The organism is Burkholderia sp. JP2-270, from assembly GCF_003233675.1.
GTDB lineage: Bacteria > Pseudomonadota > Gammaproteobacteria > Burkholderiales > Burkholderiaceae > Burkholderia > Burkholderia pyrrocinia_C.
Genome location: NZ_CP029825.1, coordinates 57,672 through 115,342 on the forward strand (window position 1 = coordinate 57,672; position 57,671 = coordinate 115,342).

Below are 57,671 nucleotides of genomic sequence, written 5' to 3' on the forward strand. Positions count from 1 at the left end.
GCACGACAACGGTATCGTGATTGGGGCGCAGGCACTCGTCGACTGGGACGCGCACGACGTGCGTCTCTTCGCGCAAGCCTGACGGCGGCATCCATGAGTCCCGAACTGCCGTCCCTCAAGGTCCAGCGTCCCACCGCCACACTGCGCGAACTCGCGCTCGAGAAAATGCGCACCGCTATCCTCGACGCGCATTTCCAGCCGGGCGAGCGGCTGATCGAGCGCTCGCTGTGCGAGATCCTGGGCGTGAGCCGAACCGTCGTGCGCGAGGTCCTGCGCCATCTTGAAACCGAGGGGCTGGTCGACTCGATACCGAACCACGGACCGATCGTTGCGGTCCTCGACTTCGACACGGCGGCCGAGATCTACGAAATACGCGCGTTGCTGGAAGGCGAGGCTGCGATGGCCTGCGCGCAGCATGCCGACGAGCCTCTGGTCGCCGATCTGGCGGCCTGTATCGACCAGATCCAGCAAGCGTTCGAGGCGCAGGATCATCAGGCGGTGAAGGCGCTCACGTCGGCATTCTATGAACGCATGTTCCTCGCCGGGAAGAAGCATGTAGCGTGGGAGATCGTGCAGTCGTTGATCGCGCGCATCAACCGCTTGCGCGCGCTGACGATCGCTTCCGACGATCGCGGGCGCCAGGCGGTTGAAGAGATGCGCGAGATTCTCGCGGGGATCGCGACGGGAAACGGCGTGGCGGCGCGCGAGGCTGCAATCGCGCACGTGCACCGGGTGGCCGAGATCGCGCGCAAGCTGCTGGCTCACGGTCACGAGAATGCTTCGTGGCGTCAGGCGGGGTAGTGCGCTGTTTTTGAGTCGCTTGAGGCGGGCAGAACGGTACTGAGCTCGGCTTTCCTTGCTTCTACTTTGCACTACGAAGTGGGTGCCGTGTTTGCGGGCCAAACGTGACGGGCAGGGAACGCTGCCCTCGCGTCGCGGCGTCGCGGCCGACCGCCACTTGAAATTTTCGGTACTTGCGGCCCGAGTCCAGCCCGGGCTGCCTGATACATTTTTATCCCCGGAAGGAACGATCGTGGAATTGAAATCGCTGTTGAAGGATCCGGCGCTCTTGCGTCATCAGGCTTATATCGACGGGCAATGGTGCACGGCCGACTCGGGCGAGCGCTTCGACGTGCGCGACCCGGCGACGGGCGCAACGCTCGGCTGCGTTCCGCTGATGGGCGCGGCAGAGACATCGCGCGCGATTGACGCCGCGAATGCGGCGTGGCCGGCGTGGCGGGCAACGACGGCGAAGGAGCGCGCGCGCGTCCTGCGTCGCTGGTACGAGCTCATGATCGAGAACGCCGACGACCTTGCGCTGATCCTCACGGCCGAGCAGGGCAAGCCGCTTGCCGAAGCAAAAGGCGAAATCGTCTATGGTGCGTCGTTTATCGAATGGTTCGCTGAAGAGGGCAAGCGCGTGGCCGGCGACACGCTCGCGACGCCGGCGGCCGACAAGCGCCTCGTGGTCGTCAGGGAGCCCGTGGGGGTTTGCGCGGCGATCACGCCGTGGAATTTCCCGAACGCGATGATCACCCGCAAGGTCGGGCCGGCGCTGGCAGCCGGCTGTCCTATCGTCGTGAAGCCGGCCGAAGCTACACCGTTCTCGGCGCTCGCGCTGGCGGTTCTCGCCGAGCGCGCGGGGGTGCCGAACGGTGTGCTCAATATCATTACCGGCGACCCGAAGGCGATCGGTGGCGCGCTGACGAGCAGCCCCGTGGTGCGCAAGCTTTCGTTCACCGGATCGACGGGAGTGGGGCGGCTGCTGATGGCGCAGAGCGCGCCCACGGTGAAAAAGGTGACGCTCGAACTCGGCGGAAACGCACCGTTCATCGTGTTCGACGATGCCGATCTCGATGCCGCCGTCGAAGGGGCGATTGCTTCCAAGTACCGCAACAACGGGCAGACGTGTGTTTGCACCAATCGCTTCTACGTGCATGACCGGGTTTATGACGCGTTCGCCGCGAAGCTGGTGGCGGCGGTGAAGGGGCTGAAGGTGGGGCACGGTACGGAAGGCGGCGTGACGCTGGGGCCGTTGATCAACGACGTGGCTGTCAGCAAGGTCGAAGCGCATATCGCGGACGCACTCGACAAAGGCGCGACGCTCGCTGCCGGTGGAAAGCGGCATGCGCTCGGGCATGGTTTCTTCGAGCCCACGGTGCTGCTGAATACCACCGCGGAAATGGACGTCGCGAGAGAAGAGACGTTCGGGCCGCTCGCACCGCTGTTCCGCTTCTCGAGCGACGACGAGGTGGTGAAGCTCGCCAACGATACCGAGTTCGGGCTTGCCGCCTATTTCTATAGCCGCGATATCGGGCGCGTCTGGCGAGTAGCCGAGCAGCTCGAATACGGGATGGTCGGCATCAATACGGGCCTCATTTCGAACGAGGTCGCGCCGTTCGGCGGCGTGAAGCAGTCGGGGCTGGGCCGCGAAGGGTCGCACTACGGCATCGACGATTACCTGGTCATCAAGTACCTGTGCATGGCGGTTTGATCTTCGGTTCATTCGACTGAAAGGGGGCACGCTGCATGAATGCGTGGTCGTCGAAGGATGCTCGTCGCGCTCGCGGCTGGCAAACCGGACCTATCCGTCATTTCGTGGGCGGGGCATATCATGAGGTATAAAAGTCATGGATATGCCGATGAAGAAGAGGCAAACCGTAGCGCGTCAGGCAGCGGCCCGCGGGCCGCTGCCTGAGTTGCCCAAGGAACTGCTGGACCAGTTGGTCAAGGGGCCGATGACGCCGACCGAGGTTCAGGATCTGATGCTGGCGTTCAACAAGGCGATCATCGAACGGGCGATGGGCGCCGAGATGAATCTGCATCTGGGCTACCCGTCGGGCCAGTCCAAGCCGGCCGGACAAGCCAACGAGCGCAACGGCGCCAGCGGCAAGACGGTCATCACGGATCGCGGCCCGGTTCGTGTCGAAGTCCCTCGTGACCGTGACGGCAGCTTCGAGCCGATCCTGATTCCCAAGCACGAGCGCCGCTTCACCGGCTTCGACGAACGCATCATTGCGATGTACGCGCGTGGCATGAGCGTGCGCGAGATTCAAGGGTTTCTGGCCGAGCAATACGGCACCGAAGTGTCGCCCGACTTCATCAGCTCGGTCACCGACGAGGTGATGGCCGAAGCGCTGAGCTGGCAGAGCCGCCCACTCGAGGCGATGTATCCGGTCGTGTTCTTCGATGCGCTGCGGGTCAAGATCCGCGACGACGGGGTGGTCAGCAACAAGGCCGTCTATCTGGCCTTGGGCATCCAAGCCGATGGCCAGCGCGATGTGCTGGGCCTCTGGATCGAGCAGACCGAGGGCGCCAAGTTCTGGCTCAAGGTGTTCAATGAACTCAAGACGCGCGGCTGCCAGGACATCCTGATCGCCGTGGTCGATGGCCTGAAGGGGCTAACCGAAGCCATCAGCGCGGCCTATCCGCGGACCACCGTTCAGACCTGCATCGTGCATCTGATCCGCAACAGCCTCGAATACGCCAGCTACAAGGACCGCAAGGTACTCGCCACGGCGCTGCGCCCGATCTACGCGGCTGCCAGCGAAGAGGCAGCAAGGCAAGCGCTGCAAGACTTCGCCGACGGACCTTGGGGCGCGAAGTACCCGACGATCGTGCAGTCGTGGCAACGCGCGTGGGAGCACGTCGTGCCGTTCTACGTGTTCCCGCCGGAAATTCGGCGAGTCGTTTATACGACAAACGCCATCGAGAGCTTGAACATGCAATTGCGCAAGATCATCAAGACGCGCGGTCACTTCCCGAACGACGAGGCGGCCATCAAGCTGCTCTGGCTGGCGCTGCGCAACGTACTGGCCAAGACCGTGAGGGCCGCCTTCGACTGGAAATCAGCGATGAACCAGTTTGCTATTCTGTTCGGCGAACGGTTTACGCAGGCGCGTGGATAACCTGTTGTTCAACCGCCTCGCCCACAAAAATGCGGACAGGTTCGGCAAACCTTCGGCGGACGCTGCCGGCGCGGAATCCACAAGCCAGCCTCCGTCATGAGTTTCCTGACCGTCTCCTTGGCCAGCCGAATGCCGTGACATTCCCAGAGCTTCTCGCAGGCCAGCGTCGGCCCGAAATCGGCGTAGCGATCGCGGATGATCGACAGCGCCCGGTCGGCGTCTCCTGGGTCCAGACGACGGTTGCCGGGCTTCGCTCGGTGTCCCGACACCAAGCCCGCCGGACCGTGCTCACGCAGCCGGGCGACCAGTCGGCGAATCTGCCGTGTCGTCAATTCCAGCCGTTGCGCTGCACGCCATGGCTTGAGCTTGCCGTCCGCCACGTCTTGAATGACCTTGAACCTGTCCAGCTCGCGCATCGTCATCGTGATCCGCTCCGTTGCAGCCATCGCAGCCTCCGGCGCCGGACACCCGGCGGCCGGACAGCTTACGTGGCGCGAAAGGGGGGGCGGCGGAATTCTTGGACTATTTGGGAGCTAGTCCATGTACTCATACGAAGAACGCATCCGAGCAGTCAAGCTCTACTTGAAGCTTGGAAAGCGCCTTACCGCGACCGTTCGTCAACTAGGTGAAAAATGGCTCACAGACATCACAGAGTTCCAGATTCCGGCCGGTAAAGTCTATCTGTCGCCGGTCATCGATTGCTTCGATGGACTGGTGATCAGTTGGTCGATCGGTACGCGGCCAGACGCCGAGCTTGTGAATACGATGCTCGATGCTGCCATCGAAGCAATCGGTAGCAGCAACAGCCGGCCCGTGGTCCATTCAGATCGCGGTGCGCATTATCGCTGGCCGGGCTGGCTTACCCGGATACGTGAGGCCAAGCTGATTCGCTCAATGTCGCGCAAGGGCTGTTCGCCCGACAACGCGGCGTGCGAAGGCTTCTTTGGAAGGCTGAAAACGGAACTGTTTTACTCTCGAGACTGGCGGACCGTGAGCACCGACCAGTTCATTGAGGTGGTTGACTCGTACATTCGCTGGTACAACGAGAAACGGATCAAGATCTCGCTTGGCGCACTCAGTCCGATTGAATACCGGGAGAGCCTCGGGCTGACGACATAAACCAGTCCAAGAATTCCGCCGCACCCCCAAAGCGGACATTTCAATCTAGCCACTACAATCAAAATGTTCGATAATTCACGTTATGTAAAATTATGGCGAGGTTGGCCTGACGTCGTGCAGCCCGATTTCCAGACATAAAACGACGCGGGACCGAGCTGATCTGATTATTGTGTCGTTGCGTCGTTTGCTACATCCTACAAGGGAATGCAGTGTTAACTTGAGCATATTCAAACCCGCTTTGATTGACTATGAAGGCACCGCCCATTATCCAGAGCCCGCTTGGCGTTTTTATATTGAACTGCCCACCACTTTTTAGATTTTGCAAGGCCTGCTCTACCTCGTTTTTTAATTGGGCTTCGGTCCAGTTGGCAGGATAAAAATCGATTCTATTTCTAATCGGATTGTCGATCCATGTGTTTCCGGCCCCTCGGATCTGAATTTTTGCATTGTATGAACCGCTGTTGTTGTTGCTTTGCGCGTCCAAATCTCTGACTTCGTTCGGAAGGTTTGCTGATACGGCCGGCCAAAAATGTCCGCCGTCGAGATATCTATCTCCCTCGGGCGTAGTGGCCCACGATCCTGATAAAATGTGGGCCCAATTCACATTGACATTGATTAGACCGAGGGGGTCGCACCAGCTTAAAGAATTTGTCGCATATTTATATGGATTGATTCCGCCAGTCAATCCGACCGGATCTGGGCTGATAAAACTGCCAAGGCTTTCGTCATAATACCGGTGTCGGTTGTAGTGCAGCCCTGTCTCGAAATCCCAATGCTGGCCTTGAAGGCGTAGTGGTTGATAGTGGATTTCCCGTTCATCGACTGGAATCAAATTCCCCAATGCTGAATAGCTGCTCTCCCACACAATCTGTCCCGAACGATCGGTAAGCCGCGTTGGCGCGCCATTTGGGCCGATATGAAAGAAGAGACGCATTTCCTTCGTTGAGCGCAATGGCAACGGCACGGCTTGCGGCCGGCCCTCGTTATCTGTCTGAGGCGCTTGTTGGACATTCAGGTATTGCAGCCCTATCAGCGGCCGAAATGTGCCGGGGTAGTAGACCCACTCGTGCGCCTCGAACGTTGACCACGGGGCGGTATTTCCATCTGGGCACCATTCATGAGCAACTTCCCCCACAAGCACATCATCGTCCCAGAAGTAGCAGCTTGTGCGAACAGATCGTGGCGGATTCGATGCTAGCCCTCGCCGGAAACCGACGTCATCCTGAATCTTCGTGATTTTCTTTGTCCGTCGATGGAAAACGTCGTACCCGTATTGTGTACAAATACGTTGCGTGCCTCCAGAGCCATCTGCTGTCGTCGGTACCTGACGCAGGGTCAAGGTTTCAATCAGCAAGCCATCGCCATCCCAGCGCAGCATCAAGTCCTGTTGTGGGGTCCGCCTGCGTACGAGGTTGCCGGCGCGGTCAAACGCATAGTAGCCGTCGCCGTGTTCGCCTTCCCTGATCCATGCGTCGGTCCGTGGGTCCTGGTCATCGAGTACGCCAGTCTGGAAGCCCCGGCGAATCCGGGTCTTCAGCAGGTCACCAGCCGGATCGTACAGAAATCGATGCAACTTGCCGGTCGGATCGAGATGTTCGATGAGCTTGCACATCGGATCGTACCGATAGCCCTCAGCGCCGAGACGAGAATCAAGCTTTCCAGTCATTTCGCCGACGACATTATACGTATACTCGCTGAAGAACAGGGGGCCGGTACCGGAAAGTAGCGATTGCCTTGCCATTAGCCCTTCGGATGAGTATGACAGTTCTCGCCGCAGGTCAGCTCCAAGATGCTCGACGCAAATCTGCCCTAGTGCGTCGCGCTCAAAGATAATCGGTATTGCTTCATCGTCGATCTGAATTGATTTGATCGCATTGACCGCGTCATACTCATAGAGAACCGTATGTTTTACGATTTCACCACCCGAGTTGAGCCGGGACTGGCGCGCGATTCGATTACCTGCTGCGTCGTATGTGCTGACGATTGCGAAGTGTGCGCCCTGCTTTTCTTCAATGACTCGACCGGCAGAGTCATATTTAAGCTCAATCCGGCTATCCGGATTTTCGGCGAGGATCAAGTTACCGTTGCTGTCGTACGAGAATTTTTCGGTGCGGACTCCATCCGGTTGCTGTGGGTCGGGCACGCGCTTTTGCACAATACGGCCGAGCCTGTCCATTTCATAGTCGATCACCTGTCCCAGTGGATCGATACAGCGCAGCAACTCATTCATTACGCCGTATTCGTAGCGTCGCTGCTGTCCCCAGTAGTCGATCTCAGCGATGATTCGCCCCAGCGAATCGCGTTTTAGCTGATACAACTCGCCGCGTTCGTTGACGACGCCAACCAGTTGCGCCTCGGTGTCGTATCGGTATTCGATTAAGCCGCCGTCAGGTGTCAGTCGTTTGGTAACCTGCCCCAAGGGCGAATATTCGAACCGAGTTACCTGCCCAATGGGATCGCGATAGCGGATTAGGTTGCCGTCGGCGTCGTAAAAGCAGAAGGTTTCTCGCGCTCCCGGCTTGATTGACCGTGTGAGATTGCCGTCACGATCATATTCGTAACAGCTTACCTGCCCCAGCGCGTCGACGGTTTGGACGATGTTGGCTCGGGCATCATATGCGTACCGCGTGCGACGCCCGAGCGCATCGCGGACGCCGGAGAGATTTCCATTGAGATCGTAGTCGAAACGCGTCACCGCGCCGCGGGGCCCCGTATGCGCGATCAGTTGACCGTGCTGATCGTATTCGTAACGCATAGATGCCTCTGTCGGCGCAGTTTGCTCAAGCAGATTGCCGCGTTCGTCCCACACATAGCGCCACCGCCGATCTCCCGGAGCAGCGATACATATCGGCTTATGGTCCGCGCCGTAATCGGTCCGTATGACGCTTCCATCCAGCAGCGTCTGGCCCCGAAGATTTCCGTAGGCATCGTATTCCCAAGTGGTAGCACGCCCAGCGGGATCGGTTTCCGTGCTCGTGCGGCCGTAACCGTCGTACCTGTAACTCGTCACGCCTCCGGACGGATCGATCCGCGTTATCGGCATGCCGCGCTCGTTAGCCTGGAGGATTGTCGTGTGTCCCAGAGAATTGAGGATTCGTGTTTCCCGAAGGCCGGCGTCGTAGATGAAGTGATAGTCGAATAACCCATGGTCGCCCCACGCGTGATCGACTCGCCACGCTCCATCTTCATGCTGTCGGTGGCTGTAGTAGAAAGACACGCCGCGGGCGCTCGAATGGCGCACCATCCGATGACAGTCGGTATACGAGAAGCGATGCAATCGACTCATTGCATTGGAGACGGCAATCAGGTTTCCGTCACTATCGTGCTCGTAACCAACAAGCGGATAGGAGCGGCCGTCAGCATCGATGAGCATCAGGGCCGTGAGCAAACTCGCGTGGTCCGCACTTGCCTCGCACGCAATTGCACGTCCGGTCGCCGTCTCGCCCTTCCATTCGATCAGGCGCATCAAATTGCCATTGAGCCCGCGTTCGAACACCCACCCGTTGCCGTTGAGGTCGGTCATTCTGTGGAGCCGCAGTATTAGCGTGGCACTGTCCACGAGTCTCGCCGCCGAGCTTTGCCAGTGTGCGGGTAATGCAAACTCATACTCAATTCCAGCGCGCATGCGCAGGATGAGCTGCTCGTCTCGACGGTAAAGCGCATACCCGTGCTGCCAGTCATATACGCGCGCTGCCCAGCCAACTACACTTGGCATCGTATCGAAAGCTGTAGCGTGACTGGGGAAATACGCGATCGCCCCCACCGTACTTCCGTGGCGCATCAATTCTAGCCGGACGTCGGCCGGCGTTTGCCAGCCGCCCCCAATCGCGCCGCGTCGCGTGTCGCGACTCGCGTAATAGCGGTCCCACACAAGTGGCAAGCGACCTGCGACCGTGAAATCGTGCTGCTGCACAATTACTTCCCCCGTGATTGCGTCCACCGGCTCCGCGTGCAGCACCTTGCACCGCAAGAATCCCGGCTTCAAATTCAGCTTGTCCGCCAGCGCCTTCGCCCATTTCGATCCCTGAAACGCATTGAATAACCCCTTCGCCGCCGCAGCCATGTTCATGACCGGCGGCCCGCCGACCATCACCGGACGCCCTGCCGGAATCGGCAGCATCACCGAACTCGGCATCGACGGATAAGTCCGCTCCGTATGCGCGCTGTTGTGACCCGGCGGCTCCATGCCGATCGACCAGCAACTCAACGCCGGCAGCGCCATGAACGACATCGGATCGTTGTTGGCCAGTACCGTCCGACTGCCCATGTACGACTCCGCGTCGTCCGAAGGGATGGGATCCGGCGCCGGCGGAGGTGCGAACGACTCCCCGAGCGGAAAATGCAGACCCGGAACGTGATACGAATGTGTCCCGACCGTGGCCCGCATCAAGCCGTTCACGAATATCGGCCGGCCGGCGGCGCCTCCCATTCCGACGCCTGCGCCGAGCACGCTTCCAATGCTGCTCTGTAGTGCTGCGGCTTGCTGCTCGAGTTTCAGCCCCTCCTCGATGATCGAGTTGTCCTGGATATCCGCCAGTTTTCCCGACGTGAACGCTGCCGCATCGTCGAGCTTCTTCACGATATCTGGATGGTCCTCGAGATACTCGCTCACCTTCTCCTGGACAATCGCCATCGCGATGCTGCCCACCACGCCTTTCGCAGCTTCGACGTATTCCCGCAGATCGAGCATGAACCCGACATGCGGATGCGGCAGGAACACGGGCGTCGGGCTCGGCGCGACCAATACAGAGTGGACATCGATCCCGACGACAGGATCCAGATGCTTGACTGCCAGTAGTCCCACGTCGCGCTCCCCGCTCAGCGTCCGCTGCGCAACGCAGCGACCTTCTCGCTGAGCGCGTTGCGCCGCCGGTCCATTGCACCCAACTGCGAGACCATCCACTCGACAACGAGCGGCAGGTTGCTATTCGCCCGCATCGATTCGTCGACCATCAACCCCGCATCGAGCGCATTGAACCCGGCCTCCAGCGCATGCTCTCGCTCTCCTGCCCGCTCCCAGCACACGGCGCTCATGCGCCACGCCTCGACCGTCATCAGCCCGTCCTTTGCAGCCGTGGTCGACGCCGCCGCTCGTTCATAGCAATACGCCGAGTGAGCGTAATCCTTGTGCGTCAGATGCACGCTCGCCTCGCCGAACAACCCGTTTGCAACAAGCTTGTGCCCTGCCGGATGCCCTGCCTCGACCGCGAGCATCCCGCTGCTGGCGGCGCTCCGGTACGCTTCGATCGCTCGCTCCCTATCGCGCCACTTCAGATATGCAGCACCTGCGATCAAATGCACGACAACACACTGGTCGAACCACTGCTCACGTTCAGCTACCTTCAACGCCGCCGCACGCAATTCTTCGAGCCGAGTTGGATTACCGCCTTCGATCGTCTCGGTCAGCATCACGAAATGCCGTCTAAACTCCCCGCTCGGCCCGCGCTCGCCCGACTCCGCCAGCAATTCGCGCGGCACGCTCGCCATCGAATATTTGCCCTGCACGACGCGCACCGCAACCCGATGCCGATGCATCAACGCTGCAAACGGCGCGATATCGATACGCGGCACGACAAAGCGCACGCGCTCGCCAAGCTGCGGCGCGACCGCAATGATCGTCAGCAAGCCATCCATCCACTGCACCCATGCCGCGTCATCCCGCACTTTCGCCGGCTCCAGCACGAAGACCATCGACGGAAAAACATCCGGATGGTGCTGCATCAGGCTGTCGGCAACCGTGAACAGATACAGCAAAGGATTCTTGCCATCGTCGTACGGCGCTTGCCAGTCGGCTTGCACGCCCTGCGCATCGGACGCCTCACGCCGACTGTCGTAGAACGCAATAAGCTCGTCCGTCAGCGCCTTCGCATAACCCGATTCGTTGACGAACGACGCCCGCATCGTCCTGACCGCGCACGACGTCTCGTCCTGAACCTGGAGATACAGCCGCACGAGCTTCGCATCCGTCTCGTTGGTCTGCCAGATCATCAATCGCGCGTCCTGCTCCTTCGCGAAACTCATCCAGTCCGTATGCGCGTCCATGAACCTGCGCTCCACCGGATTGGTCGGCTGCCAGTTCTGCATTCGTGCGGACCTCCGTCATGGGTTCAGTTTCAGGATTGTGCCTTCGACCGTATGCTCGCCCGTCGCCGACGACGTCACCGTCTTGCCGTTCACGCTGTGGGTGTCCGTTCCGGTTGATGCGACGTTGACACCCTGAATCGTGATCGTGCCATTGCTCATCATCACGATGCTCGACTTCCCGCAGACGAGCGCAAGCTGGTCGCCGGCATTGACGAGCACCTGATGCTGCACGCTCGTCGTATGGTTCGCGCCGACGCTGACGGTGTGTTCGCCGCCGACCGTGAGCGTATGCGCGTTCGTAATCGTCGACGTGCGCGCACCAATTTCCTCGGTATGCGACGACGCTACCAGCGTCTTCATGTCTTGCGACGTCGTTTGATAAAGCTGTCCGACGTTCAACGTCTTGCCTTCGCCGATCGTTTCCGTCTTGCCCTTCGCAACCGTCTCGTTGTGAATGCCGCCGATGGTCGCGTCGCGATTGGCGGCAATCGTCACGGTTTCGTTTTGTCCGACGGTCCGCGTTCGATTCCCGACAACCCCATGCGTCTCGTTCGCCCCAATCTGTGCAACCCGGTTCTGCCCGATATTCACCGTCTCGTTTTGCCCGACACTCCTCTGCCGATTGTTCTTCACCTGCATCGTCTCGTCGTTGCCGACCGTATGCGTGTGATCGTGCCCGACAGAAAGCGAATGATCGGCCTCCGTTTCCGCATCGAAATTCCGCTCCGCATGCATCCACAGCTGCTCCGCGCCTTTCTTATCCTCGAACCGGAACGCATTCGCATGCTCGGTCGTTCCGCCGGGTGACGACCTCGACAGCAACCCGCTTTGAGTCGCACTCCCCGGCAGCCCCCACGGCGGCATCTTCTCGCCGTTATAAACGCGCCCGGTCACGATCGGCTCATCCGGATCGCCGTTCAGGAAATCGACGACGACCTCGTCACCCACACGCGGAATCTGCACGCCCCCAAACCCGCCGCCAGCCCACGGGCTCGACACCCGCACCCAGCACGACGAATCCTGGTTGCTCTGCCCATACCTGTCCCACCGGAACTGCAGCTTCACGCGCCCGTACTGATCGGTCCAGATTTCCTCACCCGGCGGCCCGACGACGGTCGCCGTCTGCGGCCCGTTGGTACGCGGCCGCGGCGTCTCACGCGACGACCGGAACGGCAAACTCGACGGCTGCACGAGCATCATCGTCTGATGCACCACAGCCTCCGCGCCCTGATCGCTCGCATAAGCGTTCTCCTGAAAGCGGTACTGGCACCGCACGATCAGGTACTCGCGGTTCTGATCGGCACGCGGACAATGTGCGAGCGTAAACAGATAACCCGGCGCGGCGCCGCGCACATCCGTATCGGCACTCGCCCGCTCGTGCTCAGCCTGCTGCTCCTCGAGCCTTACACGGCTGTAATGCGCGCCCGGCGCGTCATCGCGATAGCCACCCGGCCATTCGAACGACGCGAAACTATCGTGATCGTGGCCGCGCGGATCGACCTTCTGCGACGAAAGATCGGCGCGCGGTTTCGTATAGTCGTAGTCGGTGGTCTGGTGCTTGCCGACGCTCACCTCCTGCGCGGGCAGCCAGCCATCGATGTGCTCCTCATCGGCGATCGCCGTGCGGTCGCGCGCGATATACGGAATCGTCTCGTAGCCGGGCAGCGCCGCGTGCGACGACATCGCGTCGCTCAGCATCAGCGTATGCGTGTCCTCGGCGTGCCGGAACCAGTAATAGATACCCTCGAACTCCATCAGCCGCGACACGAACGCGGCATCCGTTTCGTTGTACTGCACGCAATACTCGCGCGGTACATACGATTCCGCGAGATGGTTCTCGATCGGAAAGCCGTACGTCGACAGCACTTCCTGCACGATCTCGGGCACGGTCTTGTTCTGGAAGATCCGGCAGTCGGAGCGGCGCGTCGCGAGCCACAGCCACGGGCGCACGACCAGCTCGTAGCCGTAGTACCGCTCGGCGCGCCTGCCGGCAAGCGATGCGCGCGCAACGATCCCGTTCAGATAGCGCGTCGACTGGTTCTGCTGTTCGATCCGGACGGTCACAGGCTTGCCGAGCATGTCCTTCAACGACAGGCTATGGCTGTCCGCGAGTGCCTCGATCCGGAATTCGAACAGCCTGCCGAGCTCGTCGCTGCCGTCGAGCGTGTGGAATTTCAGGTCGTCGCCGTGCGGGCTGTCGAGGGTGAATACGCGATTCACGTGGCTGTCTCCTCGTCGAACCGGTAAGCGAATTCGCCGTCGGCCGCGCTCACCTCGATCGACGCCAGCGTGCGGCCTTCGAGCGTGGCGTGCAGGATCGCGCGGCTGATGCGCGGCATCACGGTATGCGTGAGGATCGCGTCGACCATCCGGCCGCCGGATTCGATCGTCCGGCACCGCTCGACGATCAGCGCGGTCGCCGCGTCGGTGCAGCGCAGCCGGATGCCGTGATGCGCATCGATCCGCTTCTCGATCCGCCGCAACTGCAACGCGACGATCCGCGCGAGCGTCGCATCGGTGAGCGGGTAATACGGCACGACGGTCAGCCGGCCGAGCAGCGCGGCCGGGAACACGTCGAGCAGCGGCGCGCGCAGCGCATCGGCGAGCGTCTGCGCGTCGGGCAGGCGCTCGGGGTCGCGGCAGAGCTGCATCACGCGATCGGCGCCGACGTTCGACGTCAGCAGGATCACGGTGTGCCGGAAATCGATGTCGCGCCCCTCGCCGTCCTCCATCCAGCCCTTGTCGAACACCTGGAAGAAAATCTCGTGCACGTCGTGGTGCGCCTTCTCGATCTCGTCGAGCAGCACGACGCTGTATGGCCGGCGGCGCACGGCTTCGGTGAGTACACCGCCCTGCCCGTAGCCGACATAACCGGGCGGCGCACCCTTCAGCGTCGATACGGTATGCGCTTCCTGGAACTCGCTCATGTTGATCGTGATCGCGTTGTGCTCGCCGCCGTACAGCGTGTCGGCGAGCGCGAGCGCGGTCTCGGTCTTGCCGACGCCGGACGGGCCGCACAGCAGGAACACACCGTGCGGTTTCGTCGGATCATCGAGTTTCGCGCGCGCGGTCTGGATCCGCTGCGCGATCAGTTCGACCGCATGCCGCTGGCCGACGACGCGTTCGCCGAGCGTATCGGCAAGCTTCAGCACGGCCTGCGTCTCGTCGCGCACCATCCGGCCGAGCGGAATGCCGGTCCAGTCGGCGACCACGGCCGCCACCGCGTGCGTGTCAACGGCGGGCAGCACGAGCGGCGCGTCGCCCTGCACGTCGGCCAGCGCCTGCTGCGCGGTCGCGAGGTGCGCCTGGATATCGGCGCGCGTGGCGGCGGCGAGTTCGCGCGACGGATCGTCGTCGAGCAACGCGGTGCGTGATTCGACGATCGCCGCCAACGCGTTGCGTTCGGTTTGCCAGCGCACGTCGAGCTGGTCGAGCGCGGCCTGCGCGGCGGCGATGTCCGACTCGATCGCGTCGCGCCGTGCGACGTCGCCGGTACCGAGCGCACACTCGCGCCCGATTCGCTCCTGCTCGACGCGCAGGCTGTCGATGCGCCGGCGTGCGTCCTCGATCGGCGCGGGCACCGCGTGCTGGCTGACGGCGACGCGCGCGCAGGCCGTATCGAGCAGGCTGATCGCCTTGTCCGGCAACTGTCGGGCGGGGATATACCGGTGCGACAGCGTGACGGCGGCCTGCAGCGCGTCGTCGAGCATGAGCACGCGGTGATGGGCCTCGAGCTTCGCGGCGAGGCCGCGCAGCATGGTCAGCGCGGCTGCTTCTTCCGGCTCGTGCACGTGGACGAGCTGGAAGCGCCGCGTCAGCGCCGGATCCTTCTCGATGTATTGCTTGTACTCGGACCATGTGGTCGCGCCGATCGTGCGCAGCAGGCCGCGCGCGAGCGCGGGCTTCAGCAGGTTCGCGGCGTCGCCGGTGCCGGCCGCCCCGCCCGCGCCGACGAGCGTATGCACTTCGTCGATGAACAGGATCGCCGGCCGCTCGGACGACATCGCCTCGTCGATCACGCCGCGCAGCCGGCTCTCGAACTCGCCCTTCACGCTCGCACCGGCCTGCAGCAGCCCGATGTCGAGCAGGTACAGCGCGACGTCGCGCAGCGACGGCGGCACGTCGCCGCCGGCGATCCGCAGCGCGAAGCCTTCGGCGACGGCCGTCTTGCCGACGCCGGCCTCGCCGACCAGCAGCGGGTTGTTCTGGCGGCGCCGCAGCAGGATGTCGACGATCTGGCGGATCTCGGCGTCGCGGCCGACCACCGGATCGATCTCGCCGGCCCGCGCGCGGGCGGTCAGGTCGACGGCGAAGCGCGCGAGTGCCGAGCCGTCGGCTGGTGCGGCGCGCAACGCGTCGCCAGCCTTCATAGCCTGCGCGGCCGGTTGCGCCTCGGCCGAGCCTTCGACGATCGATTCGAGTTCGTCGGCGAGCACGTCGGGTACGATGCGCTCGAATTCGCGCGTAATACCCATCAGCACGTTGCGCAACTGCGGCGTCTTCAGGATCGCGAGCAGCAGCACCGCGCCGCGAATGCGTGTCGCGTCGTACTTCAGCGTCGCATAGACCCACGCGCGCTCGACCGCGTCGTCGATGTGCACGGACAGATCCGACACCGAGCCGGCGCCGCGCGGCAGCCGGTCGAGCGCGGCGACGAGCGCGCGGTCGATCGCGGCCGCGTCGATGTCGAAGCGGCGCAGCACGCGCTGCAGGTCGCCGTCGGCCCGCTGCAGCATCTGCTTGAACCAGTGCGCGAGCTCGACGTACGGATTGCCGCGCAGCCGGCAAAACCCTGTCGCCTGCTCAAGCGTCTCGTAGAGGAACGGATTCAGTTTTCCGAACAGGTTGACGCGGCCGATATCGGACATGACGACTCCCGTTTAGACGGTTTCGCGATGAAGGGCTGCGCCGGCGCGCGGCGTGCCGCCACGCCGCACGTCGTAGCGGACGACGAGGTCGCACGCGGGGCCCGGTTCGAGCCGCTGCCCGAGCCACGCGGTGCGGCCGATTCCCTGCGGCGAGCCGAGCGCGATCGCCGGCACCGCGTCGGCGGCCAGTTCGAGCTGCACGTCCCAGTCGAACTCGATGCCGACGTATTCGCGCACCCATTGCGCGAGCTGCCGCGCATGCGGGCCGCCCGGCAGGAAGCCGCGGTAGGCGTCGAGCGACAGCGGGCCGAGCACGATCCGGAACCGCGACTGCGCATCGCGCACCGCGACGCCGAGCGCGACGGCGCCGACCCGCAACGTCGGCCGCGTCGCGCGGATCGTGCAGCGCTGCGAACGCTCGATCGCGACCCACTGCGGCACGTGCTCGACGATGCGCGCGTCGACGCCGAAATGCCGGCGCAGGATCTGCACGAGCCCTTCGGGGTTGCGTGTGTGCCGCACGAGATGGCCGGCATGGAAATAGCGCGCATGCGGTGCGAGCGTGTCGGCTGCCGCGGCCAAGGCAGCAGTTTGCGCGGCCGGCCTGTCGCCGTGCGCCGCACGCCCGATCAGGCTCGCGATATAGCCGTCGAACCGTGCGCGCTCGGGGCGATCGAGGCTCACCGTCGGCTGCACGTCGGCCCACGCACGGTAGAACAGCAGGATCAGCCGGTGATGGAACAGGTCCGCGAACGCGGCGAACGTCGGGTCGTCGTGCTGGGCCGCGCGCTCGTGCGCATATTCGGTCAGGTGCGTCGGCAGTGGCCCGTTCGGCCCGAACAACCCGAAACCTTGGATCGCGATGCGAGGCGGTGCGGTGCCGTTCTCGTGCACGCCAGCCAGCATCGACGCCGCGAACGCGAGCGACGGCTGCTGCCCGAGCCGCACCGGCTCGTCGCGCGGCCGCGCGGCATGGCCGAGCGGCACGCGGCCGGGCGACAGCGCGTCGAGCCAGCGCAGCGCCTGGAACAGGTCGTAGCCGTGCGGCGCGGCCCGCAAGCGCGCCCACCACGCATCGCGGCGGGCGTCGGCGTCGGTCGGCTTCACGCCGGGAGTCGTGTCGCGTTTCATATCGCAGGCCGCCTGCCGATGCGCGCGGGCCAGTGCGCGAGCGTACCGCGCTGCACGCTGGTCAGCACGCATTCGGCGAATGCGTTGATCGACACATGGCGCGCGAAGAACTGTTCGAGCACCGCACCAAGCAGGAACGGGCTGTCGCCGGAGAATGCGTGGTCGTCGACGGTCACGTCGACCTGCACGCCGCGACCGAACATCAGCGGCCCGAGCGCCGGCAGCCGGCGGAACACCGGCGAGAACGCGACGCGCTGCACGCCGTCGATCTGCCGGCGCATCGCGACATCGGCCGGATCGGCATGCAGGCCGAGCAGTTCGCGCAGCGCATGCGCACCTTCGTCGTCGTCGAGATCGGTCAGCGTGTGGCGTGCGAGCCCGAGATGGCGGATCAATCGCCACGCGGTTTGCGCGTCGGCGATCGGCGGGCGCGGCCGCGACGGGCCGCGGATCGCGACGATGCGCTCGACCGGGGCCGACACGCGCAGCGTGAACGTGTTCGCGTCGCCAGGCGGCAGCATCAGCACGAGATCGCGGTTCGTACAGAGCGTATCGGCGGACAGGTAGCGCATCGTCTCGTCGTACGGCGCACATTCGCTGTCGACGAGCGACACGTAGGTCTCGCTGCCGACGTAGCCGGTGCGCGTGCCGTTCGCGCGCGCCTGCGCGGATACGAGCCGCGGCTCGCGCCGCACCGTGTAGTACGCGCCGTAATTGCCGTCGTCGCCGGCGAACGACGCGTGAAACGGCCGGAATTCGCGCGACTGGCCGTCGTCGCGCTGCTCGCTCGCGAGCCGCTGCACCGCATAGACCTCGTAGTCGAGCGGCCGGCTGCGGTCGACGACGACATGATGCTCGCGTGCGCCCTGCTGCAGCGCGATGCGGTCGGCGCGACGCGCGAACAGGTTCACGGCCGGCGTGCAGTTCAGAGCGAGGTGGCGCGCATCGACGGCCGCTTGCAGCGCCGCGTCGTGGCGATCGAACAGCACGGTCAGTTCGCACTCGTCGCCGGTCGCGCGCGCGAGCGCGGCACGCAGCCCGCCGATGCTGAAGAACAGAAAGCGCGCCGGAAACGCGAAATACTCGCGCAGCAGCCGGTAGCCGTGGAAGCTGCGGCCGTCGTCGGGCAGGATCGCCTGTGCCGGATCGAAACCCTCGTGGACGATCGCGTCGGCGTCGAGCGTATGCAGCCAGCGCGGCGGCTGCCCGGGGTCGTGACACACAACGCCGAGCGCATGCGCGGCGATCAGTTCGAGCAGGTGCAGCGCGTCGCGCTCGGGGCCCGCGAGATGGAACGTCAGCCGGTCGAGCGGCAGTTGCGACAGCTTCGCACCGCCGCGCGCCTTCAGCCGGATGCGCAGCGCGCCGCGCACGTCCTGCCGCGCCGCGACGGCGCCGCGCGGCAGCCACGACGGCGCGCCGGTGACAGTCGCATCGGTCAGTTCGAGCGGCCACAGCGTCAGGTCGTGCGCGGTGCGGAATTCGCACGCGGTCTGCTCGGACGCAGCCTGCCGCGCGCGCAGCGCGGTGCCGGCCGGCAGCCGCCAGCCCTGTGCGAGGCTGCCTTCGTTCATCATCGGCGCGAACCGGACGATCGCCATCGACGGCAGCGGCGCGATATAGCCGGGATACACGGCGTCGAGCAGCGCCTGCGTGAAGCGCGGGAATTCGGCGTCCATCTTCAGCTGCACGCGCGCGGTGAGGAAGCTGAAGCCTTCGAGCAGCCGCTCGACGTACGGGTCGGGCGGTCCCGATTCGTGCAGCCGCAGCCGCGCGGCGACCTTCGGGAACTGCTGCGCGAATTCGCCGCCGAGCTCGCGCAGATACGCGAGTTCGCGGTTGTAGTAGTCGAGCAGGCGCGTATCCATCGCGTCAGGCCCCTGCCACGGATTGCAGCGACATCGCACCCGTTTCCAGATCGAGGTCGGAGCGCAGCACGAATTCGAGCGGATGCGGGATCGACCACAGCGTGCCGCGGATCTCGAACAGCAGCACGTTGTGGCGCCGTTCGCCGGCCCGGCCGCCCGGCGCGTCGAGCACGCTGCGCACCTCGACGCTGTCGGGCGCGATGCGCGGCTCGAAGCGGACGATCGCGTCGCGGATCGACGCCTCGACCGACATCCGCTCGACGCCCGACATCGGCTTGCCGACGAGCGGCCGCATCCCGTAGTTGAGCACCGATGCCTGCGCGTGCGCGAACGCCGACCAGTCGACGAAACCGTCCTCGGCGTTGCGCGTGTTGAGCAGCCACGCGAGATCGCGCAGCACGGCGGCGCGCAGCCGCTCGGTGCCGATCCATTGCGCGCCGGGCGCTTCGGCCGCGCACTGCGGCGCATCGTCGGCGAGCCGGTCGAGCAACGCGGGCTGCAGCCGGTCGCGCAGGCTGCCTTCCCGGCCCTCCCGGCCCTCCCGGCCATCGCGGGTTCGTGGTTCGTCCATCGTCGTCTCCGTGCGTGCCCGGACCGTCACATCTCGGTGTTTTCCTTGATGTTCCAGCCGACCGTCACCTCGGCGCCCTTGCCGCCATTGTCGTTCTGCTGCCAGTACTGCTTTTTCACCTTCGCCGCCTGGAAGCCGTAATGCATCATCAGCCGGTCCGCGACGTCGCCCGGATCGATGCCCGCGACCTGCGCGGACGTGACGAGCACCTCCTGCAGCGTCACGCGCATGAACTCGACCTGCGTGCCGCCGGTCTTGCACGCGGAAATCTCGACCGACGACAGATGCTTGCCGTTCGCGCAGTTCTTGATGATCGCGGGCGCGCCCTTGTCCATGTACGCGGCGACGACGAGATCGTTGAAGCTCGCCTTGCCCGCGTTGCCGCCGCTGCCGCTCGCCATCGCGCCCGGCTGGCTCGCGCCCCACGTGAACGACTGGATGTCGGTCCAGCCCTTGTGCTGCGCGTCCGCCGATTCGCCGGTCACGCCGTCCACCTTCATAAACATTGCCACGCCCATTGCCGTCTCCGTTTCGGTTCGAGGTCAGGTTGAAAGCCGTGTTGAATGCCTGTTGCCGCATATTTTTCCGCTCGTTTTTCCGCTCATTCGCTCGCCGCCTTCGCGGTCGGCAGCCGCGAGATCAGCCGCAGCGACACGGTGAGCCCTTCGAGCTGGTAGTGCGGCCGAAGGAAGAATTTCGACGTGTAGTAGCCGGGGTTGTCCTCGACCTCGTCGACGACCACCTGTGCGGCCGCGAGCGGCTTGCGCGCCTTGGTTTCCTGCGACGAGTTCACGGGGTCGCCGTCGACGTAGTTCATGATCCAGTCGTTCAGCCAGCGCTCCATGTCGTCGCGCTCGCGGAACGAGCCGATCTTGTCGCGCACGATGCACTTCAGGTAGTGCGCGAAGCGGCAGCACGCGAACAGGTACGGCAGGCGGCCGGACAGCCGTGCGTTCGCGGTCGCGTCGGGATCGTGGTACTCGGCCGGCTGGTACAGCGACTGCGCGCCGATGAACGCCGCGAAATCCGAGTTCTTCCGGTGTACGAACGGCATGAAGCCGTTCTTCGCGAGCTCGGCCTCGCGGCGGTCGCTGATCGCGATCTCGGTCGGGCATTTCTGGTCGACGCCGCCGTCGTCGGTCGGGAACGTATGGCTCGGCAGCCCTTCGACCGCCCCGCCCGATTCGACGCCGCGGATCGACGAACACCAGCCGTACTGCTTGAACGAGCGATTGATGTTCGCGGCCATCGCGTATGCCGAGTTTGCCCACGTATAGCGATCGTGGTTCGCGGCATCGGTGTCTTCCTCGAAGTCGAATTCGTCGACGGGATTGGTGCGCGCGCCGTACGGCAGCCGCGCGAGAAATCGCGGCATCGCGAGGCCGACGTAGCGCGAATCCTCCGACTGCCGCAGGCTGCGCCACGCCGCGTATTCGGTGTTCTGGAAAATCTTCGTCAGGTCGCGCGGGTTCGACAGCTCCTGCCACGAATCCATCTGCATCAGCTCCGGCGACGCGCCGGCGATGAACGGCGCGTGCGCGGCCGCCGCGATCTTCGACAGCTCGCCGAGCATCTCGACATCGGGCGGGCTGTGGTTGAAATGGAAATCGCCGACGAGGCAGCCGAACGGTTCGCCGCCGAACTGCCCGTATTCCTCCTCGTAGATCTTGCGGAACAGCGGGCTTTGATCCCACGCGACGCCCTTGTAGCGCTTCAGCATCCGCGCGACCTCGTTGCGCGATGCCGGCAGCGCCTTGATCTTCAGCAGCTCGTCGGTCTCGGTATGTGTGACGAGGTAATGCAGGCCGCGCCACGCGCCTTCGAGCGTCTGGAACTCGTCGTGATGCAGGATCTGGTTGATCTGGTCGGACAGCTTCCGGTCGATCTCCGCGATGATCTGCTTCACGCTGCCGTATGCATCGGTCGTCATGCCGACCGTATGCTCGAGCGCCTGCTGCGCGAGCGTGCGCACCGCGCGCTCCACCGATTCGCGCGCCTCCGCCGTCTTCGGCTTGAATTCCTTTTGCAGCAGCGCGGCGAACTCGTCGTGCGCAACCGCCGGCTGCGCGGCTTCGCGCGTGTCGGCGCGGGATTGGACGGGGTCATTCATCGCGGGCCTCCGGTCGGGTCGCATCGCCGCGCTGCGCGGATTCGTGCGGATTGCGCACGAGCGTCTTCAGCAGGTCGGGATCGTTGATCGCGCGCTCGATCAGTTGTTCTGCGCCGTGCTTGCCGTCCATGTACGACAGCAGGTTCGACAGCTCGGTGCGCGCTTCCAGCAGCCGGCGCAGCGCGTCGACGTTGCGTGCGATCGCGGCCGGCGAGAAATCGTCGATCTGCTCGAACGTCATGTCGACGTTGAGCATCCCTTCTCCCGTCAGCGTGTTCGGCACCTGGAACGCGACACGCGGCGCGACCGACTTCATCCGCTCGTCGAAGTTGTCGACGTCGATCTCGAGAAACTTGCGCTCCGGCAGGTCCGGCAGCGGCTCGGCGCGCTTGCCCGCCAGGTCCGAAATCACGCCCATCACGAACGGCAGCTGCACCTTGCGCTCGGCGCCGTAGGTCTCGACGTCGTACTCGATCTGCACGCGCGGCGCCCGATTGCGCGCGATGAACTTCTGTCCGCTGCCCGCTGCCTTGGTTCTGTCAGTCATCGTCCACTCCTTCACGTCGATCAGGTTGCGCAGTACGTTGCCGCCGCCCGCGTGGCGGCTTCCTTCGTTCGGTTCATTCGCTTCGCTCGCCGCTCAGCAGGTCCAGCTTCGGCAGGCTCTCCGGCGCGAGATCGCGGATGATTTCGTAGAAGTCGAGCGCGAGCAGCCGCTGCGCGCGCCGCAGCAGCAGCGGCGCAGGATGGCTCGGCTCGTGCAGCTCGAAATAGCGGCACATCTTGTCGAGGCCGAGCCGCACGTCTTCACGGCTCGTTAGCTCGGCATCGCGCCATGCGTGTGCGTTCGGCATGGCAGCAGGCGCGGCCGGTGCGGTGCCGGCCTGCGATGCGTTGCTGGATGCGGCCTGCAGCGTGGAGCTCGCGCCGTCCGGCGCGCCCGGTTGCGATTCGGGCGCCGGCACTTCGCGCACGATCCGCTGCAACGCCTTCTCCGCATCGCCTGCATCGGGCGCCCACTCGCGGCCGACCTTGTCGATCACGCACGCGCGGATCGTGTCCAGCGCCTGCAGCGCGGCGCGCGCGGCGTCGAGCGGCGTCGTGCCATCGCCGCGCACGGCCGACAGCGCGGCAATCAGGCTTGCACGGCCGGCGGCTTCGTCGCGGCCGTCGAGCAGCCGTTCGGCATCGCGCACGCTCGGGCCGCCGTCGAACAGCGGCTGGCGGCGCGCCGCGCGCGCGCAGTCATGCGCGCCGGCCACGTCGGCGAGCGCGTTCATTCGCGGCGTCGGGTCCGGTTCGCCGTCCGCGTCGAGCCGTGGATGCAGTTCGTCCCAGCGGCGCTCAAGCAGGTTCGCGACGACCGCGAGTGCGTCCGCATAACCGGGCATGCCGTGTTGCTCGATCCAGCTGCGCGCGAGATACGCGACGACGCGCAGGTCCTTCGTGCGTGCGGACAGCGCCAGCGCGAGCCGCTCGACCGCGCCCCAGTCGGGCGCCTCGGCCGGGATCACGGTGTCGCCGTACTGCTGCTCGGCGCGCGGCGTCGCACGCTCCTGCAACTGCAGGAACTCGGCGTCGTATTCGAGATTGGCGCCGCACGGCGCATCGGGCGCGACGTCCGCGAGCAGCCGGCCGATCAGGTCGGCGCGCGGCGACGCCGCCGGCAGACCAGGCGACCCAGGGGAAAGCACGGCGGCGGCCAGCGCCGCCTGGCTGATGTCATTCGAATGCATAGTCGATGTTGATCGGTTTGCTGCCGAAATCGACCGCCACGGTGCGGTGCAGCGGCGGCAGCGAGCCGTTGCGGATCTCGATCTGGTAGACGCCCGGCGTCAGCGACACGGAACGCAGCGGCGGGCTCGCGCCGCGCCGCGCGCCGTTCACGTACACGTCGCCCCACGGCCGCACGTTGAAGCGCACCTGGACGGTTTCCTGCGCCTTCGGCGGACGCTGTTCGGCAGGCAGAACGTTCACGGCGGCGACGGCCGTATCGGCTTCCGACGACGGCTTCGGCGCCGGCGCCGGCGCTGGCGTGGTCGCCGCTTGCGCGGCCGCTTCCGACGGCGGCACGTTGACGACGCGCTCCGACGCGTCGAGGCTGCCTGCGGGCGCGATGGTCGAGCCGGAGCCGGCTTGCAACTGGGCCGGGTTCGTGACGGTGGTCGCGACCTGCGGCGCGGCAGCGGTGGCCTCGACGGCTGGCGTGCTGGCCGGCGCGGCGGCGACTGGCGGCGGAACCTGCGCCGACGATCCGGCCGGCAGGCTCGACGGCGGTACGACGATCGGCGTCGGTCCGCGCTGGGCCAGCATGGTGTCAGGCGCGCTGGCGGGCGTCGATGTGCCGGCCTGCGGCTGGCTCGCGCCCGGTGCGGCCTCGTCGGCGACGCGCGCGGGACGCGACAGATATGTCGCGGCGAGGCCGACGGCGATCAGCGCGACGAGCGCTCCGCCGACGTAGACCGGTATGCGGCGGCGCGATCCTGCGGGTATGTGGCTGCGTTGGGGGCCGGACGGCGCGGATGCCCGGCTTGACGGCGATGCCGATGCGGCGGGATGCGGTGCAGTCGTATCGGCGGCGCCGGCAGCCGCGTACGCGTTCCCGTTCGTGTTCCCGGAATCCGCTGCGCTGCGCTTGTCGACGCCTGCGTCGGCACGTGCGGGGCGGGTCTCTGCGTCGTCGTGCGCGTCGGTTCTTGCCGCGTGCGGTTCCTTTGCACGCTCGGCGTTTCCGTTCGGCGCACCGGATGACGGATGCGATGCCGGCGCATCCGCAGCCGCAATCGCGGCGCCCTGCGCAGTCGCCTTCGATGTTGAAGGCGCACCAGCCTCCGGCCTGGCGTCGGCAACGGCAGACGAAGCAGATGCGGTATCCGATGGTGCCGACACATGATCCGGACGTTCGGCCTTCGACGACTGCACATCCGGCGCAGCCTTGCCCGAAGCCGTCCCGCCCTTGCCGATTGCCGCCGCGCCAGCAGCCGACGTGACGCCCGACGCAGCGGGTTCCTCGCCCTTCCCTTCCCCGCCGCTGCCCACGTCACCCACCGGCGGCACGACCGCCGCGCCATACCCGCCGCCCGTCCGGTCGAAGTCCCGCAACCCGAGTTCCGCCGCGAACGCCGCGACCGATTCCGGCCGATCCGGAATCCGCAGCTGCAGCGCATGATCGACGGCCGCGAGAAACGCCGGGCTGTACACCTCGCCGGCCGGCAATTCGCGCGACGCGAGCGGCCGGTACGTGTCCTTGATGCTGCGCACGACGGCCGCGGGCGGCAACTCGCCGGCGATCATCGCGTGCATCACCGCGCCGAGCGCATAGAGATCGGTCCACGGCCCCTGGCTGAATGCCGGGTCGTCGGTGTACTGCTCGATCGGCGCGTAGCCGGGCTTGATCATCATCGCGCCGTCGTCGACGAGATCGCCGATCCGTTTGCGTGCCGCGCCGAAGTCGAGCAGGATCGCGCTGCCGTTCGGGCGGATCAGCACGTTGTCGAGCGCGACGTCGCGATGGAAGCATTGCGCGCGATGCAGCGTGTCGAGCGCGCCGAGCAGTGCGCCGACGATGTTGCGCAGTTGCGTCTCGCTGATCCGCATGCCGCCGTCGAGCAGTTGCTTGAGCGTGCGCCCTTCGTAGAAAGGCATCACCATGTACGCGGTGCCGTGGCTTTCCCAGAAGTGCAGGACCTTGACGAGCCCCGGATGATCGAACTGCGCGAGCAGTCGCGCCTCGTTGAGGAACGCGCCGCGCCCCGCGTCGAACGCCTGCGCGAACCGCTCGGAACGCAGCGACACGGTGTAGTCGCCGCCGCGCGTGGCAAGCATCGACGGCATGTACTCCTTGATCGCGACCGCGCGCCGCAACGTGCGGTCGAACGCGCGATAGACGATCCCGAAACCGCCGATCCCCAGCACCTCGTCGAGTTGCAGTTCGCCCAGGCGATGGCCGAGCGGCAGCGGCCGCACCGCGAATTCGGATGCGTCGCCGCGTGTTGCCGTGTCGTACTCGTTGTCTCTCGATCCAGCGTCCTTCATGTCCACCTCTTGAAACCGTGTGCCTTCTGCCCGTCACGCTTCAGCCAGGGCTGTTAACCGCCGCCGAACAGCGTCAGAAACAGCGCGTTGTCGGGCGTGCCCGTATGCGCATGCGTGCGCAGCGGCGATCCGTCGGCGCGGTTGGTCCACCAGAAGCTGGTGCCGCCGTGCGGATCGAAATAGCCGGACAGCCCCGGCCACGCGGCCTGCGCCGGCTGCTCCGGGAGCGTCGCCGGCATGCCGTCGACGCGTTCCGCATGCCTGCCGCCGCCCGGTACGAGCCGCACGCGTTCCAGCGTCCGTTCGAGATCGCCCGGCGCGCGTGCATGGCGGATCGCGTCGAGCAGCGCATGGCCGACCTGCCAATAGAACGCGTCGGCGGTGTCCGGCAGCCCGTTCCAGTAATCGGCCGCGCGCATCGGCAGCGTGACGATCACCGGGTAGTAGCGCCCCACGCGGTCGCAGCTCGGCGCGAGGCAGCCCGGCTGCACGCACGACGCGCCGGCGCCCGTCGGGATCAGGAAATTCCAGACCGGCGCGACCGTGTAATGGCGCTCGATCTCGTCCGCGCCCCGCTGGCGCATCGCGGCCATCCCTTGCTGGAGCCAGCGTTCCCACCACAGCGCGAGCGCATGCGGCAGCCGGCTGTTCACGAAGTCGCCGGCGCCGGGAATCTTCCCGTACCAGGCCGGCGCGTCGGCGGCGGTGCTCGTGAGCGGCGGTGTAGGGCTCATTGCTTCGGAGGGCATGTAAAGGACTCCATCTGGGCCAGCCTGAACGGGTTGCGGACGCTGCCTGCATTCACCTGCAGCACGATCGGTTTGCCGTCGACCGTGAAGCGCGCAATCATCTGGTCCGAGCCGTGCCCGGCCGACACGGCCGCGCGGTCGAACAGCCGGTGCAGCGCCCACGGCCCGCCGGTCGTGAAACCGTCGGCCGCGCCGGCCTGCGCCGACACCTGCAGCCGCACCTGGTTGCTGCCGCGCGGGCCCGGCCAGTCCACCGCGCTCTGCACGAGCGGGCCGTGTGCGTAGCGGACGATCTGCCCGTCGACGTCGAGCACCATCTCCGTGATCGACGGGTCCATTTCGAGCGGCTGGATCTGCACCTTCAGTTGCGCGGTGCGCGCCCCGCCGCCGAAATACGCGTCGCGGATCACCGCGGCCTTCTCGAACGACGCGAGCATCGCGGCCGCCGACGGATCGGCGTCCGCATTGCGGTTCGCGAAGCGCCACGGGTGCGACGTCGTATCGACGATCGACTGCAGGTTCTTCTGGAAGAAATCGTCCATCAGGCCGCCCGGCGCGAACATCTGCGCGAAATCCGCCGGCGCGACGTCGCGCGACGATCCGCGCGCGAACGGATAGCGGCCCGCGATCGCCTGCCGGCAGAAGTCGCCGACATTCGCGCCGGCCCGCAGCGCGACGCTGCGCTGCTCGACGGTCGCGACGCTGCCGTTCGCGACATTCGACAGGTCGTCGAGCACTTCGCGGAACGGCGTCGGCAGGCGGCCTGCCTGCGCGCGCAGCCGCGCGGGCGCGTCGGACGGCGGCGGTTGCGCGCCGCTGCGCAGCGCGTCGTCGGTGGCCGTCAGGTACGTGTACAGCGCATCGATCGACTTCAGCACCGCGTCGAATCCCTGCGCCTGGTCGCCGCTGCCCGGCGCGAACGCGCGCAAGCCGGCGAAGTGGCTGTCGACGATCTGCTCGGGGCTCGCGGGCGCCGCCGCGGACGGATTCGCGTCGCCGGGCTGGCCCGCGAAGATCTGCGACAGCGAACTGCGCGCCTCGTCGACCTTGTCCTGCGCACGCGCTGCGAGATTGCGCGCCCCGCCCGGCGCATCGCCGAGCGCCGTGTCGCGCGCGAGCGCGACCATCAGCCGCGTGAGCGGCGAATCGGCCGACGACAGCGCGCGCGCCACCTGGATGCTCTGCGCGAGCGTGGCCGTGCGTTGCAGCTTGATGTCGGCGAGATAGTCGTCCCAGATCTTCAGGTAGTCGTTCAGGTAGAGCTGGCGGATATCGCGCGCCCACGCGGCCGCGTCGTTCGGCCCGGGGATTTCGGACAGCCCGAGGTTCAGCACCCACACCTCCTCGCGCCCGTACGCGTCGACCTCGCCGGTCAGGCGCGGCGCGAACACGTTGCGATAACCGTTGCGCGTATAGAGGCCCGGCACGCCTTCCGACAGCGGTTTGCCGCTCTGGCGCCGGAACACCAGCGACGCGTCGGGGCCGACCGCGCGCGCGACGCTGACATCGAACGCGGACGTCGCCGGGCGCAATGTGCGCGTGAGCTGCCGGTACAGCCGCTGCGAGAACGGCACCTGCCGCAGCCGGTCGCGTACGTCGGCCACGAGCCGCTCGTTCATCGGATACGGCGACACCGCGACGCGGTTGCCGAACAGCGCGGCCAGATGCGCGCGCAGCGCGGAACGTTCGGCCGGCGAGAAATCGGGCGGCAGCGAGCGCTCCATCTCAAGATCGACGACGGCCTGCACGAACGCGGGATCGTAGTGCGCGCTGTCGTACAGCATCAGGTACGCCTTCAGCGCCGCATACGCGTAGTCGGTTTCGTCGGGCCGCGCGTCGCGCAGCGCGGCCTCCATCCGGGTCGCGGCAATCGGCAGCAGCACGTCGTCGAGCGCGCGCCGGTACACGGCATCGACGGCCTCGTCGATCTTCTCGCCCTGGAACAGCCCCCACCGATATGCGAGCGGCGGATGCTGCAGGTCGACGCCGCCCGCATTCGCGAGCCCGCCGAGCGCATCGAGCACGGGCAGCAGCCGCGCGATGTCGGACGCATCGGAGAACTTCGCACCGCTGATCCGCGAATCGACCGCCGGCACGCGCGCGGCGATCTGGTCGAGATACGCGCGGTTGTTCGAATAGCTGCGCAGCCACGCGACCAGCACGGCCGCGCATGCGAGCGCGAGCAGCGCGTAGCCGGCGATCCGCAGCACGCGCCGCTTCTGATGCCAGCGCAGGTCGCTGCCGGCGAGCGCGGCTTCGCGGAAGATGTGCTCCTGCAGCAGCGACTTCAGGAAGAAGCTGCGCCCGGTCGAGCCGACCTGCGCGACCGGCGGCACGCCCTCGATCTTCAGGAAGCGCTTGATGCCGCTCATCACGCGATCGAACGCGGTGCCCTCCTGCGTGCCGCTCGTCAGGTAGACGCCGCGCAGCATCGGCATCGGCTCGAAGCTCGATACGGAAAACACCTCGGCGACGAACTGGCCGAGCATGTCCTGCAGGTCGGCGATCTGCTGCGGCAGCAGGTACGTCATCTCGCGCTGGCGCGCATCGGTCTGCGCGGCGAGCAGTTCGGGCAGCCCGTCGTTCAGCCGCTGGTGCAGCAGCCGGTATTCGCGGTCGAATGCCGCGCGCAGGTCGAAGCCGGGCGCCTCGCTCTGCGCGAGCGGGAACGTGAAGCCCCACACCTGCGCGCATTCCGTGCGGCCGTAGCCGCCGAAATACTCGGCGAAACCCGCGAGCAGGTCGGCCTTCGTCACGAGCAGGTATACGGGAAAACGGATGCCGAGCTGCGCGCGCAGTTCGAGCAGCCGCTTGCGCAGCACCATCGCGTGCTGCGTGCGTTCCGCTTCCGACGCGCCGAGCAGGTCGGCCACGCTGATCGTCAGCATCGCGCCGTTCAGCGGCTGGCGCGTGCGGTATTTCTTCAGCAGATCGACGAAGCCTTTCCACTCGGCTTCGTCGAGCGCGCGGTTGCCTTCGTGCGTCGTGTAGCGGCCGGCCGTGTCGATCAGCACAGCGTCGTTCGTGAACCACCAGTCGCAGTGCCGCGTGCCGCCCACGCCGCGAATCGCCGCGCGGCCGAACTGCTCGGCGAGCGGAAAGCTGAGCCCGGAATTCACGAGCGCGGTCGTCTTGCCCGAGCCCGGCGCGCCGATGAATACGTACCACGGCAATTGATACAGATACTGGCGCGACATCCTGTCGAACCAACGCGGCAGGCCCTTGCGCACCGCGTCGGCCTGCCCGAAGCGGACCTTTTTCAGCAGCGTCGCGGCTTCGTCGAAGCGGCTGCGCAACTCGTCGAGCTGCGCCTTCGCCGGATCGTCGGCGGTGGCCGGCCCCGGCGCGGCCTCGCGCAACTGGTTCAGCAACTGCGCATTGAGGCGGCCGGCACGCCAGCTTCGCCACGCGACGCGCGCGGCCCACGCGGCGAACAGCACCGCGATCGTCAGTCCGCGCGCCCAGCCGCTTTCGAGCGGCCGGATCTCGGCGAACGCGAACAGCGGGCCCGCGAGCCACACGAAGCACGCGAGCACGACCAGACCGGCGACGGTCCAGATCTCCCGCGACGGCAACGGCCGGACGAAACGCGCGACAGCCTGGTTCATGTCAGTTGGCCCCCTGCGTCGCGCCGACGGCGGCGCTGCCGGGCGCCGGCAGCAGCGTGATCTCGACGCGCCGGTTCAGCGCGCGGTTCGCGGGTGAATCGTTCGGCGCGACCGGATCGAGCGTGCCGCGCCCTTCCGCCGCGAGCCGCTCCGGATGGTCGAGCCGCGCGGCGATCATGCTGCGCACGGCTTCCGCGCGTTCGCGCGACAGGTCCCAGTTCGACGCGAAGCGCGCGGTATGCACGGGCGTGTCGTCGGTGTAGCCGGTCGCGCGCACGTTGCCGGGCACCTTGTTCAGCGCGTCGGCGACGCGCGCGAGCACCGGCACGTAGCGGTCGATCACCGACGTCGAGCCGGACTTGAACAACCCGTCGCCGCGCAGCACGATCACGCTGCGATCGGCGTCGTCGCGCACCGACACGAGGCCGGCCGCGATCTCGGGCGCCAGGAACTTCGCGATGCGCGGCGCCGGCGCCGGGCGCAGCGGCGCCGGCGCGGGCTGCAGTTTCGGCACGTGCAGCGCGTCGATCGACGCGAACAGTTGATCAGAATGCCCGGCAAGCGCGATGCGCAGCCCGACGAACACGCCGAAGCCGATCAGCAGCGCGAGCGCCACGCACACCCACAGCGGCACGTTGAAACGACGTGCGACGTCGCGCGTGACGACGTCGCGCCAGTGCGGCGACAGCGCGGGATCGAATTCGCCGCGCACCGAGCGGATCGTCTGCGCGAGCTGGCGGCGCAGCCCGTCGAGCTGCGCGTGGCCGTTGTCGAGCACGCGATAGCGGCCCTCGAAGCCGAGCGCGAGACAGAAATACAGCAGCTCGAGCAGGTCGAGATGCTGGCGCGGCTGCTGCGACAGGCGTTCGAGCAGGTGGAAGAACTTCTCGCCGCCCCAGGTTTCGTTGTGGAACGACACGAGCAGGCTGTGCGACGACCATACGCTGCCGCCCCACGGCGTCAGCGCGGCCGCTTCGTCGAGCGCCGTGCACAGGCAGTAGCGCGCGCCAATGATCGCCTCGGACGGCACGCCGGCTTCCTGCGCGCGCGCCTCGAACTGGCGGATCTCGACGACGAGATGCTCGCGCAGCCACGCCGGGTTCGGATGGTGGACGGTCGAGCGGATCTGCGGCACCAGGTTGAGCAACGGGTTCGCGGCGGCGACGAGCGGGTTCGTGCCGCTCGCGGCCCAGCGGCCAGGCCGCGGCTGCGTGACCGTCGGCCCGGCCGCGCCGGATGCACCGGATGCGGCGGCCGGATGCATGCCGCCCGGATTCGGCGGCACGAAGCCGCCCGCACCTGCGCCGCTGGCGATCGAATCGGAGGAACTATTCATCGCGATGCCCGCCCTCACCCGCGGATCGCCCAGAACTCCATCGAGAGCCCAGGGAATTCGCCGGCGAAATGAAATGCGAGACCGCCGGAGCGCGCCAGTTGCTTCCACAGGTCGCTGCCCTTGTCGATCTCGAAGTACGTATGACCCGCGTGATACGGGATCTGCCGCGGCGCGACCGGCAACTGGCGCATCGTGATGCCCGGCAGTTGCAACTGCACGAGATCGCGGATCCGCTCGACGGGCCCGAGCTTCGCCTGCGCGGGAAAGCGCGCGCGCAGGCTGTCGGCCGGCACGTCCGCGCGTACCGCGAGCACGAAGCCGGCCGTGTCGCGCAGCGCCGGGTCGGACAGCGTCGCGACGCGGATGCCGTTGCCCGCGTCGCGCAGCTCGATCTGGATCGCGTTCTGTTCGAGCACCGTCGACAGCGACCGGCGCAGTTCCGTCATCAGTTCCGCGAAACTCGTGCGCAAGTCGTCGTGCACGTAGACCGCGAGCGACTGCGGGCGGCGGCCGGCAGCCGTGAACGTGCTCAGGTCGCAGGCGAGCTTCAGCCAGTCGCAGAACAGCGCTTCCGGATGCGTCGACACATGCTGCTGCGCATGCCAGGTCAGCGCGAGATAGCGGTTCACGAGTTGCAGCAGCAGGAAGTCCGCGACTTCCGACACGCCGCCGCGCCCCGGCTCCGACAGCCGTTCCGCGAGCGCCTCGCTGCGCTGCGCGAGCAGCCCGTGCAGCTCGCGCGCATACGCCAGCAACGCGGCATCGTGCTGCGCGACGAGCCGCGGCGGAATGTAGCCGTCGTCGACGAGCAGCCGCGCGTCGGTGCGCCGCTCGACGACCCGTGCGACGCCGAGCGAGTGCCAATCGCCGGTCAGCTCGGCTTCGAGCATCAGCCGCACGTTCAGGCGCCCTGTCTGCAGCAGTGCGGGGCCGAGCGCGACCGCGTTCGCGTCGGCCACCTCGTATTCGCGCACGACGTAGCGTGCGACGTCGGCGTTGCCGTTTGCACCATTGCTACCGTTTGCTGCGCCTGCACCGAACGACACCTCCTCGCCGCCGCCGCGCCACAGCGGCAGCGCGAGCACGACGAGCTGGTCCTTCGCGTCGGCCGGTACGTCGAGCGGTTCGGGAAGATCGTCCGGATGCGACAGGTCGAACGGCGTACCGTCGCGCATCACGCCCGACGCGGCGCGCAGCGCGACCTTGCCGAGCGCGAGCTGCTCGCGATCGATCTCCAGCGTGTCGAAGCCCCAGTAGAACCCTTGCAGCGGCAGGCAGCGCAGCGCGACGTAGCGTTCCCAGTGCCGTTCGAGCTGCTGGAAATGCTGCGGCCGCAGGAACATCCCCTCGGTCCACACCACGCGCTGGCGGAGGGCCGCGACCGGCGTCGCGGACATCGTCGGTTCGGTCATGGGCGCCCCTGCGCGTCGTTCAGTGCGATCCCGCCGTTCCGGACCGCGATCGACAGCTTCAGCTCGCCCGGCGACGTCTGCCAGAACTTGTAGAGATTGAGCTGCTTCGCGCGCGGCAGCGGCACCGTCAGCCGCCAGCGGTTCTTTTCGAGCATCCGGTATTCGGCGACGACGCCGATCGCGCCGGCCTCGACGTTGCCGCGGTAATGCAGCGTGCGCGATTCGCCCGGCCGCAGGATCACGCGGTCGGTGCCGAGCAGATCCGCGCCGAGCACGTTCCCTGGCTTGTCCTGCAGCGAGAAGAAATCCGCGCTGTCGAACGCCGACGCCGCGCGCAGCTGGAACACCTTCAGCACGATCGGCGAAGGCTTGCGATTCATGTCAGGGTTGACGTCCGGCGCAACGTCGACCGTGATCGCATACGGCACCGCGGCCGCGTGCTCCGTCGCGCCGCACCCCGGAAGCAGCAATACGCATCCCCATACGATGAAACTGCTCGACCGCCATTGCATATTCCACCCTCGCCGCTCAATAGCCATCCGCCGGTTTCCGAGTTCGAAACCGGTTGATCGGATTAAAAAAGGGACAATTAATTGACCGGTAATTGTGTGGTTGGCATATCCTTCCGCTGAAATTTTTTCCGGCAAATTTTTATCGTAAAAAACCGGGGCAAATCATCCCGGGTTTATGAAAGTTGAATTGTCGGGGTGAAAGGTAGTTGAATCGAGATTGGTTATTAATCGAAAAAAACTTACCCGACCGGCTCGCCGTGGCGATCCGGTTCTATTGCATGGATACCTGTCGGATGGGCGTTGGGCGCAAGCCAGCCGGCCGCCTGGCAAGGGATGCTCGCGACGCTGATGGTGTGCCAGGCTGTTCGTGCCGCCCGAACGGACGGTCCGGTTTTCCGTGCATTGCCGAGCGCCGACAAAACAACTGATGAATCCGAAAAACACAGCGAACTATAGGTCGTTTTTGGGGATTAACAAGTGCGGAAGTTCGTAGTCTATTTTATCCATTTAAATGGAATCGGATCGCCCAGATGAAACAAAAAGTAACAGCGACATCGATGCCGATGATTGGAACTAGAATCCAACAGCGCTTGTTCGCCCCCTTCCAATTACGCCGAATTTTCATTTCAAAAATGAAAGGCCGTTCATTGCTCGTTATTTTCCTCGGCGCCTTGTTGCTGGGGGCCGGCGGGTGCGGCACGTCCCCGACCCGGTCGGCCGCGCATGCGACGGTCGACAGCGCGCGCGCCGCGTACGCCGCCGGCGACTACGGGCGCACGATCGCGCTGCTGAGCCGCGCGAAGGAGATCGACGGCGCCGACACCGACACGCAGGTTGCCGCGCACAAGCTCCTCGCATTCAGCTATTGCGTGACGAATCGCGTCACGCAGTGCCGCGCCGAGTTCTCGAAGATTCTCGACCTCAACCCGCGCTTCGACCTGTCCGCCGCCGAGAAGGGGCATCCGGTCTGGGGCCCGCGTTCGAGTTCGCGCGCCGCAGACATGCGTCGTCATCCTGAACGAACCGGTTTCCACGCGAGCGCTTCATCCACCGAGCGACGTATGACATGCAACTGATCGTGATCGAACATGCCGGCGAACCGGTCGAAAACGACTCCTGCGAAGCCGTCGTGTTTCACCCGCCGGGCGGCACCATCGGCCGGGCCAGCGACAACCATCTGGTGCTGCGCGACGACACGCGGCAGATTTCGCGGCTGCAGGCGCTGCTGCAGGTCGGCGACGACGCGTGCCTGCTGAAGAACCTGAGCAGCGTGTCGACGATCGAGGTGAATCGCGAGCCGGTCGGCTATGCGCAGGAACGACCGCTCAATACCGGCGACATCATCCGCATCGGGCCGTACGTGCTGCGGGCGGAACGCGACGACGGCAGCGACGCGCCGGTCATCGACATGGCGCCCGATACCGGCGTGCACGTCGACAGGCGCGCCGCGCCGGAGGCCGCCGGATCGGCGCAACCGTCGCCCTCGCCTTCGCGCGACGACACGAAAGGTGCCGGCAACCGGCTGTGGGGGCTGCTCCAGGATCGTCTCGCCCCGCGCGGCAAGGCCGCGGATGGCGGGTCCAGGCCGGGTGGTCCGGCACGCGCGGACGCGGCCCGACCGTCGAATGGTGCCGCGCAGCAGGCCGTGCCATCCGCACCGTCGCAGCGCGACCTCGATCAGCTATCGACCGATCCGCTCGACCTGTTCACGCAGTCGTCCGGCGATATCGGCGCGCCGGGCGCGGCGCCGTCGGCCGATCGAGGCAATGCGGATCGCGAGGCGTCGTCGTCCGCGACGCAGGCGGACCACGCGCCCGAGTGGACGCAGCACGTGCGCGTGCAGCCGGCAGCCGCGCGCGCCGCTGTGCGTCCGGCCGACGAACCGGCGCCGCATGCCGCGCGTGCGCCGGCGCCGCCGACATCCGACGAACTGCTGAACGCGTTCTTCGAAGGCGCGGGGCTCGATACGGCCGCCGAATCGCATCAATGGTCGGCCGAACAGCTCTACATCGCGGGCCAGTTGCTGGCGCTGTTCGCGAACGGCACGGTCGAGCTGCTGTCGTCGCGCAGCATCCTGAAGCGCGAGGTGAAGGCGCACATGACGATGCTGCTCGATCGCGAAAACAATCCGCTGAAGCTGCTGCCGGACGGCGGCGCGGTGCTGCGGCAGATGTTCGGGCTGCCGCTGCCGGGCTTCATGTCGCCGCAGAGTGCGGTCAGCGATGCGTTCCAGGATCTGCACGCGCACCAGATCGGCATGGTCGCCGGCATGCGCGCCGCGCTGATGGATCTGCTGACGCGCTTTTCGCCGCAACGGCTGCGCGAACGCGACGATGCGATGCGCTGGTACGAGAAGCGCGTGCCCGCGCTGTACAAGGCGCGGATGTGGGATCGCTACGCGGCGACCCATCGCGATACGGTGTTCGCGATCGAGGACGATTTCGCGTCGGTGTTCGGCAAGGCGTTTCTGGCGGCATACGACGCGGAAGTGGAAAGCTATCGCGGCAGCAGCCGGCATTGAGTCATGTAGCCGCGCATTCGCGAATTGGGATACGCTGCGCCCTGCACCGGCAATCGACGCCGGTCGGGAGCGAAATGAGCACGATGACGGGGACCCTCGATCCGGCGGCACTGTCGCCGCGCGTCGCGCGGCTGGTGCTGGTGACGCCCGATGGCGCGGTGGTCGGCTGCCTGCCGCCGATGCCTGTCGCCGTCCCGTGGTGGCAGGAAGTCGAGTCGGTCGTGCGTGCCGCGCGCGAACGCCATGGCGTCGACGTGACGATCCTGCGCCTGCTGGAAACCGTGCGCGACCGCGCGCCCGGCGGCGAAGTCACCTATCTGGCCGAGATTGCGAAACCGGTTGCGGCCGAATCCTGGGCAGGGAACATCGAGCCCCATTCGCTGCGCCGAAGTTACGCGCGGCCGGGCGGCCCCGCGGCCGATCTCGGCTGGGCGGCGCGTGTGCTTGCCGGTCACGGCCTGTCGCCTACCGCCAGCCCCGTGCAGGTGCGAACCTGGAATCTGTCCAGCGTCTGGCGTATCCCGATCGGGGCGCAATCGGCCTGGTTGAAAGTGGTACCGCCGTTCCTCGGTCACGAGGGTCGCGTCATTACGGCGCTGGCCGGCCGGCGTGTGCCGACGCTGCTGGGGCATGACGAATGCGGACGCATCCTGCTCGCGGAGATCCCCGGCGCTGATCTGTTCGACGCAGCGCTGCCGCAACTGCTCGGCATGGTGACGCTGCTGGTCGACATCCAGGCTTCGTGGTTCGGCCGCATCGACGAATTGCATGCGATGCGCCTACCCGACTGGCGCGGCGCGGGCCTGGCCGCCGAGATTGCCGACGTCGTCGAACGGACCGGCGAAGAACTGTCGCGCGCCGAACGGGCGTCGCTACGGCATTTCGTGAGCGGCCTTGCAGCGCGATTCGCCGCGATCGATGCATGCGGACTGCCGAATACGCTGGTTCATGGCGACTGCCATCCCGGCAATTTTCGCGGCACACGATCGGAACTCACGCTGCTGGACTGGGGCGACAGCGGAATCGGCCACCCGTTGCTCGACCAGTCCGCGTTTCTCGACGCGGTTCCGCGCGACTACGCGGTGGCGATCAAGGATCACTGGAATCGCGAATGGCTGGCGAAGCTGCCCGACAGCGACCCGGTGCGAGCCGCTGCCCTGCTTGCGCCGATCGCGACGGCCAGGCGGGCGGTGATCTACCAGCGGTTCATCGACAATATCGAGCCGTCGGAGCAGATCTACCATCGCGGCGATCCGGCCGACTGGCTGGGCCAGACCGCGGCGCTGGTCGCGACACCGGGCTGAACGCGGGATTGTCATCGCCGATGCCGTGACTCGTGGATCGCCACATCATGGCAATGCGAAAACAAAGAAAAAACGGCGCAGGCCGGGCACGATACCCGACCTGCGCCGTTCACGCGCGCCGCCCCAGCAGCGACGCGCACGCGGTCGATCGACCGTCAGACGGCCATCACCGTCACCGACTTCGTGACGAGGTACGGCTCGAGCGCTTCCGGCCCGCCTTCCGACCCGTAGCCCGAATCCTTCACGCCGCCGAACGGCATTTCCGGCCACGGCGTTGCCGGCTGGTTGATCCACAGCATCCCCACTTCGAGGCGCTGCGTGAGCAGGTGCACGTTCGCGAACGAACGCGTGAACGCGTAGCCGGCCAGTCCGAACGGCAGACGGTTCGCTTCCGCGATCGCATCCTCGAGCTTGTCGAAGCCGCGGATCGCCGCGACCGGGCCGAACGGCTCGTTGTTGAACACGTCGGCTTCGAGCGGCACGTTCGCGATCACGGTCGGCGCGAAGAAGTTGCCTGCCGAGCCGATTCGCTCGCCGCCCGTCTCGATGCTCGCGCCGACCTTGCGCGCGTTGTCGACCACCGACGCCATCGCGGTCAGCCGGCGCGGATTCGCGAGCGCGCCGAGCGTCGTGCCTTCCTCGAGGCCGTTGCCGATCTTCAGCCCTTCGGCATGCTTGACCAGCGCGCGCGTGAATTCGTCGCGGATGCTGTTGTGCACGAGGAAACGCGTCGGCGAGATGCAGACCTGCCCCGCGTTGCGGAACTTCGCGCCGCCGGCGGCCTTCACCGCGAGCGCGACGTCGGCATCCTCGGCGACGATCACCGGCGCATGCCCGCCCAGCTCCATCGTCGCGCGCTTCATGTGCTGGCCCGCCAGCGCGGCGAGCTGCTTGCCGACCGGCGTCGAACCCGTGAACGTGACCTTGCGGATCACCGGGTGCGGGATCAGGTACGACGAGATTTCGGCCGGATCGCCGTACACGAGCCCGATCACACCGGCCGGCACGCCTGCGTCGACGAACGCGCGCAGCAGCGCGGCCGGCGATGCGGGGGTTTCCTCCGGTGCCTTCACGAGGAACGAGCAGCCGGTCGCGAGCGCGGCGCTCAGCTTGCGCACGACCTGGTTGACCGGGAAATTCCACGGCGTGAACGCGGCGACCGGGCCGACCGGCTCCTTCACGACCGTCTGCTGCGCGCCGAGATTGCGCGGCGGTACGATCCGGCCGTACACGCGGCGGCCTTCGTCCGCGAACCATTCGATGATGTCGGCCGCCGACAGCACTTCGACGCGTGCTTCGGTGAGCGGCTTGCCCTGTTCCTGCGTCATCAGCTGCGCGATCGCGTCGGCGCGCTCGCGCACCAGCGCGGCCGCCTTGCGCATCGTCGCCGCGCGTTCGTGCGCGGGCACCTTGCGCCACGTTTCGAAGCCGCGCTGCGCGGCGGCGAGCGCGCGGTCGAGATCGGCGATGCCCGCGTGGGCCACCTTGCCGATTGTGTTGCCGGTCGCCGGGTTCACGACGTCGATCGTCTTGCCGCTCGCGGCGTCGACCCACTCGCCGTCGATCAGCAGTTGCGTATCCGTATAAGTCACGTTAGCCATCCAGACACCCCTACATTGCGTCGATAAAACGCGCGCTGCCACGAGCGGCCGCGCGCCGGTTGACAGAAAGAGCAAAGCCGCCGGGAGCATCGTGCAACCGGCGGCGGTGCAGACGGCAGGCACGCCGGCCTGCCGTCGTTCCGCACGGAGCCGCGCTCAGTGCGCGGCCGCCGTCGCCTTGCGGAGTTTCGCGACGTCCGCCGCCTGCACGGCCGGCGCGCCGTTGTTCCAGCCGGCGCGCATGAACGTCAGCACGTCGGCGATCTGCCGGTCGTTCAACTGGTTCGAGAACGCCGGCATCGGATACGCGGACGGCACGCCGTCGATCACGAGCGTGTCGCTGCCGTTCAGCGTCACGTTGATCAGCGACGATGGATCGGCCTCGAGCACGTTCGGATTGCCGGCGAGCGGCGCGAGCAGCGGCGCGTAACCGCGCCCGTCCGCGCCGTGGCAATGCAGGCAGTAAGCGTTATACACCTTCGCGCCCGGGTCGGCTGCCGGCCGGCCCAGCACCACCTGCGTCGGCTTCGGATCGTAGCTGTACGGCGGCGCGCCCGTCCCGCCCGCGGCCGGCAGCGATTTCAGGTAGCGGGAAATCGCGGCCAGATCGTCGTCGCTCAGCGCCTGCGTGCTGTGGTTGATCACGCTCACCATCGAGCCGAACGCGGTCGCGTGCCGGTTCGCGCCGGTCTTCAGGAACTGCGCAACGTCGGCCTCGTTCCAGCGGCCGAGCCCCGTGTTGTGCTCGCCCGTCAGGTTCGACGCGAACCAGTTGTCGATCGCGGCGCCCGACAGGAACGCCGTGCCGCCTTCGTCGAGCGCCTTCTCCTGGAAGCCGACGCCGCGCGGCGTATGGCACGACCCGCAGTGCCCGAGCCCCTGCACGAGATACGCGCCGCGGTTCCACGCCGCATCCTTGCCCGGCTTGTCGGCATACGGCGTCGTGTCGAGGAACAGCGCGTTCCACAGCGCGAGCGGCCAGCGCATGTTGAGCGGCCACGGGATGTCGGACGGCCGGTTCGCCTGCTTCACCGGTTCGACGCCGTGCATGAAATACGCGTACAGCGCCTTCACGTCGTCGTCCTTCAGCTTCGCGTACGACGGATACGGCATCGCCGGATACAGGCGATGGCCGTCCTTCGCGACGCCCGCGCGCAGCGCGCCCGCGAACTCGGCCTCCGTATAGCCGCCGATGCCGGTGTCCGGATCGGGCGTGATGTTGGTCGTGTAGATCGCGCCCATCGGCGTGACCATCTTCAGGCCGCCCGCGAACGGCGTGCCGCGCGGCGCGGTGTGGCACGCGACGCAGTCGCCGGCTTTCGCGAGATACGCACCGCGCGCGACGAGCGCGCTGTCGGCCGGCGCCGTCGGTGCGGCGTGCGCGGCCGTGCCGGCCAGCAGCGCGGACAGTGCGAGCAGCGACGCACCGAGCGTGTTCAGGGTGAGGTTTCGCATGTTCGTCTCCTCCCCTCAGGCCGTCTTCAGCTGGTTGCCGACCGGCAGCTTGCGCAGCCGCTTGCCGGTTGCCGCGAAGATCGCGTTCGACAGCGCCGCCGCGGTCGCGGCCGTGCCCGGTTCGCCGATCCCGCCCGGCGCTTCGCCGCTCTTCACCAGGTGCACCTCGATCGGCGGTGTCTCGTTGATTCGCATCATCCGGTAGTCGGTGAAGTTGCTCTGCACGACGCGGCCGTCCTCGATCGTGATCTCGCCGTACAGCGCGCCCGTGATCCCGAAGATGATGCCGCCCTGCACCTGCGCCTCGATCGTGTTCGGATTGACGAACATCCCGCAGTCCACCGCGCACACGACGCGCTTGACCTGCACTTCGCCGTCGTCCACCGCGACATCGATGACGATCGAGAAGAAGCTGCCGAACGCGTGCATCACCGACACGCCGCGCCCTTGCCCCTTCGGCAGCGACGGCCCCCAGCCGGCCGCCTTGGTCGCGACGTCGAGCACGTTGAGCGCACGCGGCGTCTTGCCGAGCAGCGCGCGGCGGTATTGCACGGGGTCGGTTTTGGTTTGCACGGCCAGTTCGTCGATGAAGCTTTCGACGACGAAGGTGCTGCGCGTCGGCCCGACGCCGCGCCAGAACGCGGTCGGCACGTGGCGCGGCTCCTGCCGCACGTAGTCGATCAACTGGTTCGGCAGGTCGTACGGCAGGTCGGTTGCGACCTCGACCGCGTCGGGATCGACGCCGTCCTTGAAGGCGGGCGGCGCGAAGCGCGCGAGGATCGACGAGCCGACGATCCGGTGCTGCCACGCGACCGGCTTGCCGTTCGCGTCGAGGCCGGCCGAGATCCGGTCGTAGTAGTACGGCCTGTACATGTCGTGCTGGATGTCCTCCTCGCGCGTCCAGACCACCTTCACGGGCGCGCCGACCTGTTTGGCGATCTTCACCGCCTGGCCGATCATGTCCGTCTCAAGCCGCCGGCCGAAGCCGCCTCCGAGCAGGTGGTTGTGCACGACGATCTTGTCGGGCGGCAGGCCCGTGAGCTGCTGCACCGTATCGCGCGCCCGTGTCGGCACCTGCGTGCCGACCCAGATTTCGCAGCCGTCGCCGCGCACGTGCACCGTGCAGTTCACGGGCTCCATCGTTGCGTGCGCAAGGAACGGCTGCTCGTAGACGGCATCGACGCGCGTCTTCGCATTCGCGAACGCCTTGCCGACGTCGCCGTCCTTGCGCGCGACCGCGCCCTTGCCGTTCGCGGCGGCCTGCGCGAGATCGGCGACGATGTCCTTCGTCGACACCTTCGCGTCCGCGCCTTCGTTCCACTTCACGACGAGCGCCGACGCGCCGCGCTTCGCGGCCCACGTGTGATCGCCGACCACCGCGACCGCATTGTCCGCGCGCACGACCTGGCGCACGCCGGGGATCTTCTTCGCGGCCGTGTCGTCGACGCTTGCGACCGTGCCGCCGAACACCGGGCTATTCACGATTACCGCATACAGCATGCCCGGCAGGCGCACATCGAGCCCGAACTGCGCGGTGCCGTCGACCTTCTCCGGCGAATCGAGGCGCTTCGCGGGCGTGCCGATCAGCTTGAAATCCTCCGGCTTCTTCAGCGCGACATCCTTCGGCACCGGCAGCTTCGCCGCGGCGTCGGCCAACTGGCCGTACGACGCGCGCCGGCCGCTCGGCGGATGCTGCACTTCGCCGTTCGCGGCGCGGCACGATGCCGGATCGACATTCCATTGCTTCGCGGCCGCCGCGACCAGCAGCGTGCGCGCCGTTGCGCCCGCGCGGCGCAGCGGTTCCCATGCGTAGCGCACCGACGTAGAGCCACCGGTGAGCTGGCCGCCGAGCAGCGGATCGAGGAACAGCTTCTCGTTCGGCGGCGCATGATCGAGCGTCACGCTCGACAGCGGCACTTCGAGTTCCTCGGCGATCAGCATCGGCAGCGCCGTATAGACGCCCTGCCCCATCTCGACCTTCGGCATCACCAGCGTGACCTTGCCGCCGCGGTCGATCTGCACGAACGCGTTCGGCGCGAACACGCCGGCGCGCGCGGTTTCATCGCCGTCGCCGCCGATCACCGAACGGCGCGTGTCGTCGCCCGCCGCCGGCAGGCTGAAGCCGAGCAGCAAGCCGCCGCCCGCCGCCGCGCCGAGCGACATGCCGAGTTTGAGAAACCCGCGGCGCGACACGCCGGCGCCTGCCGCTTGCCCGGCGGCCTTGCCTGCTTCGATCAGTCCTCGCGACATGTCAGGCCCCTTTGGCGGCTTGTTTGACCGCCGCGCGAATCCGGTTGTACGTGCCGCAGCGGCAGATGTTGCCGGCCATCGCGGCGTCGATGTCCGCGTCGCTCGGGTTCGGGTTCGATGCGATCAGCGCGGTGGCCGCCATCACCTGCCCCGACTGGCAGTAGCCGCACTGGACGACGTCGAGCTCGCGCCACGCCTGCTGGACCTTGTGGCCGGCCGGCGTGGCGCCGACGGCCTCGATCGTCGTGATCCTGCGGCCCGCGACGGCCGCGACCGGCAGCACGCACGAGCGCGCGGCGACGCCGTCGAGATGCACGGTGCACGCGCCGCATTGCGCGATCCCGCAGCCGAACTTCGTGCCGGTGAGGCCCACGACGTCGCGCAGCACCCAGAGCAAGGGCATGTCGTCGGGGCGTCGACCGTGCGGGTTTCGCCGTTGATGTTGAGGGTGACCATTCAGCCTCCGGGGCCGTTGTATTGGGGAAGCGGCGCGCATGGCGCGCCGCGAGGGTCGTCGTTGTCATCGCCGTCGCGCGGTGCGCAACGGGTGCCGCGCGGCCCTGGCGGGGACGAGCCGCTGCGGTGGTCCTGCGTCGTTACTCGGCCACGTCGATGCCCGACAGCACCTTGATGACCGGCGGTGCCGTGAACCAGTCGGCCGACTTCGTGCGGAATTCGCCGAAATACGGGCTGGCGAGGTGCGCGTCGAATGCGGCCTGGTCGTCGTAGATTTCGTACAGGTGCAGGTTCGGTGAGCCGTCTTGCTCGCGGAACAGGTCGTAGCGCCGGTTGCCCGGTTCGGTGCGCGTCTTGACGACCATGCTGCGCAGTTCAGCCTCGGCGGCCTGCGCGTGTTCGGGTTTCAGGAACAGCGAAGCAATCACGTGAAGGGCCATCTTGTCACTCCTTTCGAAACGGAATCGAGCATGCCACAAGCCGGCGTCGCGTGACGCCAGCGTGCAACCTTGGTGTGTTTGTGTTGCCGTGCCGCAGCATCAGGCCAGTTCGTCCGGGCCCACGCGCACGACGACCTTGCCGAAGTTCTTGCCGGCCAGCAGGCCGATCAGCGCTTCGGGTGCGTCGGCCAGGTCGGGGACGACATCTTCCCGCGTCTTCACCTTGCCCTGCGCGACCCATTCGCTCATCTCCTTCAGGAACGGCGCATAGCCGGACGCATAGTGATCGAGGATGATGAAACCCTGCACGCGGATGCGTTTGCGCAGGATCGTACCCATCAGCGCCGGCACGCGATCACGGCCGGTCGACACCGCGGTGTCGTCGTATGCCGCGTCGTTGTAATGCGCAATGATTCCACACACCGGCACGCGCGCATGATCGTTGAGCAGCGGCCACACCGCGTCGAACACGGCCCCGCCGACGTTCTCGAAATAGACGTCGATGCCGTTCGGACAGGCTTCCTTCAGCTTTGCGGCAAACGCCGGATCACGGTGGTCGACGCACGCGTCGAAGCCGAGCGTGTCGGTCACGTACGCGCACTTGTCGGCGCCGCCCGCGACGCCGATTACGCGGCAGCCCTTCAGCTTCGCGATCTGGCCGACGACCGAGCCGACCGCGCCGCTGGCTGCCGCGACGACCACGGTCTCGCCGGCCTTCGGTTCGCCGATCTTCAGCAGCCCGGTGTACGCGGTGAAGCCCGGCATGCCGAGCACGCCGAGCGCGTAGGACGGATGCGCGAAGTCGCGGCCGAGCGGAATCAGGTCGCGGCCGTCGGACAGCGCATAGTCCTGCCAGCCGGCGCCGGCAACGACGAGATCGCCTTCGCGGAACGCGGGCAGGTTCGACGACACGACGCGGCTGACTGTGCCGCCAACCATCACGTCGCCGAGTTCGACCGGCGCGGCATAGGACGGCGCGTCGCTCATCCGGCCGCGCATGTACGGGTCGAGCGACAACCAGACCGTGCGCAGCAGCACCTGGCCGGCGCCGGGCGTCGGCACGCTACCGGACTCGGAGCGGAAGTTGCCCGGCGTCGGCGCGCCGACCGGGCGCGACGTCAGGATGATCTGGCGGTTTGCGGTCTTGTTTTGCGGCATGAGAGTCTCCGTCAACAGGAAGAAACGTGCTTCGTGGGCACGATCGGATCAGGGATGGACCAGCTGAAGGCGCGCACGCTTGGCAGCGTCAGCGGTTGGGCCGGCGCGGTTGCATGCGTGCGGTTGGAACAATCGGGACAGCGTAACGCCGAGCGAGGTATTCGTCATGCGTGGATAAGTAGACCAGTCGTCTAGAATCGGGGCAAAAACAAGGCGCGCAGATGCGCGCCCGGGTTACGACTGCGCTCCGTCGTGCGCGGCCGGCGGCAGGTTCAGCATGCGCCGCGTTTCGACCATCGCCCTCTCGAGCGGTTTGCGGTTGCGGTGAATCTTTTCCAGCAGCGTTGCGCCCAGCCACAGCTCGTAAAGGATCGCGGCCGTATGCGGCGGATCGTCGACCGCACGCAGCGAGCCATCGGCGAGCCCCGCTTCGATGCCGCCCGCGAGCCGTTCGATGATCTGGCTCGTGCCACGCCGCAGCACCGCGCGCATCGCTTCCGACAGGTCCGACACTTCCGCGCCGAGCTTCACCGCGAGGCACTTGCCCTCCGGATCGTCCGCGCATTGAGTGTGCAGCCAGTTGCCCCAGTACGTCATCAGGCGCTCGGCGCCCGTGCCCGCCTGATGCCTGAACAGGTTGTCGAGGTGCGCGAGATAACCTTCGAAATACGCTTCGAGCAGCGCTTCGCCGAATGCTTCTTTCGAGCCGAAGTAATGGTAGAACGAGCCCTTCGGGATGCCCGCCGCGGCGAGAATCTCGTTCAGACCGACCGCCGAAAACCCCTTGTGGAGCATGATCGGCTTCGCGATGTTCAGGATGTGCTGGCGGACTTCCGCGCCTGAAGATGCATTCATGATGGCGTATGGTAGCAACGATTAGACCGGTCGTCTAGTAACGTCGGGCCGGCATGTTGAGCGGCACTTTACCCGATCGCGACCGGACAATCGACCGCCGTCAGCGCGCCGCTTCGTCGGCGCGTTTCCTCGTGCGCGCCCGCCGCTCGCTTCGCTGCGCGGCCGGAGCCGTCTTCGTGCCGCGCAGCGGTGCTCGGCGCGCGAGCCCGGTCATCTCCCGCCTCAACGCATCGAGCTCCTTGACGCGCGCCGCATCGGTCGCCTGTGCGCCGTCGAGCTGCCCCTGAAGCACCCCGCATCGATGCAGCGCATCGCCGAGTTGCGCCTGCAGTACGGCGACATCCTTCCGCTGCTGCGCATCGCGCTGCTCGGCGCGCGAAGCCGTCGCGTCGAGTTCCTTTTGCAGCCGCGCGGCAGCGAGCCGTTCGCGATCGATTTCCTGCAGCGCCCGCTTCTCCGATGCGCGCAAGCGTTCCTCGGCCCGGCCCGCGTCGTCGCGCAGCCGGTCGAGCTGGGTCGTGAAATCGTCGCGCGCCTGCGCGAGCGCACGGTCGCCTTCCGCGTTGTCGGCCTTCAGGCGCTCGATCTCCGCTTGCAGCGCGCGCCGCGATGCGTCGTCGGCCGCCCTCGCCTGCTCCAGTTCCTGAATCCGCACCTGAGCGGCCAGCAGCGCGGCCGTGCGTTGTTCGAGCGCGGTTTCGGTGCGGGCCAGCTCGGCCTGCAGCGTCGCGACTTCCGCTTTCGCCGCCGTTCGTTCGGCTTCGACTTCCGCGCGCAGTGCACCGAGTGCGGCGGCCGCGTCGGTGCTCGAACGATTCCACAACGCCGCGACCAACTCGCCGGCTGCCGCCTGCAGATCGGCCGGCAGGTCGGGATGTTCGATCCGCACGCGACTCTTTTCCCGCAGCTCGGCCCAGAACTCGCCGAGGACAGCCGTCGGCGTGCTCATGCTGCCCTTGCGGACGAGCTGGTACAGGCGGTTCGCGGTGGGCGTGATGCCGAAGCGGAAGAACAGCAGTGCGCAGACCTCGCGGTATAGCTCGCGGGTTTTCGGGAAGTCGGCCCTGAGGCGCTCGATTTCGGCGGTCAGGCGGGGTTCGTCGGCGGCGAGATCGGACATGATGGGGTTTCGTCGAGAATTTCGTAAATAATATAACGTAAACCGTCAAATATCCAATTCTTGCGGCATGTTGATTTGACATTATTTCTATAATGTTGAATGTGGTGGGCTCTTGACCTCGTTCGCTGTTTTTCGTGGGTCTGTCTGCACAATTTTGTAATCTCTTTGTGCGCAAATTTGTAACTGCCCCGCCCTCTTGCAGCGACTGAAGCGCGGCTAAGCCTCGTGCAGTAAGGCTCCGGGGCACCGCAGCCACTAAAATTGGTGTGGGGGCTGTCGCTTACAAGCCGGTTTGCAGTTCGCCAAGGGTGTGGAATCGGGCAACCCTGCGCAGCACCAAATCTGCTTTAGTACCCACGGCGGGAAGACGCTCTTCAGAACGCGGGATAGTCTTCGGCGCAAAAAGGGGTTTCTCTTCCTGCTCGTATCGCGACGCTTTCAGATGCAGTCAACGCTTGTGGACGATCGAATCGAGCACGAAGCTGGTCGTCATATTTTGCACACCGTCCATCGCACTGATCGTCGCCCAGATGTCGCTGATGCGCTCGTGCGTGGGCGCCTCTATCTGCACCAGCAAATCGACCTCGCCGCTGAGCACGGCGCAATCGCGCACCTCGGCGATCCGCTCGAGTGCGGCAAGCACGTCCGCGCCCCGCATCCGGTCTTTACGGTAAACGAGCATCACGGCGCGCACCGGCACGACATCGTCGGGCAATGCGAGCCGCACCGTATACCCTGCAATGACGTTCAGCGCTTCGAGCCGGTCGATCCGGTTCCGGACCGCCTGCCTGGACAGGCCGATCCTGTCGGCCAGCACCGCGAGCGGAACCCGCGCATCGGCACACAACGCGTCGATTATCTTCTGGTCCAGGCCGTCGATCTTCATTCGCCGAACCCGGTGTGCCAGGCGCCGCGTGCATCGACCGCGTCGCGCAATGCCGCGATATGGCCGGGACCGATTCCGCAACACCCGCCGACGATCTGCGCGCCCAGCGCAAGCCACTGCTCTGCCCATCTGGCATAGCCGGGCGGATCGATGTCGCCGCGCAAACCGTGGAGTTCCTCGTTCGCGCGCGCATCGGCGCGCTGAGGCGGAAACGCGTTCGCATAGGCGCCTATCACGAGCGACGTTCCCGTTCGCGCGAGCGTGCGCTGCACCGTCTCGATCGCCGCACCCATCGCCTCCGGCTGGCTGCAGTTGAACAGCAGCGCGGTCGCGCGCGCGGACACGGCGGCGTCGATCGCTTCGTCGAGCGTCTGTCCCGAGCGCAGTGCCGGCGTGGCGCGTGGTTCGACGTCGTCGTGCAGCGTGAACGAGACCCAGAGCGGCTTCGGATTCTCACCCAGCGCACGCCGGACCGCGCCGATTTCGTCGGTCAGGCTCTGCGTCTCGGCCAGCCACAGGTCGACGTAGGGATCGAGCCCATCGACGAGCGTCGCCAAAATTGCATCGGCGCGCGCCGCGTCGAACAGGTCGGGTCGGTAGGAGCCGCCCGTCGGCGGAAGCGATCCTGCGACGCGCACGGGCCGCCCTGCGCGGTCCGCCGCTTGCCGCGCGAGTTGCCCGGCAAGTGCCGCGAGCGCGACTCCGTCGCGACGGAACCGCTCCTCGCCGATATGGAACGGTACGACCGCATAGCTGTTCGCGGTGATCACGTCGGCACCCGCCGCGATGAATGCGTCGTGTGCAAGGCTGACGTAATGCGGCGCTTCCATCAGCGCCAGCGCCGACCATTCCGGCTGTCTGAACGGCGCTCCCATCCGCGCGAGTTCGCGCCCCATGCCGCCGTCGAGTACTGTGATGTCATGCATAGTCCGTGCTCCGTCGTTGCAATCCGCGCATCTCGTGCCCGAATCGATTCAAAGGCCCGCACGACGCGCGTGCGGCGTCGATCGAGCGGGCGCGCTGATCCGTGTCAGATCTGCTCCAATGCCTGCGCGATATCGCTTTTCAGGTCGTCGATGTGCTCGATGCCGACCGAATAGCGGATGAAATTGAGCGGGATGTCGGCAGCGCGCATTTGCTCCGCCGACATCGTGCCGGCCCACATGGATGCCGTATGGATCGCGAGCGAATCGACGCCGCCGAGATTGCCTGCATTCAGCGGCAAGCGCAGCGCCTCGACAAAGCGCTGCGCTTCGCCGTACCCTCCGCGTACACCGAACGCAACCACGCCGCCGAAACCGCGCATCTGCCGACATGCCAGCCCATGCTGCGGATGGCTGCGCAGGCCCGGATAGAACACGCGCTCGATCTTCGCGTGAGCTTCCAGGAATTCGGCGAGCGCCTGAGCGTTCGCGTTGATCCGCTCGACGCGCATCGGCAGCGTGCGCAGCCCGCGCAACAGCAGCCACGCGTCCATCGGCGAAAGCACCGCCCCGAGCGTGATGTGCGTATGCCAGATCTGCTCGGCGAGCACCCGGCTCGTGCAGATCACGCCGCCGGTCAGGTCGTGATGGCCGCCCAGATACTTGGTGGCGCTGTGCACGACGATGTCGACACCGAGCCGGTGCGGCTGTTGGTTGACCGGCGACGCGAACGTGTTGTCCGCGAGCGTCAGGATGCCGCGGGCTCTTGCGATTTCAGTCACCGCGGCGATGTCGGTCACGAGCAGCAGCGGATTGACCGGTGACTCGAGCACGATCAACCGCGTGTTCGGCCGGATCGCACGATCGAACGCGGCCACGTCGGTCTGGTCGACGAACGTCACCTCGACGCCGAACCGGAGCAGCATGTCGTCGAGCATCTTCGTGGTGCTCATGTAATGACGCGTCTGGCCGACGACGTGATCGCCGGCCTTCACGACACTGAGGATCGCGGTCGCGATCGCGCCCATTCCGGATGCCGTGACGAGCGCGGTCTCGGTGCCCTCGAGCTCCGCCATGATCGCCTTGACGCGCTCGTGAACCGGATTGCCGTAGCGGGTGTAGTTGCGCGGATGCTGCGGCACGCTCGACATCTCCGCGAATTCCTCGCTGCCGGCTGCCTTGAACACCGCCGAATAGTGAATCGCCGGCGCGACCGACTTCTCGTCGGTCACGTCGCGGTCCGCAGCCAGAGCCAGCGTTTCAAGCTTGTATCCCATGTCGTCCTCGGATCGTTCGTTGTGTCGCGTTCATGCGGCGCCCGTCAAGCACGCACGCTGCCCAGATGGCGATTCAGCAGACCTTCGACGCGTTTGAGCACGGTCGAAAGCACGGCCGTGATACCGACGTACACGATGCCGGCCAGCATCAGCGCGTCGGTCGTATAGGTTTCGATGGAGATGCGTCGCGCGACACCGGTCAGGTCGAGCACGGTGATCGTGCTGGCCAGCGCGGTCGACTTCAGCTGCAGCACGATCTCGTTGCCGAGCGTCGGTGCGACGATGCCGATCGCGCGCGGCACGATCACGAACCAGGTGAGCATGATGCGGCTCATCCCGAACGCGAGCGCGGCTTCCTTCTCGCCGGCGGGGACGCCCGCGATCCCGCCCCGGATGTCCTCCGCCATGTAGGCCGCGAGGTTGAGCGTCAGCGCGCACAGCGCACACGAGAACGATCCGCCGACCAGCAGCCACAGAGGCGACGCACGCACGATCGAGAACTGCGCGAGCCCGTAATACAGCACGAAAATCTGCACCAGCAGCGGCGTGCCGCGAAATACCGACATGAACAGGCGGCTCGGTGTCGACAGCCACCGGCACGCCGACGTGCGCGCGACAGCCAGCGGAACCGCGAGCACGAACGCAAGCGTGCATGACAGCACCAGCAGCTCGAGCGTGATCCCTATGCCGCGCGCGACGTCGGGGCCGGACTGCACGATGAGGGAGAGAAAGTCGTTCATCGCCTGGCCCTCCTCAGATGGGTTTTGCGTAGCCGCGTCCCGCGATGCGCTCGAGCCACGCGAACACGGGGTTTGATGCAGCGAGAAAGCCGAAATAGACGATTCCGACCGTCACGTAGAAGACGAATGGCTGCTTGGTGAACTGCGCGGCGATGTTAGCCTTGCGCAACATGTCCTCGAGCCCGACGATGGATACCAGAGACGTGTCCTTCAGCAAGTTCTGCCACATGTTGTTCAGGCTCGGCAGGCAGATGCGCCACGCCTGCGGCAGGCGCACGTACCACAGTGCCTGCAGGCGTGTCATCCCGTACGCGCGCGCGGCCTCGATCTGTCCGGGCGGCACCGCGATGAACGCGCCGCGGAACATCTCCGACGAGTAGGCGCCAAACACCACGGCGAGCGCGATCACGCCGGCGGAGAACGGGCTGATGACAAAGGCGCCATCGAATTGCGCGTTGAGCAGGCGCGACAGCCCGAAGTAGCAGATCAGCAGGATCAGGAACTCGGGAATGCCGCGCAGGAAATTGGTCAGTGCATAGGTCGCATGTCTGAGCCAGCCCAGGCTCGACAGTTTGGCCGATGCCCCCGCGATACCGAGCAGCATGCCGACGCACAGCGCGGCGACTGCAAGCTCCAGCGTGACGAGCGCGCCAGCTGCGATCTGCGCGCCGTAGTTCACCAAGATATCCATCGTAATATCGCTCCTTGTGAGCCCGGATCGCGCAGGCCGCCGTCCGGCGACCGCGCGGTCCCGATGCGCGGTTATTGCGGCGCGATGCTGAACGGGAAATAGCGCTTGTTGGCTGCGGCGAACGTGCCATCCGCCTGCACCTGCGCGATGCTCTTGTCGAATAACGCCTTCAGCGACGCGTCGCCCTTGCGTACCGCGATCGCCGTACCGTCGCCGAAGATCTCCGCATCGGCGATCGGCTTGCCGACGAAGTCGAAGCCTTCCTTCCTGCCGGCCTTCGTCAGCCAGTCGTACGCAACCGTGTTGTCGGCAAACACCGCATCGACGCGCCCGGCCTCGAGATCGAGCCATGCCTCGTCGAGCGTCTGATAGACCTTCACGTTGATTCCCGACTTGCTCGCCGGCAGGCGGCGGCGCAGATAGGATTCGTGCGTCGATGCGGTCTGAACGCCGATCGTCTTGCCGCGCAGCGTGGCGGCGTTGTCCGTGATGCCCGAGCCCTGCTTCGCGACGAACTGCACGGGTGCCGTCGTGAAAATGCGCGTGAAGTCCACCGACTGCTCGCGCTCCGGCGTCTTTGACATTTGCGCGAGCACCGCATCGATCTGCTTCGCCTTGAGGGCCGGAATCAGCGCATCGAAATCCAACGTCACCCACTGGCACTTGACCTTCATCGTGTCGCACATCTTCTTGCCGATGTCGATCTCCATGCCCTGCAGCTTGCCGGACGCATCCTTGTATTCGAACGGCGCGTAATCGGCGAGCGTGCCGACCCGCACGACCTGCTCGGCATGCGCGACCGATCCGAGCAATGCCGCGCCCACGCACAGCGACTGAAGCAGCTTTTTCATGATTTCCTCTCCGGTTGGCATTGAATCCGCATCAAATGATGCTGGACAGAAACTTCTGGAAACGCGGCGACTTCTGGCTCGCGAACACCTCGTCTGGACTGCCGTCTTCCTCGATTCGTCCCTGGTGGACGAACACGACGCGGTTCGCGACTTCGCGTGCAAACCCCATCTCGTGCGTGACGACGAGCATCGTGCGTCCCTCGTCGGCCAGCGAGCGCATCACTTTCAACACTTCGCCGACCAGCTCGGGATCGAGCGCCGACGTCGGCTCGTCGAACAGCATCACGTCGGGATCGGTCGCGAGTGCACGTGCAATTGCGACGCGCTGCTGCTGGCCGCCCGAGAGCTGGTTCGGATAGTGTTCGCACTTGCCGGCAAGCCCAACCCGTTCGAGCATCGCGATCGCCTTGTCGCGTGCGTCGCGCTTCGGCACGCCGAGCACGCGAACAGGCACGAACATCACGTTCTGCAGCACGGTCATGTGCGCCCAGAGATTGAACTGCTGGAACACCATCGCGAGCTTGCGGCGCACGCGCATCACCTGCTGCGCATCGGCCGCGACGAGCGCGCCGCTGCGGCCTGCCGGCTTCAGCGCGAGCGTTTCGCCGTTCACGCAGATCCGGCCGCGGTCAGGGATTTCCAGCAAGTTGATGCACCTGAGGAACGTACTCTTGCCCGACCCGCTGCTGCCGAGGATCGACACGACCTCGTGATTCTTCGCGGTCAGCGAGATGCCCTTCAGCACCTCGACACCCCCGAACGACTTGTGAATATCCTCGACCACCAGCGCGTCCGCCGCCGGCTTGCATGCAGGAATTGCTGCTGGCATCCTCGACTCCTTCTTCGATACGTTGCACACACCGCCCCGGTTCGCGCCGCGCCGGCCCGCCAGGTGCCGGCGCTTGCGCATCAGCTCGACAGCCGCCGGTTCCGCCTGAAGCAGACCACCTTCGGCTGCGTCATTTCCGTCATCGCGAACCGAACGCCTTCGCGGCCCAGCGACCCATGCTTGAATCCGCCGAACGGCATGCCGTCGAAGCGGTAATCGGACGAATCGTTGATCATCACGCCGCCCGCCTGCAGGTGCTCGGCCGCGCCTAGCGCCACCTCCAGGCGGTTGGTGAACACGCCTGCATGCAGGCAGCTCTCCGATGCGTTGGCCGCGTCGAACGCCTGCTGCAGGTCGGCGAATTTCTCGATCGTCACGACCGGCGCGAATACCTCGTCGGTCCATACACGCGCGTCGTGCGGCACATCCGCGAGCACCGTCGGTTCATACAGCGCCCCGCGCCGCCGATGGCCGGTCAGCACCGTCGCACCGCACGACACTGCTTCGTCGACCCAGCGTTCGATGCGGATCGCCTGTTCCTCCCCGATCATCGGCCCCATGTCAGTCGCGTCGTCCAGTGGATCGCCGACGACCATCCTGCCGGTCAGCTCGACGAAATACCGGACGAACGGCTCGTACGCGGCCTCGGCGACGAAAATCCGCTGCGTGCCGATGCAGTTCTGTCCCGCCGCCCAGAACGCGCCCGACACGCAGGATTCGGCGGCATCCTTCAGGTCGCAGTCAGCCATGACGATCACCGGCGCGTTTCCGCCCAGGTCCATCGCGACCTTCTTGAGTCCAGCATCGCGCGTGATGGCTTCGCCGGTCCGTGGGCCGCCGGTAAAGGTCACCATCCGGATCCGCCGATCGCGCACCAGAGCAGACGCGATATCCGCGCCGCCGTGCACGATCTGCAGCGCGTCGCGCGGCGCACCGGCTTCCCACAGGACTTCGACGAGCGCCTGTGCGGACAGCGGCGCGAGCAACGAGGGCTTCAGGATTACCGCATTGCCTGTCGCGATCGCCGGTCCGAGCTTGTGTGCAACGAGGTTCAGCGGGTCGTTGAAGGGCGTGATCGCGAGAATCACGCCCAGCGGTTCCAGCGTGTAGTAGCCGCTGCGATCCTCGGAGCCGGAATACCCGTCGAACGGGATCGTCTCGCCGTTGAGTCGTTTCGCTTCCTCGCCCGACAGGCGCAGCGTATTCACGCAGCGCGCGACCTCCTTGCGGGCCTGCCGCAGCGGCTTGCCCGCTTCGAGCGCGATCGTGCGTGCAAATGCCTCCGCTTGCGCCTCCACGCTCGCAGCTGCGCGAGACAGGATGTCGGCCCGCTGGCTGCGTGGCATGGTTGCGGCCGCACGCGCGCCGTCGAGCGCGCGCTCGACGAGGGCCGGCGCCGCGTCGGCACGCGACAGACGAACCTGGCCGACGATCGAGCCGTCATACGGCGACCGAACCTCGGCTACGCCGGCTCCCGTGCAGTCGGCCATCACCGCATCGCGCGCGCTCATGCGGCCACCTCGTGCGCAGCTGCGCCAATCCTGTCCGCGAGTTCGATCAGGTCGGAGAGGATCGCAAACGCCGTTTCCTCGCGCCCCGCACCGGGCCCGCTGATGGTCACCCCGCCGAGCACGTCGGTGTCGAACGTGATCGCGTTCGTCACGCCGTTCGCGGCAAGCAGCGGATGGCCGGCCGGCAGCTTGCGCGGTTCGACGCTCGCGGTGACTGTGCCGTCCGTGTGGCGGACGGCAGAACCGATCAGCCGCCAGGACATGCGCTCGGCCGCCGCTGCGCGCACGTCGTGCTCGGTCAGCTCGACGATGCCGCGGCACGTCACGTCGCCACGCTCGATGCCGGCATTCCACAGCGCGTTCGCCAGAATGACGACTTTCAGCTGTACGTCCGAACCGTTGACGTCGGCCGCCGGGTTCGCCTCCGCATAGCCGCGCTGCTGCGCATCCCGGATCGCCGCATCGAAGCTCGCACCGGCCTCAACCTCTCCGAGCACGAAATTCGACGTGCCGTTCAGGATGCCGGCGAAGCCGTTGATGTCGCAGCCGCGCAGCGAGGTCGCGAGTTGCCGCAGCACCGGTGTGCCGCTCATCACCGTGCCCTCGTACATCACACAGGCACCCGATTGCGCGGCGATCCGCACCAGTGCCGGCTGCGCGAGCGCGATCGGCCCCTTGTTCGTCGTGATCACGTGCTTGCCGCATTCGAGCGCGGTACGGCAATGCGACAGCGCAGGCTCACCGGTATTCGGATCCGTGAAGGTCGCCTCGATGACGACATCCACGTGGTCCGATGCGATGGCCTTCAGCACCGCACCAAGGCCGACGTCCGGCGACACCAGCGTGCCGGGATCGCGGCGCAGCGCTTCGGCATCGACGCCCCGCCGCGCCGTTTCGTCGAGGACGTCCAACGCGATACCGCGGGGATTCGTCGCGATCCCGAGCCGCAGGTCGGCGACCATCGTCACCGACACGTCGAGTCCCGCCGCACCCAGCATTGCACGCTTCTTTTTGAGCAGTTCGACCAGTCCCTGATTGACTCCGCCGAAACCGACCAGTGCCAGTTTGAGTTCCATCTTGATCATCTCCTGTTCATTGACTACATGACACAGGTTAGTTATGCGAATCGATTTTCAAATTAGGCGTTTCGCCCGATTCAGGCAGTCACCCGTTGCGGTTTGTCACGCGGGACGGGCGGATCGACCGTCGCCACGCGAGAAAAGCGCGTCAGGTGACCGACGGTTCGTCGTCGCCGTCCTTGTCGACCGGCACGAACAGTCCGACCTTGACCGCGCTCAGCACGACGTTCGTGTTGATCCGGCGGATCATCGGGTTGCTCTGCATGATCCGCGCGGACAACCGGTCGTACGCCTCGACGTCGTGTGCGGTGATGATCGCGATCAGGTCGACGGAGCCTGTTACGTAGTAGATCTGCTGGATTTCGTCATGCGCCTTCGACCACTCGCGGAACCTGGCGACCGTCTCGTAGTTTTCGCGTTCGATCTCGATCGCCGCAATGAACGTCATCGGCCTACCGACCGCCGCGCGATCGACAACGGCAATTTCCGCCGAAATGATCTTTTCGCTGCGCATGCGCCTCAGCCGCTTCTGCACGGCCGACGTGGACAGACCGATTCGTTCGGCAATGGCGTCCGCAGTCGCGGTGCAATCGCGCTGGACGATATTCAGGATCTTGCGGTCGAAGGAGTCGAGTGCGTCGGTCATAGCGTGGCCTGCCGGAAAGCGGGTGCTTGCGTCAAAGATAGAAAGGTCGGGCCGACCTGAGCCCGACCAGATGCCGGATACGGTCGAACGCGGTGACGAGCGTTTCGCGCCACTGCGCGACTGGCCCGCAGATGCATACTGGTGCGAAATGGATCGTATCCACACCGGCAGGAATACGGAACGGACGCTCGATGCCATCGTCCGATTCGGTCACGAGTGCGGTGCCGTCGACTTCGGTCAGGCTCATCAGCAGATGGGCGGGGGCAGTCGCGCCAAGCAGGTCGCGCAGAGGCGACGCGTTCGCGGACAACTGCTCGAGCAGCGGCAGTTCGTACGCGCCGGGCCACCAGGTGTCGTGCTCGCCGAGCCAGGGGCCGACGCCCGGCATTCCGACCATCTCGAGGATCCGGTCCGCGCCGAGATGTGCATAGGCGCGACACCGGCCTACCCCGTCGGACGAAGAACGCGCCAGCCAGCCGCCGGCGCTCGGGACAGGGTCCGTCAACACGACGTTCGCAGGCTTCAGTCGACCGAGCATTCCAGCCGCGCTTGCGGCGGACCGGTGCCCGTCGCAGGACCGCTGCGCGTGATCAGGGACGATCCGGCATACCCACTTCGGGCCATCCCGCAACGTGGTGGGGACGTCGCCGGCCCGGACTTGAGCGGTTCGCCTGCGGGCGTGTTCAACGATGACGATTGGCGTGTCCGGCATACAACTCTCTCGTGCTTGCGGGGGCCGCGTCGTAGGGATCCTGGCGCACTTCGTGGATTGGCTGACGATGTTTGGGGCTGAAGAAATAATATCGCGCGGGTGCGACCAAAAAAATCTCAACAGCCAGGAATTTCGACGTAAAGCGTCGAAAAATGATGACGACTGGACGTTTGGCATTCAGCCAGGTTCTCGGCAGGTCCGGTGACGGGCGCGGGCGGGAAGATGACAACATCCGGGATGCAGGCCAACACATTCTGCGGACGCCTGATGGCGCGAGGCGAATCTGCTATCGGCCACGGGTGACTCAAACCACGAAGCCACCCCGACGACTCGATACCCTATTCCATTGATTTACATCGATACGCTGAGCTAGATGCCTTCCTGCAGTTGCAAACCGACGATGCCCACGACTACGAGAGCAATGCAGATCAGCCGCCCGAGCAAGACGGCTCATGGAACCAGACGATGCCGACCAACACCGTTCCTGCTGCACCAATTCCTGCCCATACGGCGTAAGCGTCTCCCAGTGGGAGGATTTTCAATGTAAGACTCATTAGCCATACACTCAGTGCGGACGCCACGATCGATATCCCGCCGGGCAGTACTTTTGTGTAGCTCTCAGAGAGCTTCATCGTCACGGAGAAGACGACTTCCAATAAGCCGGAAGCGACAACGATCGACCAGGCAGCAAGCGGACTGGGGACGACAAACATAGGTCCTGCCTTCAGGTTGGATGTGGCCGACAGAGGATATCAAAGTATTTCCTCTCACGGATCACACCCCACGCGTTGCATCGAATCCGCAGGTGAGTGACAGCAGTCTCGCGCAAAATGCGGATGATCTGCTCGTCGGTCAATCGCATTTTTGATTGCCGCTCGTCTCTGGATCGGACTCGACATCGTCACCGTACTAAACGCGGAAAGCAGGTTGCCCTCCCCGACAAATTGGCGAACCACCGGTTCGCCATCGCTCTTGACCCGAAACAGTCAGAACTTGTGCCGAATGCCAATCCTCGCCGCAGTCTGAAAACTCGTGCTGGACGGCGATCCGAGCGC

Annotated in this window: 43 protein-coding genes and 4 pseudogenes (2 of these 47 cut by a window edge); 8 read left to right on the forward strand and 39 right to left on the reverse strand. The window is 66.1% G+C overall.

All coding sequences use genetic code 11. The annotated features are described in order from the left end of the window. From DM992_RS17945 to DM992_RS17960, 4 genes are all read left to right on the forward strand, one after another. A protein-coding gene (locus DM992_RS17945) for an ABC transporter ATP-binding protein (protein ID WP_111018006.1) crosses the window boundary here: on the forward strand, window positions 1–82 show its 3' end. Its footprint begins 1,025 nt before the window's first position; 82 of the gene's 1,107 nt are visible here — the last part of the coding sequence; the start codon falls outside the window, past its left edge; its stop codon occupies window positions 80–82. Between the two features lie 11 nt (window positions 83–93). Further along, the gene (locus DM992_RS17950; RefSeq protein ID WP_111018007.1) at window positions 94–801 is read left to right on the forward strand and encodes a GntR family transcriptional regulator; all 708 of its coding nucleotides are present in this window, start codon (window positions 94–96) and stop codon (window positions 799–801) included. Window positions 802–1,033: 232 nt separating this feature from the next. Next, the gene (locus DM992_RS17955; RefSeq protein WP_111018008.1) at window positions 1,034–2,494 is read left to right on the forward strand and encodes an NAD-dependent succinate-semialdehyde dehydrogenase; all 1,461 of its coding nucleotides are present in this window, start codon (window positions 1,034–1,036) and stop codon (window positions 2,492–2,494) included. A gap of 142 nt (window positions 2,495–2,636) precedes the next feature. Continuing rightward, the gene (locus DM992_RS17960; RefSeq protein WP_111020272.1) at window positions 2,637–3,908 is read left to right on the forward strand and encodes an IS256-like element ISBcen18 family transposase; all 1,272 of its coding nucleotides are present in this window, start codon (window positions 2,637–2,639) and stop codon (window positions 3,906–3,908) included. Window positions 3,909–3,955: 47 nt separating this feature from the next. Here the strand turns inward: DM992_RS17960 and DM992_RS17965 are convergent. Continuing rightward, window positions 3,956–4,354 (reverse strand): annotated as a pseudogene (locus DM992_RS17965) (helix-turn-helix domain-containing protein); the annotation flags it as partial. Window positions 4,355–4,535: 181 nt separating this feature from the next. Between DM992_RS17965 and DM992_RS17970 the strand changes: the two are divergent. After that, window positions 4,536–5,027 (forward strand): annotated as a pseudogene (locus tag DM992_RS17970) (IS3 family transposase); the annotation flags it as partial. Window positions 5,028–5,214: 187 nt separating this feature from the next. Here the strand turns inward: DM992_RS17970 and DM992_RS17975 are convergent. From DM992_RS17975 to tssJ, 17 genes are all read right to left on the reverse strand, one after another. Continuing rightward, entirely contained in the window at window positions 5,215–9,831 is a 4,617-nt protein-coding gene (locus tag DM992_RS17975; RefSeq protein WP_111018009.1) for an RHS repeat-associated core domain-containing protein, read from the reverse strand. 14 nt (window positions 9,832–9,845) lie between these two features. Beyond that, window positions 9,846–11,111: a hypothetical protein gene (locus DM992_RS17980; RefSeq protein WP_111018010.1), complete on the reverse strand. Its 1,266-nt coding sequence runs from the start codon at window positions 11,109–11,111 to the stop codon at window positions 9,846–9,848. A 15-nt stretch (window positions 11,112–11,126) separates the two neighbouring features. After that, a complete protein-coding gene (gene tssI / locus DM992_RS17985) occupies window positions 11,127–13,331 on the reverse strand; it encodes a type VI secretion system tip protein VgrG (RefSeq protein ID WP_111018011.1) in 2,205 nt (734 codons plus the stop codon). Next, the gene (gene tssH / locus DM992_RS17990; RefSeq protein WP_111018012.1) at window positions 13,328–15,979 is read right to left on the reverse strand and encodes a type VI secretion system ATPase TssH; all 2,652 of its coding nucleotides are present in this window, start codon (window positions 15,977–15,979) and stop codon (window positions 13,328–13,330) included. Before tssH ends, tssI begins: the two co-directional genes overlap by 4 nt. A gap of 12 nt (window positions 15,980–15,991) precedes the next feature. Next, on the reverse strand, window positions 15,992–17,110 hold the full coding sequence (gene tssG / locus DM992_RS17995) for a type VI secretion system baseplate subunit TssG (RefSeq protein WP_111018013.1): 1,119 nt from the start codon (window positions 17,108–17,110) through the stop codon (window positions 15,992–15,994). Then, window positions 17,107–18,978, reverse strand: a complete 1,872-nt coding sequence (tssF, locus tag DM992_RS18000; RefSeq protein WP_111018014.1) for a type VI secretion system baseplate subunit TssF — start codon at window positions 18,976–18,978, stop codon at window positions 17,107–17,109. Before tssF ends, tssG begins: the two co-directional genes overlap by 4 nt. 4 nt (window positions 18,979–18,982) lie before the next feature. Further along, window positions 18,983–19,549: a type VI secretion system baseplate subunit TssE gene (gene tssE / locus DM992_RS18005; RefSeq protein WP_239511403.1), complete on the reverse strand. Its 567-nt coding sequence runs from the start codon at window positions 19,547–19,549 to the stop codon at window positions 18,983–18,985. Window positions 19,550–19,575: 26 nt separating this feature from the next. Next, window positions 19,576–20,067, reverse strand: coding sequence for a type VI secretion system tube protein Hcp (locus tag DM992_RS18010; RefSeq protein WP_027791618.1), 492 nt, complete (start codon window positions 20,065–20,067; stop codon window positions 19,576–19,578). Window positions 20,068–20,150: 83 nt separating this feature from the next. After that, window positions 20,151–21,659 carry a type VI secretion system contractile sheath large subunit gene (tssC, locus tag DM992_RS18015; protein ID WP_111018015.1) on the reverse strand — a complete coding sequence of 503 codons (1,509 nt, stop codon included), beginning with the start codon at window positions 21,657–21,659 and terminating at the stop codon, window positions 20,151–20,153. Further along, window positions 21,652–22,206 (reverse strand): type VI secretion system contractile sheath small subunit, encoded by a 555-nt coding sequence (gene tssB, locus DM992_RS18020; protein ID WP_111018016.1) that lies wholly within the window; start codon window positions 22,204–22,206, stop codon window positions 21,652–21,654. Before tssB ends, tssC begins: the two co-directional genes overlap by 8 nt. Window positions 22,207–22,279: 73 nt before the next feature. Next, window positions 22,280–23,395 (reverse strand): type VI secretion system protein TssA, encoded by a 1,116-nt coding sequence (gene tssA, locus DM992_RS18025; protein WP_111018017.1) that lies wholly within the window; start codon window positions 23,393–23,395, stop codon window positions 22,280–22,282. Continuing rightward, window positions 23,382–25,694, reverse strand: a complete 2,313-nt coding sequence (locus DM992_RS18030; protein ID WP_111018018.1) for a serine/threonine-protein kinase — start codon at window positions 25,692–25,694, stop codon at window positions 23,382–23,384. The genes tssA and DM992_RS18030 overlap by 14 nt, the downstream gene beginning before the upstream one ends. A gap of 53 nt (window positions 25,695–25,747) precedes the next feature. Next, window positions 25,748–26,443, reverse strand: coding sequence for a type VI secretion system-associated protein TagF (gene tagF / locus DM992_RS18035; protein WP_111018019.1), 696 nt, complete (start codon window positions 26,441–26,443; stop codon window positions 25,748–25,750). Beyond that, the gene (gene tssM / locus DM992_RS18040) at window positions 26,425–30,051 is read right to left on the reverse strand and encodes a type VI secretion system membrane subunit TssM (protein ID WP_111018020.1); all 3,627 of its coding nucleotides are present in this window, start codon (window positions 30,049–30,051) and stop codon (window positions 26,425–26,427) included. The genes tagF and tssM overlap by 19 nt, the downstream gene beginning before the upstream one ends. A 1-nt stretch (window position 30,052) precedes the next feature. Beyond that, window positions 30,053–31,387 carry a DotU family type VI secretion system protein gene (locus DM992_RS18045; protein ID WP_111018021.1) on the reverse strand — a complete coding sequence of 445 codons (1,335 nt, stop codon included), beginning with the start codon at window positions 31,385–31,387 and terminating at the stop codon, window positions 30,053–30,055. Between the two features lie 14 nt (window positions 31,388–31,401). Further along, a complete protein-coding gene (gene tssK / locus DM992_RS18050) occupies window positions 31,402–32,799 on the reverse strand; it encodes a type VI secretion system baseplate subunit TssK (protein ID WP_111018022.1) in 1,398 nt (465 codons plus the stop codon). After that, the gene (gene tssJ, locus DM992_RS18055) at window positions 32,796–33,311 is read right to left on the reverse strand and encodes a type VI secretion system lipoprotein TssJ (protein WP_111018023.1); all 516 of its coding nucleotides are present in this window, start codon (window positions 33,309–33,311) and stop codon (window positions 32,796–32,798) included. Before tssJ ends, tssK begins: the two co-directional genes overlap by 4 nt. A gap of 632 nt (window positions 33,312–33,943) precedes the next feature. Here tssJ and DM992_RS18060 point away from each other — a divergent pair. From DM992_RS18060 to DM992_RS18070, 3 genes and pseudogenes are all read left to right on the forward strand, one after another. Further along, window positions 33,944–34,329, forward strand: a pseudogene (locus DM992_RS18060) (TssQ family T6SS-associated lipoprotein). A gap of 48 nt (window positions 34,330–34,377) precedes the next feature. After that, complete coding sequence (gene tagH, locus DM992_RS18065; protein ID WP_111018024.1) at window positions 34,378–35,832, forward strand: type VI secretion system-associated FHA domain protein TagH; 1,455 nt, start codon at window positions 34,378–34,380, stop codon at window positions 35,830–35,832. An 83-nt stretch (window positions 35,833–35,915) separates the two neighbouring features. Further along, complete coding sequence (locus DM992_RS18070; RefSeq protein WP_162631687.1) at window positions 35,916–37,136, forward strand: aminoglycoside phosphotransferase family protein; 1,221 nt, start codon at window positions 35,916–35,918, stop codon at window positions 37,134–37,136. A 155-nt stretch (window positions 37,137–37,291) separates the two neighbouring features. On the opposite strand, the gene DM992_RS18075 is transcribed toward DM992_RS18070, so the two are convergent. From DM992_RS18075 to DM992_RS18175, 21 genes and pseudogenes are all read right to left on the reverse strand, one after another. Continuing rightward, window positions 37,292–38,737, reverse strand: coding sequence for an NAD-dependent succinate-semialdehyde dehydrogenase (locus DM992_RS18075; protein WP_111018026.1), 1,446 nt, complete (start codon window positions 38,735–38,737; stop codon window positions 37,292–37,294). A 156-nt stretch (window positions 38,738–38,893) separates the two neighbouring features. Continuing rightward, window positions 38,894–40,192, reverse strand: coding sequence for a cytochrome c (locus DM992_RS18080; protein ID WP_111018027.1), 1,299 nt, complete (start codon window positions 40,190–40,192; stop codon window positions 38,894–38,896). A 15-nt stretch (window positions 40,193–40,207) separates the two neighbouring features. After that, window positions 40,208–42,442, reverse strand: a complete 2,235-nt coding sequence (locus tag DM992_RS18085) for a xanthine dehydrogenase family protein molybdopterin-binding subunit (RefSeq protein ID WP_111018028.1) — start codon at window positions 42,440–42,442, stop codon at window positions 40,208–40,210. 1 nt (window position 42,443) lies between these two features. Next, window positions 42,444–42,898, reverse strand: a pseudogene (locus DM992_RS18090) ((2Fe-2S)-binding protein). A gap of 140 nt (window positions 42,899–43,038) precedes the next feature. Then, window positions 43,039–43,338, reverse strand: coding sequence for a putative quinol monooxygenase (locus tag DM992_RS18095; protein ID WP_034179525.1), 300 nt, complete (start codon window positions 43,336–43,338; stop codon window positions 43,039–43,041). Window positions 43,339–43,437: 99 nt separating this feature from the next. Next, window positions 43,438–44,496, reverse strand: coding sequence for an NADP-dependent oxidoreductase (locus DM992_RS18100; RefSeq protein WP_111018029.1), 1,059 nt, complete (start codon window positions 44,494–44,496; stop codon window positions 43,438–43,440). Window positions 44,497–44,730: 234 nt separating this feature from the next. Next, a complete protein-coding gene (locus DM992_RS18105) occupies window positions 44,731–45,351 on the reverse strand; it encodes a TetR/AcrR family transcriptional regulator (protein ID WP_111018030.1) in 621 nt (206 codons plus the stop codon). Window positions 45,352–45,451: 100 nt separating this feature from the next. Beyond that, window positions 45,452–46,471, reverse strand: coding sequence for a DNA-binding protein (locus DM992_RS18110; protein ID WP_111018031.1), 1,020 nt, complete (start codon window positions 46,469–46,471; stop codon window positions 45,452–45,454). A gap of 448 nt (window positions 46,472–46,919) precedes the next feature. Then, window positions 46,920–47,357, reverse strand: a complete 438-nt coding sequence (locus tag DM992_RS18115) for an Lrp/AsnC family transcriptional regulator (RefSeq protein ID WP_111018032.1) — start codon at window positions 47,355–47,357, stop codon at window positions 46,920–46,922. Then, window positions 47,354–48,283, reverse strand: a complete 930-nt coding sequence (locus DM992_RS18120; protein WP_111018033.1) for a homocysteine S-methyltransferase family protein — start codon at window positions 48,281–48,283, stop codon at window positions 47,354–47,356. The genes DM992_RS18115 and DM992_RS18120 overlap by 4 nt, the downstream gene beginning before the upstream one ends. Window positions 48,284–48,387: 104 nt before the next feature. Next, window positions 48,388–49,557, reverse strand: coding sequence for an aminotransferase class I/II-fold pyridoxal phosphate-dependent enzyme (locus DM992_RS18125; RefSeq protein ID WP_111018034.1), 1,170 nt, complete (start codon window positions 49,555–49,557; stop codon window positions 48,388–48,390). A gap of 44 nt (window positions 49,558–49,601) precedes the next feature. Then, window positions 49,602–50,297, reverse strand: a complete 696-nt coding sequence (locus DM992_RS18130; protein WP_111018035.1) for an ABC transporter permease subunit — start codon at window positions 50,295–50,297, stop codon at window positions 49,602–49,604. A 13-nt stretch (window positions 50,298–50,310) separates the two neighbouring features. After that, entirely contained in the window at window positions 50,311–50,988 is a 678-nt protein-coding gene (locus DM992_RS18135) for an ABC transporter permease subunit (RefSeq protein WP_111018036.1), read from the reverse strand. 71 nt (window positions 50,989–51,059) lie between these two features. Beyond that, a complete protein-coding gene (locus DM992_RS18140) occupies window positions 51,060–51,839 on the reverse strand; it encodes a transporter substrate-binding domain-containing protein (protein ID WP_111018037.1) in 780 nt (259 codons plus the stop codon). Between the two features lie 31 nt (window positions 51,840–51,870). Continuing rightward, window positions 51,871–52,668 (reverse strand): ATP-binding cassette domain-containing protein, encoded by a 798-nt coding sequence (locus DM992_RS18145; RefSeq protein WP_111020274.1) that lies wholly within the window; start codon window positions 52,666–52,668, stop codon window positions 51,871–51,873. 80 nt (window positions 52,669–52,748) lie between these two features. Then, window positions 52,749–54,179 (reverse strand): aldehyde dehydrogenase family protein, encoded by a 1,431-nt coding sequence (locus DM992_RS18150; RefSeq protein WP_111018038.1) that lies wholly within the window; start codon window positions 54,177–54,179, stop codon window positions 52,749–52,751. Then, window positions 54,176–55,255, reverse strand: a complete 1,080-nt coding sequence (locus tag DM992_RS18155; RefSeq protein ID WP_111020275.1) for a homoserine dehydrogenase — start codon at window positions 55,253–55,255, stop codon at window positions 54,176–54,178. The genes DM992_RS18150 and DM992_RS18155 overlap by 4 nt, the downstream gene beginning before the upstream one ends. 151 nt (window positions 55,256–55,406) lie before the next feature. Beyond that, window positions 55,407–55,904, reverse strand: coding sequence for an Lrp/AsnC family transcriptional regulator (locus tag DM992_RS18160; protein ID WP_111018039.1), 498 nt, complete (start codon window positions 55,902–55,904; stop codon window positions 55,407–55,409). Between the two features lie 31 nt (window positions 55,905–55,935). Next, window positions 55,936–56,442 (reverse strand): hypothetical protein, encoded by a 507-nt coding sequence (locus DM992_RS18165; RefSeq protein ID WP_239511405.1) that lies wholly within the window; start codon window positions 56,440–56,442, stop codon window positions 55,936–55,938. Between the two features lie 602 nt (window positions 56,443–57,044). Beyond that, window positions 57,045–57,329 (reverse strand): multidrug efflux SMR transporter, encoded by a 285-nt coding sequence (locus DM992_RS18170; protein ID WP_239511406.1) that lies wholly within the window; start codon window positions 57,327–57,329, stop codon window positions 57,045–57,047. Window positions 57,330–57,602: 273 nt separating this feature from the next. Further along, on the reverse strand, window positions 57,603–57,671 hold the final stretch of the coding sequence (locus DM992_RS18175) for a porin (protein WP_239511407.1). 990 nt of this gene lie beyond the right edge of the window; 69 of the gene's 1,059 nt are visible here — the last part of the coding sequence; the start codon falls outside the window, past its right edge; it ends in the stop codon at window positions 57,603–57,605.

Bases quoted from the DNA above. Each gene is read 5' to 3' on its own strand.
- DM992_RS17950 (WP_111018007.1), top strand. From the start codon at position 94: ATGAGTCCCGAACTGCCGTCCCTCAAGGTCCAGCGTCCCACCGCCACA.
- DM992_RS17960 (WP_111020272.1), top strand. From the start codon at position 2,637: ATGCCGATGAAGAAGAGGCAAACCGTAGCGCGTCAGGCAGCGGCCCGC.
- DM992_RS17980 (WP_111018010.1), bottom strand. From the start codon at position 11,111: ATGCAGAACTGGCAGCCGACCAATCCGGTGGAGCGCAGGTTCATGGAC.
- tssH (WP_111018012.1), bottom strand. From the start codon at position 15,979: ATGTCCGATATCGGCCGCGTCAACCTGTTCGGAAAACTGAATCCGTTC.
- tssG (WP_111018013.1), bottom strand. From the start codon at position 17,110: ATGAAACGCGACACGACTCCCGGCGTGAAGCCGACCGACGCCGACGCC.
- tssF (WP_111018014.1), bottom strand. From the start codon at position 18,978: ATGGATACGCGCCTGCTCGACTACTACAACCGCGAACTCGCGTATCTG.
- tssE (WP_239511403.1), bottom strand. From the start codon at position 19,549: ATGGACGAACCACGAACCCGCGATGGCCGGGAGGGCCGGGAGGGCCGG.
- DM992_RS18010 (WP_027791618.1), bottom strand. From the start codon at position 20,067: ATGGGCGTGGCAATGTTTATGAAGGTGGACGGCGTGACCGGCGAATCG.
- tssC (WP_111018015.1), bottom strand. From the start codon at position 21,659: ATGAATGACCCCGTCCAATCCCGCGCCGACACGCGCGAAGCCGCGCAG.
- tssB (WP_111018016.1), bottom strand. From the start codon at position 22,206: ATGACTGACAGAACCAAGGCAGCGGGCAGCGGACAGAAGTTCATCGCG.
- tssA (WP_111018017.1), bottom strand. From the start codon at position 23,395: ATGCATTCGAATGACATCAGCCAGGCGGCGCTGGCCGCCGCCGTGCTT.
- DM992_RS18030 (WP_111018018.1), bottom strand. From the start codon at position 25,694: ATGAAGGACGCTGGATCGAGAGACAACGAGTACGACACGGCAACACGC.
- tagF (WP_111018019.1), bottom strand. From the start codon at position 26,443: ATGCCCTCCGAAGCAATGAGCCCTACACCGCCGCTCACGAGCACCGCC.
- tssM (WP_111018020.1), bottom strand. From the start codon at position 30,051: ATGAACCAGGCTGTCGCGCGTTTCGTCCGGCCGTTGCCGTCGCGGGAG.
- DM992_RS18045 (WP_111018021.1), bottom strand. From the start codon at position 31,387: ATGAATAGTTCCTCCGATTCGATCGCCAGCGGCGCAGGTGCGGGCGGC.
- tssK (WP_111018022.1), bottom strand. From the start codon at position 32,799: ATGACCGAACCGACGATGTCCGCGACGCCGGTCGCGGCCCTCCGCCAG.
- tssJ (WP_111018023.1), bottom strand. From the start codon at position 33,311: ATGCAATGGCGGTCGAGCAGTTTCATCGTATGGGGATGCGTATTGCTG.
- tagH (WP_111018024.1), top strand. From the start codon at position 34,378: ATGCAACTGATCGTGATCGAACATGCCGGCGAACCGGTCGAAAACGAC.
- DM992_RS18070 (WP_162631687.1), top strand. From the start codon at position 35,916: ATGACGGGGACCCTCGATCCGGCGGCACTGTCGCCGCGCGTCGCGCGG.
- DM992_RS18075 (WP_111018026.1), bottom strand. From the start codon at position 38,737: ATGGCTAACGTGACTTATACGGATACGCAACTGCTGATCGACGGCGAG.
- DM992_RS18080 (WP_111018027.1), bottom strand. From the start codon at position 40,192: ATGCGAAACCTCACCCTGAACACGCTCGGTGCGTCGCTGCTCGCACTG.
- DM992_RS18085 (WP_111018028.1), bottom strand. From the start codon at position 42,442: ATGTCGCGAGGACTGATCGAAGCAGGCAAGGCCGCCGGGCAAGCGGCA.
- DM992_RS18095 (WP_034179525.1), bottom strand. From the start codon at position 43,338: ATGGCCCTTCACGTGATTGCTTCGCTGTTCCTGAAACCCGAACACGCG.
- DM992_RS18100 (WP_111018029.1), bottom strand. From the start codon at position 44,496: ATGCCGCAAAACAAGACCGCAAACCGCCAGATCATCCTGACGTCGCGC.
- DM992_RS18105 (WP_111018030.1), bottom strand. From the start codon at position 45,351: ATGAATGCATCTTCAGGCGCGGAAGTCCGCCAGCACATCCTGAACATC.
- DM992_RS18110 (WP_111018031.1), bottom strand. From the start codon at position 46,471: ATGTCCGATCTCGCCGCCGACGAACCCCGCCTGACCGCCGAAATCGAG.
- DM992_RS18115 (WP_111018032.1), bottom strand. From the start codon at position 47,357: ATGAAGATCGACGGCCTGGACCAGAAGATAATCGACGCGTTGTGTGCC.
- DM992_RS18120 (WP_111018033.1), bottom strand. From the start codon at position 48,283: ATGCATGACATCACAGTACTCGACGGCGGCATGGGGCGCGAACTCGCG.
- DM992_RS18125 (WP_111018034.1), bottom strand. From the start codon at position 49,557: ATGGGATACAAGCTTGAAACGCTGGCTCTGGCTGCGGACCGCGACGTG.
- DM992_RS18130 (WP_111018035.1), bottom strand. From the start codon at position 50,297: ATGAACGACTTTCTCTCCCTCATCGTGCAGTCCGGCCCCGACGTCGCG.
- DM992_RS18135 (WP_111018036.1), bottom strand. From the start codon at position 50,988: ATGGATATCTTGGTGAACTACGGCGCGCAGATCGCAGCTGGCGCGCTC.
- DM992_RS18140 (WP_111018037.1), bottom strand. From the start codon at position 51,839: ATGAAAAAGCTGCTTCAGTCGCTGTGCGTGGGCGCGGCATTGCTCGGA.
- DM992_RS18145 (WP_111020274.1), bottom strand. From the start codon at position 52,668: ATGCCAGCAGCAATTCCTGCATGCAAGCCGGCGGCGGACGCGCTGGTG.
- DM992_RS18150 (WP_111018038.1), bottom strand. From the start codon at position 54,179: ATGAGCGCGCGCGATGCGGTGATGGCCGACTGCACGGGAGCCGGCGTA.
- DM992_RS18155 (WP_111020275.1), bottom strand. From the start codon at position 55,255: ATGGAACTCAAACTGGCACTGGTCGGTTTCGGCGGAGTCAATCAGGGA.
- DM992_RS18160 (WP_111018039.1), bottom strand. From the start codon at position 55,904: ATGACCGACGCACTCGACTCCTTCGACCGCAAGATCCTGAATATCGTC.
- DM992_RS18165 (WP_239511405.1), bottom strand. From the start codon at position 56,442: ATGCTCGGTCGACTGAAGCCTGCGAACGTCGTGTTGACGGACCCTGTC.
- DM992_RS18170 (WP_239511406.1), bottom strand. From the start codon at position 57,329: ATGTTTGTCGTCCCCAGTCCGCTTGCTGCCTGGTCGATCGTTGTCGCT.